Raw genomic sequence first — 57,214 nt, 5'->3', positions numbered from 1 at the left:
TCGCGTCCGCGCGCGCCTTGTCTGCACGGGCCGGCTTGCCGACCTCCTGCTCCAGCTCGCCGAGGTACTCGTCTAGCCGAGCGATCTGCTGCCGCCGGCGTAGCTCGGAGCGCACGGCCTCCTGGAGGAGCTCGGACGGCGAGAGCCCGGTGCGCTTGAGCTCACGATGAAGCTCGTCGGGCAGATAGACCTGAATGCGCGGCATACGCCTATTGTACACACACGAGATCACCCTGCAATGGCGAGGAGCGCGTCCTCCAGGATCGCGGCCTCCGCCTCGACCCACGACCTCACCGGGACGATGCCCTCCGGCGCCTCCGACGCGAGGAACTGGAAGCGGTGCGGGACGACGCCGCTCATCGCCTGGAGGACGTCGAGGCGGTCGTCGACGAAGAGGCCGATCCCGAGCTCGGCGCAGATCGGCGCCTTGTCCTTGCGGTCGCGGCAGAAGCGCACGTGGCCGTACGGAATGCCCGTCGTCTGGAAGAAGCGCGTGCGGTCGAGCCACTGCCGCGTGCGCTGCTGGACCTTCGACCCGCACTTCGAGACGAGCCAGACGCGACCCTCGAAGCGACGGCAGAGCCGCGTCAGCGCCTCGATCGCGCCCGGGACCGCGGGCGCGCGCATGGCGTCGGCTTCGCTGCCGCCGACGAAGTTGGTGTCGGGGCCGTCGCCTTCGATGATGACGCGGCCGATGTCGACGCCGAGGACCGGCGCCGCGGAGGTGAGGTTCTTGCGGTTCATGGTGCGAGGACCATGCGCATCGCGATCATCAACGGGAATTCGTCATTCGTTTCAACCTATCCGTTTTTCTGATAGCTCGAACCGGTGCTCGCCGACCGCCTCCGCACGTTCGCGGCCTTCGCCGACGACCCGAACCTCTCGCGCACCGCGCGACGCCTCGGCCTCTCGCAGCCCGCCGTGCACGCGCAGCTCAAGGCGCTCGCCGACGAGCTCGCCGCGCGCTGCGACCGGCCGGTGCCGCTCTACCAGCGCTCCGGCCGCGGGCTCGCGCTCACCGCCGAGGGCGCGGAGATTGCGGCGTTCGCGCGCGAGCTCGAGGCGCGCTCCGACGAGCTCGTCGCGCGGCTGCGCGGCGACAACGACGATCGCCCCGTCGTCCTCGCGGCCGGGCCGGGCGCGCTCGTGCACCTCGTCGCGAACGGGATCCGCGCGTTCGCCCGCTCCGCGGCGCGCCCCCGCGTCGAGGTCGTCACCGCCGACGCGCGCCAGGCGCTCGACCTCGTGCGCCGCGGCGTCGCGCACGTCGGCGTCGGCGTCCTCGACGCACCGCCGGACGGCCTCGAGTGGGTGCGCCTCGCGCACGCGGCGCAGGTGCTCGTCATGCGCCGCGCGGATCCGCTCGCGCGGAAGCGGCGCGTCCGCCTCGCCGACCTGGAAGGCGCGAGCCTCGTCGCGCCGCCGGAGGGCGGACCGCAGCGCGCCGCCCTCGACGCCGCGTTCGCCGCGCGCCGCGTGAGCGTGCACGTCGCCGCGGTCGCGCGCGGTTGGGACGTCGTGCTCCGCCTCGTCGAGGTCGGCGTCGGCGCCGGCGTCGTCAACGCGACCTGCGTCCTCCCGCGCACGCTCGTCGCGCGCCCGCTCGAGGAGCTCCCCCGCGTCGACTACCTCGCCTTCATGCGCCCGCGCCCCCGCGCCGCCGCCGTGGAGCTGGTGCGCGCGATCGAGGGCGCGATCGCCTCCCGCGACCGCTGAACGCCGCGACCGCCGGCGGCCGCCGGATGCTCCAGCCGAGCCGGATCGCGCTTGAACGTCCGAGGAGCATCGTCTATCGGAATGCGTGGGTGTCGTGGATCGATCGTCCACGGCAGGTCAGCAAGGTTGGTCGGGCCGCCAGTCTTCTTGTGCAACGCGCGTTGCATGGGAGGTCTTCGTTGGGCTCTCGCCACGATGTCGAGCGTAATCTCTCCGCACCGTCCGCGGCGCGGCTCCTCGTCGCGTCGGTCGCGGTGATGGTGGCGGCCTCGTGGTGGACGGGCACGCATCACCACCTCATCGAGCTGCCTGCCCTCGCACCGCTCGCGAGACGGGTACCACACGCGCTGCGCGTGCTCCTCCACGCCCTCGCCGTCATCGATGACGTGGGTTGCATCGTCGCGCTCTTCCACCTGGGGTCGGTGAGGTTCGAGATGCGGCGAGCGCCCTCGTGCGTCCTCGCTGCGCTCGGGATGAGCATCGCATTCTCTGCGGGAGCCATCGCCGGCGGGGCGCTGAACGGTCGGCTGGTAGCGTTCTCGGTGGCAGGGACTCCGATGCCGCTGTTCATGAGCCCCAGCCATTCTCCCGTGAACACGCACGTCCGATGACGGCGCTCAGAGCTCGATCTGCGCGCCGAGCTCGACGACGCGGTTGGGTGGGATCTGGAAGAAGGCGTTGGCGGGCCGGGCGTTGCGGCTCATGACCGCGAAGAGCAGCTTGCGCCACGTCACCATGCCCTTCTTCTCCGTCATGATGAGCGTCTCGCGACCGAGGAAGTAGCTCGTGTCGGTAGTGCGGGTCTCGAAGCCCTTCTCCGCGCAGACATCCATCAACTCGAGGACGTTGGGCGTCTGCATGAAGCCATACCGGGCGCGGACTTGCGTGAAGCCGCCCCCGAGGTCCCTGATCTCCTCGACGACCTCGCTCCTCGCGATCTCGGGCACGTGGAGCGTCCCGATCGAGAGGATCACGACCTGCTCGTGGAGCACCTTGGCGTGCTTGAAGAAGTGGAGCAAGACCGGTGGGACGCCGGTGGGATTCGACGTCATGAAGACCGCGGTGCCGACCACGCGATGTGGCTTCGTCGTCGCGAGATCGGCCATGAAGACGTCGAGCGGGAGCGCGTCCTTCCGAAACGCCTGTCCGAGCAGCTCTCGCCCGCGATGCCAGGTCGTCATGAGCGTGAAGATCACGATGCCGACGACGAGCGGGAACCATCCGCCGTCCGCGATCTTGTGGACGTTCGCCCCGAAGAACGACAGATCGATGGAGAGGAACACGCAGACGAGCGCGCCGGCGACGAGCGGGTGCCAGCCCCATCGGCGACGCGCGACACCGTAAAAGAGGATGCTCGTCGCCGTCATCGTCCCCGTCACGGCGATGCCGTACGCCGACGCGAAGCGCGACGAATCCTGGAAGGCGAGCACGAGGGCGACGCACGCCACCATCATCGCGGAGTTCACCTCCGGGACGTAGATCTGCCCCTCGGCCGTCCCCGACGTGTGCTTGATCGTGACGCGCGGCCAGTAGCCGAGCTGTACGGCCTGCCGCGAGACCGAGAACGCCCCGGAGATCATCGCCTGCGACGCGATGATCGCGGCGACGGTGGCGATCGCGACGAGCCCGTAGCGCGCGGGGCCGGAGGTCAGCTCGAAGAACGAGTTGTCGACCGGGCCCTTCGCCAGGAGCAGCGCGCCTTGGCCGAGGTAGTTCGCGACGAGCGCAGGGAACGCGACCGCGAACCACGCGACGCGAATGGGCGTCTTGCCGAAGTGCCCCATGTCGGCCGAGAGCGCCTCGCCCCCGGTCACGCAGAGGACCACGAACCCGAGGATGAGAAACCCGTGGACTCCGTGCTCGAGGAAGAAGCTGACGGCGTGACGCGGATCGAGGGCGAGGAGCACGTCCGGCCGCTCCGAGATCCACCGGACACCGAGGCCTCCGATGGCGACGAACCACAGCAGGATGGCCGGCCCGAACACCGCCCCCACCTTCGCCGTACCGAACCGCTGGAACGTGAAGAGCGCGACGATGATCACGATCGCGAGAGTCACGATGATCGGCGGCGTGAAGAAGCTCGTCGTCGAAGCCAACCCCTCGGTCGCCCCGAGTACGGAGATCGCGGGCGTGATCACGCCGTCGCCGTAGAGCAGCGCCGTCCCGAAGAGCCCGAGCGCCACGTACACCGCCATCGCGCGCCGCCCGCCCGGCTCGGCCTTCTCCTTGAGGAGCGCGAGCAGCGCGAGGATCCCGCCCTCTCCCCGGTTGTCCGCCCTCATGACGAAGGTCAGGTACTTGACGACGATCACGAGCGTCAGCGCCCAGATGAAGAGCGACTCGACTCCGAGGACGTTCGCCCGCGTGACGTCGACGCCGTGCGGCGCCTTGAAGCATTCGCGGATGGCGTAGAGCGGCGACGTACCGATGTCCCCGTAGACCACGCCGAGCGCGGCAAGGGAGAGCTTCGCGAGGTCGGCCTTGCTCTCGATCTTCGGAGAGTGTGGAGCGCCTGCTACGGAGGACATCTCGTCCTTCGCTCTCCGACGGAGAGCACCTTATGCGCGAGGAACGGGAGCGCGACGACGGCGACGAGCGCCGAGAGCGAGGCGACCGACCCGACCGTCTCGGTGGCGATCGCGATCGATACGACGACGACGCTCCACACGTGAGCGATGCTCAGGAGCCAGAGCACTCCGAGCGTCGCGACGAACACGAGCTCCGGCGTGAACGCTTCGGGTGGAGACGAGCAACGGTAGGGCGACGTGCACACGATGACGGCGACGATCGTGTCCAGCCCGCTCTAAGGAGGATGTAAGGGATGACCGCCCCTGCATAAGGATTCCGTAAGGACGACTTTCCTCGAGAGACATGAAGCGCTGAAGCGTGCGCGCCGTCGTCTATCGAACCTTCAGCCGGTAGCCGACGCCCGGCTCGTTGACGAGGTACCGCGGCTTCGCCGGCTCGGGCTCGAGCTTCTGACGGAGCTGGCCCATGAAGACGCGGAGGTATTGCGTGTGCTCCACGTAGGAAGGGCCCCACACCTCCTTGAGGAGCTGCCGATGGGTCACGACCTTGCCTGCGTGCTCGATGAGCGTCGTGAGGAGCCGGTACTCCGTCGGCGTGAGGTGAACCTCGGACGAGCCGACGAAGACCTGCCGCGCGCCGAGATCGACGCGGAGGTCATCGAGGACGAAGACCGCCTCCTCTCGCCCGGACGTGGCCTCGGCGGTGTGACGGAGGGCGACGCGGATGCGCGCGAGGAGCTCCCCGACGCTGAACGGCTTCGTCAGGTAGTCGTCGGCGCCCGCGTCGAGGGCGTCGATCTTGTCCTCGTCGCGACCGCGCGCGGACAGCACGATGATCGGCTTCCTCGTCCACTCGCGCAGACGGCGCGTCACCTCGATGCCGTCGAGGTCCGGGAGCCCCAAGTCGAGGAGCAGCACGTCGGGAGCTCGCGCCGTCGCCTGCGCGAGCGCGTCGCCGGCGGTCGTCGCCTCGACGAGGCGGTAGCCGTGGGCGCCGAGCGACGCGCGCAAGAACCGCAGCATCTGCGGTTCGTCCTCGATGAGGAGCACGAGCGGACCCTGTGTCGTCATGACACGACGCTCGCGCCATCTGCGATTTCGGGCAACTCGGAGACGGGCGGCTCTCCCTCGATCGGGAGCGTAAACGTGAACGAAGCGCCTCCGCCGGCCCGCTCCGCGACCCAGATCCGACCGCCGTGCGCGGCGACGATCGCGCGGCAGATCGTGAGCCCGAGCCCGACGCCGCCCTTCGTCCGTTCGGACGCGCCCCGATGGAACTTGTCGAAGATGCGCGGCCTCTCGTCCGGCGGGACGCCCGCTCCGCGATCGGAGATCTCGACGAGGATCTCGCCGTCGCCCTTCGCGGCCGCAACGTCGATCGGGCTGCCCTCCGGCGTGTACTTGGACGCGTTCTCGAGGAGGTTCACGAGCGTCTGCTCGACGAGCACGCCGTCGAAGGCCGCGGCGAGCTCGGCGGGCACGCTCACCTTTACCGTTCGCCCGACGAGCAGCGGCTCCACCCGGCTCCACGCGGCGCCGATCACCTCCTGCACGGACTGCCACTCCTTCTTGAGCCGGACCGCGCCGGACTCGAGGCGGGTCATGTCGAGGAGGTTTCGGACCTGCCGCTCGAGCCGTTCGGTCTCCTCCAAGAGCGCCGAGGCGAGCTCCTTGCGCGCGCCGGGCGAGAGCTTCTGGTCGTCGTCGACGAGCGTGCTCGCGGCTCCGCGCATGACGGCGAGCGGCGTCCTGAGATCGTGCGAGACCGAGCCGAGGAGCGTGCTCCGGAGCTGCTCGGTCTCGATCTGGACCCGCGCGTGCTCGGTCTCCTCGGCGAGTCGTGCCCGCTCGATCGACGTCGCGATGAGCGTGGCGAACGCATCGGCGAGCCGCTGCTGCTCGGGGTCCTCGAAGCGCCGCCGATCGTCGGGATAGATCCCGAGGACGCCGAGCGCGCCGGCGCCGGGCCTCGAAGCGCCGAGCGGGACGTAGAAGCCTCGGCTCCCCGAGAGCGTCCCGGTCCCGAGCCCCGCCTGCCTTCGATGACCGTGAACCCATCGAACGACTCCGTCGTCTTCGTGGAGCGCCGCCGCAGCGCCGTCGGTCACGTAGTCCACGTGGATCTCACCGCCTTGGTCGACCCTCGAGACGGCGACGCCGGCTTCGAAGACCTGCTCGACGTGACGCGCCGCCGCGCGGATCAGCGCGGAGAGCCCCTCCGTCCGCGACAGCTCGCGGCTCATCGCGAAGAGCAGCGCCGTGCGCCGCTCGCTCCGGCGAGCCATCGCGACCTGGTCGCGCACGCGCTGGGTGAGCTTCGCGATGACGACGGCGACGACGAGCATGACCGCGAACGTGACAGTGTGATGGAAGTCGGCGACCGCGAACGCGAAGAACGGAGGGCTGAAGACGAAGTCGAAGGCGACGACGGAGAGGACGCTGCCGAGGACCGACGGCCGGAAGCCGAAGCGCGTCGCGACGAGCACGACTCCGAGGAGGTACGTCATCACGACGTCGGCGGGATGCTCATGGCCGAAGATCAGCAGCGCGAGGGCCGTGACGGCGGCGACGACGGCGATCGCAGCGACGTATCCGGTCCGATCGCTCGATCTCGAGCTCGACGGCTTCCCCTCGATCTCGCCCTCGACCTCCTCCGGCTCACCGACCGTCGCGTAGACGTCGATGTCGCCGCTGCCGAGGAGCAGCTCGTCGACGAAGGACGTGCCGAAGCGGTCTCGAAACCGGAGCACGCGCGGCTTGCCGACCACGATCTTCGTCACGTTGCGTTCGCGCGCGAAGCGGAGGATCTCTTCGGCTCGACGCTCGCCGGTCAGGGTCACCACCTCCGCGCCGAGCTGCTCGGCGAGGCGGAGGTTCTTGGAGACGCGGGCGCGATCCGACGGGCCGAGCCGGAGCGTGGCCGGCGTCTCGACGTTCACCGCGTACCACCGCGCGCGCAGGCTCACCGCCATGCGCCGGCCGACGCGCAGGAGGTTCGCCGAGTAGGGGCTCGCCCCGATGCAGACGAGCAGCCGATCGGTCGCGGCCCACGTCTTCTCGATCCCGTGCGTTCGGCGCCACGCCTGCATCTCGGCGTCGACACGCTCGGCCGTCTTGCGCAGCGCGAGCTCGCGGAGGGCGAGGAGGTTCCCCTTCTGGAAGAAGCCCTCTCGGGCCTTCTCGGCTTGCGCCGGCAAGTAGATCTTCCCCTCGTGGAGGCGCTCGAGCAGCTCGTCGGGCGGCAGGTCGATGAGCTTGATCTCGTCCGCCTCGTCGAGCACGGCGTCCGGCACCGTCTCGCGCACGACGACGCCGGTGATCTGCGCCACGACGTCGTTGAGGCTCTCGACGTGCTGCACGTCGAGCGTCGTGTAGACGTCGATGCCGGCGTCGAGGAGCTCGGTGACGTCCTGCCATCGCTTCGCGTGCCTCGAGCCGGGAGCGTTCGTGTGAGCGAGCTCGTCGACGAGGAGGAGGCTCGGCTTTCGCGCGAGAGCGCCGTCGAGGTCGAGCTCCTCGAGCGTCCCTCGTGGAAGCATCTCGAAGCCGGCGAGCAGCGTCGTCGTCTCGAATCGGCCATGCGTCTCGACGACGCCGGCGACGACGTCACGACGCTCCACGTCATGCAGGAACCCTGCTTCCTGCAGCATCGCGAAGGTCTTCCCCACGCCGGGCGCAGCGCCGAAGAAGAGTGTGAGTCGCCCGCGCTTCTTCCCCAGCTCTTCGGCGTGCACCTTACGGAGTCGGCTCACCCGCGCTCCTGCATTTCTCACGCCGTCGAGCGCGCTTGCTCTCGAACGGAGACCTCGTCGGTCGCCTCGACGCCATGGCGGCGGACGAGCGCGCTGTGGATGAGCGCGTTCTTCTCCAGACGATCGGCCGCGTGATAATCCCTGAGGGCGCGCTTGACGAGGCTCACGAGCTCGTCACGAGCGAAGACCGCTGGCGCCGGCGTGAGCCCGAGGCCGAGGACCCGGGCGAGCATCGTTTCGTCCACCGTGCGCGCGAGGGCGGCCACGTACAGCGCGGAGACGAGCGTGGCGTCGCCAATGCGATCGACGAGCACATCGACGATCGCGTCGACCCCGCCGCGCGCGAGGCACTCGTCGAGCGGGCCGCTCCGACCCACGAGGCAGAGGATGCAGAGGAGGAGCGGATGTCCGCCCGAGGCTCGCGCGAGGAGCTCGGCGTTCGCAGCTGGAACGCCGAGGTCGAGCGAGAGCTCGAGCGCCTCGGCCTGGGAGAAGGGCGCGAGCGTCAATTCGATCGCGGTCCGTTGCCACGCAGGATCGGCGCGCCACCTGGCCGGCAGCGGCTTTCTCGACGCGACGACGACCTGGACCGAGGTCGGGAGCGAAGGGAGGAGATGCCAACGGAACCAAGCCCAGAGCGGCTCGAGGCACTCGAAGCCGTCCACGAAGAGCACGCTCGACGGCTCCAGCTCCGCGCACGTGCGCTCGAACCCACGCTCGTACGTCTGGAGCTCGTCGCATGAGCCGCCGACCGTCATGTGACGACTCTACACCACGAGGTCGTGTGGGGCGTGCGGCGAGTGCGCACCGCGAGAGCAACGATTGAGCATCCGCGCCAGGAGCGTCGACGTCCAATGAGGCCATGAAGACTCGTCTCCTCCGCCCGGCGCGTTTGCGTCGCGAAGGTGGGGGCGATGCACCCACGATGCCGAACCGCGCCGTGAACGTCGGCTCATCTGGGAGCCGCCGCCGCCCGCTCCTCGGTCAGGGGCTCCGAGCTCGGCCGCGTAAGCTCCTGAACGTGCGGGTCGCGGCGAATGCTCATGCGTTGCTCACCCCTCGATGAGCGCCGGCGCTCTTCTTCGTTGATCTCGCTCTCCCCAGCGTCGTGATGACATGAGCACGCAGGGGGCGTCGCTTGAGCAGTCGGCTTCACCCATTTTGCCGTCTAAGAGGGCATGTCACAGCAACGCTCGAATCCGATCCATCGATTCTCGCTCCCGCTCCTCGCGCTCGCGTGCGTCCTAGCGGCGCCTCGGGCCGTCGCGGGCCCGACTCCGACGCTGGGGTTCGCAGTGTCAGGTGGCCGGGAGCAGCGGAGCAAAGCTCGTCCCCATCGACCAGATCATGATCTGGCAGACCGGCTCCGCAGCATGACGAGCTCCCACCGATGGTGATCACGCCCCGGCGCTGACAGATGAGCGACTCGCTCTCCACTCGCTCATTCGACGCTCGATCTGCTCGATACGCACGCGAGCGAATCGAGCGGCTGGCGAGCGAGCGGCGCTCACGAGTACGCTGCGACGCCGATGCACGGTATGGGGGAGCTGGTCCGCGGGCTCGGAGACACGATGAACGAGGTCCGCGCGCGAACGTTCGTCGGACGTGAGCGTGAGCTCCGCCTCCTGTCGAACGCCGGAGAGGCCTCCGAGCGGCGCGTCTTCTGGCTCGTCGGTCCGGGGGGCATCGGCAAGTCGACGCTGCTCGCGCGCGTCGTTCGGGACCTCGAGGCCCGAGGCCGACGCGTCGTCCAGATCGACGGCGAGGACGCTTCGCTCGGCGTCGACGCGCTCGCCCTGACGGCGCGCGGGGTGGCGCCGTCCGGCGTCCTCGTCGTGGACGGGTTCGAGAACCTCGAGCCCGTCTGGAACTGGTTCCGCGAGCGGCTGCTGCCTTCGCTGGACGCGCGCGTCGCGGTCATCGTCGCGAGCCGCGCGCCGATTCCCGCCCGATGGAGGACGGACCCCGCGTGGAGCGCGATCGCGGAGGAGATCGCCATCGGCCCCCTCGGCGACGAGGACGCCCGCGTGCTCGCCTGCTCCCTCGGCGTGAGTGAGCGACGGATCGCGGGCGTCGTCGCGCTCGCCGGCGGGCACCCGCTGACGCTCTGGCTCGTCGCGCACGAAGAGACGCATGGGACGTCGAGCTCCACCGGCGAACCGTCGCCCGGCGCCGCGCCGCTGCGCGCGGCGCTCACGGCGCTGCTCGATCGCTGCCCGACCGGGGCTCACCTCGACGCCATGCGGGCGGGCCTCATGGCGGTACCGGTGACCGAATCGCTCCTCGCCGACACCCTCGACATCGACGCGGCCGCGGCGCGCCGCGTGGTGCGATGGCTCGAGGCGCAGCCGTTCACGACGGCGACGCCGGTCGGCCTTCGCTTCCATCCGCTCGTGATCGAAGCAGCGTCGCGGGAGGACCTGTTCCTCGATCCGCATCACGAGAGGGTCCTCCGGCATCGACTCGAGGACGCGCTCGTCGCACGCCTCACGCACGCGACGTACGCGGAGGTGCTCTCTCTCCTCGTCCCGTTCCAGCGCCTCCTCAGCGCGGAGCGCCTTCACATCCTCGCCGGCGTCGCCTCGAGCCCGCGCCTTCATCATCGCGTCGCGACGGACGCGGACTGGCCCGAGGTCCTCGCGGCGGTCGCGCGCGTCGAGGGCGAAGTCCACGGACGGCTCGCGTCAGCCTGGCGCGCCGCCGGCGTGACGTTCGGCCACGTCGTCCGTGACGACGAGGAGCGCCTCGTCGGCTACGCGGTCTTCCTCGACCTCGTCCCGGCGGTTGCGCAGCCGGTCGACGATCCGACCATCGCGTGCTGGCTCGAGCGACTCCACCGGAGCGGCGGGGCGCTCGACCCGAGCGCGCGCGCCGTCGTGTCACGTTTCTTCGGGTCGACCGTCTCCCACCAAGCGCCGTCGCCCGCCCTCCACGCGATCCACGACCTCAACTTCGTCGAGCTCTGCTGGCCCCGGCGACCGGTGGTCGCTTCGATGGCCGTCCACGCCGACTTCGACGCGATCGTCGCGCGACCCGATCTCTGGCTCGACGTCTACGGCCGGATCGATCTGAGCGGGCGCTCCTGGGCGATCGTCGGTATCGACTGGCGGCGCCACACGCTCGAGAAGAAGCTCCGCACGTTGATCGCGCGTGTGCGCGGCGCGTCTCGCCCGGCAGAGGTGAGGGTCGCCCTCGGCGCGGCGTTGCGCGACGAGGTGAAGCGAGCGCTGCCGCGGATCCACGGCGAGGCCCTCCAAACCAGCGCGCTCGCGACGTGCGCTGCCGTTCGAGAGCGATGCGTCGACGGAGAGCCGCCGGCGCGCGCGCTCGCGAACCTGCTCTCCGACGTGTGTCGCGGCGCGACGGCGGCAGGACACGTGACGCCGCACGACGCCGCGATCCTGACCGCGACCTTCTTGCGTGGAGCGAGCGACAAGCAGCTCGCGATCGCGAAGGCGCTCGGCATGGGGTACAGCACGTACCGTCGGCACCTCGTCGCCGCCGTCGAGCACGCGGCGCGCGAGATCGACGCGATCGAAACGGCGGCGAGGGAGCGGACGGGGGAGCTCGGCTGACGCTCCTCGCGATCGATCAGCCCGTCGTGCCGGGCTCCGGGGGCGCGGCGGGCACCGACGCGACGCCGATCGACGGGTTGCCGGGCCCCGTCGACTGGCACCTGCGCACCGTCTGCGAGGTGTTCGTGAGGTTGCAGTTGAACGACGAACACTCGGCGTTCGAGGTGCAGGTCTCCCCGGCCGCCTTCTGCTTCAACCACCGGCGCTGGCTGCCGACGCAGCGATACTCGACGCCGCCGATCGCGCGCTTGAGCCCGTCGCTCACGGCCTCACCGCCGTTGTTGGGCGAGATGCACAGGCCGGCCTGCTGGCAATAGCTCGTCGGGTTCGATGCGACGAGCGTCGCCCCGAGCGTGGTCCTCGGCGGTTCGCACATCTGTTGCGCGCATTCGATGAGGGCGTTGCAGTACTGACCCGCCGCCCTCACCTCTATCAAGCCGTACGCCCCACCCTGACACCGGTAGTACTTGCCGTTGTGGAGCCGCGTATCGCCCTGGGCCATGCCCATCGCCGCGACCTGCGGCAGCGGCGGCGTCACGCAGGTCTTGCCGGCGGGCGCGCAGCGCTTCATGCCGACGCTGTAGGCGCAGTTGTTGGAGGTGCAGGCGTGGTCGACCGAGCAGCTCTCCCCCGCTGCGCGGAGAGACTGGAAGCCCTGCGCGGGCCCGGCGCAATAGCGCATCTGCCCGTTGATCGTGACGCGCTCCCCGATGCCCTTCCCGTTGCTGCCCGGCCAGCCGCATCCGCCGTTGATGGCGCAATACCTCGCCGTCCCCGAGGGCCCCATACTGCAGACGTACCCCGACTGGCAGTTGCCCTGGCTGCCAAGGGCCCCGCCGCAGGCCTGTCCTCCGCCGGCGACGCTCTGCGCTTCGGCCGGCGCGGACGGGATGAGCACCCACGCCGTCGAAATACCGAGCCCCAACACCAAAGCTCGTCCCCCGATGCTTCGCTTCGTCCCCATTGCTCCTCCCATGTTCATGACGCCGATCGGCGAGGTAGTCCGGGTTGACGAAGGAGTGTGTGGCACCGTGCGCTCCACTCGTGCTCTCGCTTGCTCGATCTGCTCAACGAGCGGGATCGCACGGCACCGACACGAGCTCGATCCACTCCGGCGGCGTCGTCCGGTCGACCTCGCGCGTCGACGCGAGGCCGGCGCGGACGGTGAGCAGACCCGGCGGTGGGGGCGGCTCGCCGAACACGCCGTTCGCGCAGGCGTATCGCGCATAGCGCTCTACGGCCTCGGGATACATCCAGTACGCCCAGCGCAGCTCCTGCTGGCGAACGCGAAGCGGCGCGCGCGGCCCGTCCGGTAACGGACCGTTCGGCTCCACGACCTCGCCGCGCAGGACGTCCACGGTCTCCCCGTCGGCGCGGGTCATCGTCGCGCGCAGTCGTCCGCTGAGCGACGCCGGCTCGGGCGCGAACATCGACCACTCCTGCGAGAGCCCCATGCGCGCGGCGATCTTCGCCACCACCGGCAGCGCCGGCAAGGGCGACGCGACGTCGGTGCGCGCGCGGAACGACGCGAGGGCGTCGACGTTGACGAGGAGCGCGAAGGCCGTCGCCGCCGCCGTGATCCACGTCGCCGCGCGACCGCCGACGCTCTCGCCGATGGTCGGCGGGCCTCGCCGCCAGACGCGCGCGGGCAAGACGCCGATCCACGCGACGATCGCGAGCGGCACGAAGAGCCCGAGCCGCATCGTGAGCCCGAGGCCGACGTGGAACGTGATGAACGCCGCCGCCGCGACGAGCCGCGCCGCCTCCGTCCGCCACGGCGACAGGACCAGGAACGCGCCGAGCGCCTCCAGCGCGAGGACGGAGATCGTGAGCGCCACGATCGCGCGCGGATAGCCGAGGAGCGCTTCGCCGAGCGGCGTCGCGTAGCCGTGCACGCGCAGAGCCAGCGCCACCGCGTCGAAGTCCTCGCGCCACGCCGGCCCTGTCTTGTACGCGACGCTGAAGGCGTAGACGAAGACGAGCTGGAGCAGGTAGCCCACCGCGGCGGGGCCGACGAACGCGTCGGGCGCCGGCGGGCGTCGTCGCGCGTCGAGCGACCAGCGCGCGCCCCACGGCAAGAGCGCGCCCCAGAACAAGATGAACCGAAGGATCGTGTCGCCGTGGTGCGCGATCATCGGGTTGCGCGCCTGGAGCGAGCTCCAGAGGATCCACGCGAGGAGCGACATCATCCGCGTGCGCCAGCCGGCGAGGAGGAGCGCCGCCACGACCGCGGACGCGATCATGCACGCCGCCGCGAACGGCGCGCCGCCGTCGACGCCGTGCACGAACAGGAGCGGCGCGTCGCGGCCGGCCTCGATGAGCCACGACCGCGGGAGGAGCCCCTCGTCGGTGTAGTCGAGCGTGAGGCGGCTCGACCGCTCGAGCACGTCCGCGAGCATGAGGGCGCCGATCCCGATGCGCATCGCCGCCAGCGAGCGCAGATCGAGGGTAGCGACCGCGCGTATCACCTGGCGGTTCACGTCCACCCATTCTTCGACGTCGAGATACACCAGCCCACGAGCGGAGCGCCGGCCGAGCGAGCGGATCGAGCAACGAATGAGCGCGGACGGAGCAGGCGGAGCGCCTCGAGATCGATGAACGTCAGACGCCATGAAGACGACGCGCTCGCTCCTCGTTCTCTTCGTCGCGCTCGCGGCTTGCTCGAAGGCCGGCGCCGGCGACAACGGCGCTCCGCCCGCCGCCGAGTCGGCGAGCACCGCCGAGTCCGCGGTCGACGCCACGCTCGCCGGTCACGTGAAGGCGCACGTCGACAAGTGCACCGTGAACGTCGAGCAGGGCCAGGCCTTCTCGTGCAAGGACGGCGTCGTCGACGCGCTGTCGAAGCACGTACGCGAGAGCAAGCCGGCGGCGTTCGCGTCGACGATGATCGCGCTCGTCCGGAAAAAGGACGACGCGAAGACCTCGGCGGTCGCGGTGGCGCTCCTGGCCGAGCAGTTCGACAACCTCGGCGACGAAGGGAAACGCAAGAACGCGACGAAGGAGGCGGTCACGTCCGCGCTCGCGGCATTGAAGGACGAGTCCGGAAACCGCGCGACGCGCATGGCGGGCCCCATCGCGCAGCTCGCCACCATCGCGGCGATGTTCGATCCGCTCTACGCCGTCGCCGACGCTCATCCCACGAAGGAGGCGCGCGACAACGTCTACCGGCACCTCCTCGTGTTCGGCCGCACGAAGGGGCTCCCCAAGCTCAAGGAGGTCGCCGAGAAGACACCGGCGCACGCCTCCGCCGCGCTCGACGCCGTCCCGAGGATGTCGAACGCGACCGACGAGGAGAGGTCGGCCGCGTGCCCGTGGGCCGAGGGCTATCTGAAGAGCGCCGACCTCGGCGTCGCGGCGAAGGCCGCCGAGGCGATGGTCTTCTGCAAGGGCAAGCACATCGACGCCCTCCTCGCGGAGGCGGAGACGCGCCTCGCGAAGAAGGAATACAAGAACCCCTTCGCGATGGTCCTGCGCGAGCCGTGCGCCCAGCTCGTCGCCGGCGTGACGAAGCGGGCGGCGGACGACGCGCAGTGCGAGGGCGTCTACACGTTCCTCGAGAAGGTGGTCAATGACGCCGGGGCCGACGACGCCACGCGCAGCGCTGCCCTCTTCAACATCTACTACCAGCGACGCGACGAGAAGACGTTGAAGCTGATGCGCAAGTACGAGAACCATCCGAACAAGGAGATCCAGAAGCGCGCGAAGGAAGCGATCGCGTCGCTGACCACGACGTACAAGCTCAAAGGCTGAGCGGGCGATGTCCCACCTCGAGCGCGTCGTGCACGTGCTCACCGCTCGGCGAGACGATCCGGAGGTGCGCTCCCAGCTCTCGCGCTACCGGCGACTGCTGAGCGAGGACGAGCTGGCGCGAGAGGTCCGTCTCCACCTCGACGCCGACAAGGAGCGGTTCGTCATCGGTCGCGCGCTCGTCCGCCTCCAGCTCTCGCGTTTCCTCGGCGGCGATCCGCGCGCGTGGCGGCTCGTGACGAACGCCCATGGCCCGCCCGGAGCTGGCGTCGTTCGTGCCGGTGCGGATCGGCTTCAACGTCTCGCACAGCGATGACGTCATCGCGTGCGCGTTCACCCGCACACTGGACGTCGGCGTCGACGTGGAGCGGGTGGAGCCGCAGCGCACGCACGGTGTCGCGCACCGGTTCTTCGCCGCGCGAGAGGTGGCGGATCTCCGGCGCCGGGACGAGGCCGAACGCGCGCGCGTGTTCTTCGACTACTGGACGCTGAAAGAGGCGTATATCAAGGCTCGCGGCCTCGGCCTCGCGCTCCCCCTCGATGCGTTCGCGTTTACGTTGCGAGCGCCGCGCCCGCCGGCGATCAGCTTCGATCCGTCGATCGACGACGACCCCGACACCTGGCAGTTCGCGCAAGCGTGGCCGACAGAGCGACACCGGTTGGCCTCGCGGTGCGCCGCCCGCCGGGGCGCGATCTGGACGTCGTGATCACCCCGGCGCCGGCAGCTCGGTCGAGGTCGTGACCATCTCGGACAGCTACAGGCGGACGCAGAGCTCTTCGCGGCCGACGGCGGCGGCGACGGCGTTGTGGACCTCGAGATCGTCGAGGAGCCCGTCCGCCTGCTCGAAGTCGTGGACCGCGTCCCCTTCGCGGACGAGGTACTCGATCGACGCCTGGACCCAGCGCCGCTCCGGTCCGAGCGTGCTCTCTTCGACCGCGTCGAGGAGATCGAGCGACGCGCGCTGGAGGCGCCACGCGAGCGAGACGTTCAGCCGAGGGTACCGCGCGGCGGCTCGCGTGACGGGCTCGACCCAGTCGGCGAGCTTGCGCCGCAGCGCCGCCGGCTCCTCCGCGGGCTCGGCGAGCAGCGCCTCGAAGTAGGGAGCGACGCGCTCGGAGAGCCCGAGCTCGGGCGCAGGGCCGTGTCGCCGCAAGAACGCCGTCACCGACTCGCGCGGGCTCGCGAACCGCTCGCGCGGCGCCGTCTTGCGCGCCTCGACGTTCGCGAAGCGTACGGAGACGTCCCAGTCTCGCCGCTCGTCGAAGAGGCTCAGCATGGGAACGAGCGGATGATCCTCTCCCCGGCTCGCCCTCTCGAACAGCGACGCGCGCCACTCCGCGAACGGGACGAGCCGGACGGCGTGGCCGCGCGCGATCATCGCGGCGGTGACGTCGCCGCTCGTGAGCGAGTCGGGGTGCGTGACGTGATGGAGCCGCGCCCGCCCCGGCCGGGCCGCGCGGAAGATGTCGACGATCCACGCCGCGACCTCGTCCACGCCGAGGACGTTGATCTCGAGCCGCCAGTCGGGGACCGCGCCGAGCTCGAGGCACGTCTCGAGCAACCGCGTGAAGAAGTCGCCGACGTTCCAGCGCCCGCCGTCGGCGCGCCCGCAGACGGCCGCGGGGCGCGAGATGGAGGCGCGCAGGCCGCGCTCGGCGGCGAGCTCGACGAGGCCCTCCGCGACCCATTTGCTCTGCGCGTAGCCGGTGGCGAGGACGTCACCGTCGGCGCCGCCGCGCGCCTCCTGCGCGACGCCGTCCTCGATCGCCGACGGCGTCACGGCGTCGACCGTCGAGACGTAGTGGAACGCCTTCGGGCGCCCGGTGCACGCGAAGCGCAGCGCCTCGACGGTGCCGAGCACGTTGACCGGACGGAGCGCGGCGTACGGGCGGACGTGGTTCACGTAGGCGCCGTTGTGCAGGACGGCGTCGATCTCCTCCGCGAGCTCGGCGTAGGTCGCGTCGTCGAGGCCGAGGCGCGGCGCGGCGAGATCGCCGCAGACGACGTGGACTCGCGTGGCGTGCTCGGGCCTCCACAGGCCGTAGCGCGCGAGGTTGTCCCGCACGCGCGCGAGCGCCTCGCCGGCGTGGGCGGCGCGGACGAGGCAGCACACAAGGGCGGACGTCGCCGACAGCAGGCGCTCGACGAGGTGCGCACCGAGGAAGCCGGTCGCGCCGGTGACGAGCACCGCGCGCCACGCCGCTTCCGAGGTCGCGTCGCCTGCAGGCATGATCGCCGGGTCGAGGTGCACGTCGGCGGAGAGATCGATCGCCTCCGGCCCGGAGACCTCGCCCGCGCGGATCGCCCGGATGCACGCGGCGACCGCGCGGACCGTCGGCCGCTCGAAGACCTTCGCGAGCGGCACCGCCACGCCGGTGGCCTCGTGGAGACGGACGCCGAGGCGCGCGGCCATGAGCGAGTGCCCGCCGTGCTCGAAGAACGAGTCGTCGAGACCGAACGCCGGCAGACCGAGGGCGTCGGCGAAGAGCCGCGCGACGCTCGCTTCAAGCGGATCGACGGCGGGCGCGGCGGCGGCCGCCGCGTCGATCGGCGCGTCCTCGAGGGACCACCGCTCCAGCGCCTTGCGATCGATCTTGCCGTTGGGCGTGATCGGCATCGCGTCGACGACCACGAGGCGCGCCGGCACCATATAGGCGAGGAGCGACTCGCGCATCGCGGCGAGCGCGACGTCGGCGTCGAACCCGCGCGCGTCCGGCTCGACGAACCCGAGGAGGACCTCGTCCCTCGGCGGGCGGCGCGCGACGACGACGGCGCTCCGCAGCGCGCCGGGCCGGCTCGCCAGCGCGTGCTCGATCTCGTCGAGCTCGATGCGGTGCCCGCGGAGCTTGACCTGACGATCGCTCCGGCCGACGTACTCGAGCGAGCCGCCGCGCGACCACGCCGCGAGGTCTCCCGTCCGGTACATCCGCGCGCCGTCCACGAACGGATCGTCGACGAACCGCGCGGCGGTGAGCTCGGGTTGGCCGAGGTAGCCGCGCGCGAGCGCGACCTCGCTCCCGATGCACAGCTCGCCGACGATCCCGGGCGGAGAAGCGACGTCACCGCGGCCGAGGACGTAGGCGCGCATGTTGGGGAGGGGCCGCCCGATCGGCGGTGGTCTCTCGAGCCCGTCGCGGACGATCTCCAGCGTCGCGCAGACGGTCGTCTCGGTGGGCCCGTAGGCGTTGACGAAGCGGCGACCCGGCGCCCAGCGCCGCACGAGCTCGATCGTGCAGGCCTCGCCGGCGGAGATGATCGTCTTCACCGGACACGCGGCCGGATCGAGCTCGTGGAGCATCACCGGCGGGAGCGTCGCGATCGTGACGCGCTCGGAGACGAGGAGGGACGTCAGCGCGGCTGGATCCGCGACGCTCTCCCGCGGCACGAGGACGAGCGTCCCTCCCGCGGCCATGAGCGCCATCGCGATCTCCCAGACGGACGCGTCGAAGTTGGTGGACGCGAACTGGAGCACGCGATCGGCGGCCCCCACGCGGAAGAGCTCGCGCAGCGACGCGATCAGGTTGCAGAGGCCGCGGTGGGCCAGCTCCACGCCCTTTGGACGACCCGTCGAGCCCGAGGTGTAGATGACGTAGGCGAGATCGTCGGGACCCGGCGGCTCACCGGCGGGGGGCGCGACGTCCGCCGCGCTCCGCGCCGCGGCGACGTCCACCGTCTCGAGCGCCGCGGCGCCGTCGAGCGCGGCGGGCAGCGTACCTTCGACGAGGACGTGTCGGAGCCCGCTGTCCTCGAGGAACAGCCGGAGCCGTCCCGGCGGATATCCCGGATCGAGCGGGACGTACGCCGCTCCCGCCTTCCAGGCGCCGAGGATCCCTGCGACGAGCCCGAACCCGCGCTCGATCGCGAGCCCGACGCGCTGGCCGCGGCCGACTCCGGCGGCGCGGAGCGCGGCGGCGACGCGCTCCGCCCACGCGTCGAGCTCGCCGTAGAGGAGGCTCGCCCCGCGGAAGCGGAGGGCGATCGCCGAAGGACGCGAACGGGCGTGGTCCTCGAAGAACGCGTGCGCGGGTCGATCGTCGAGCGCGGCGCGCCGTGTGTCGTTCCATCTGTCGAGCGCCGCGCGCTCCTCCGGAGTCCGCATGTCGAGGCGCCAGAGATCGGCCCGCGGATCAGCGAGCGCTGCGCGCAGGAGGACCACGAAGTGCCGCGCCATCGCCTCGATCCGGATGGCGTCGAAGAGGTCCGCGTCGTATTCGAGGTAGCCGTGGACGCGCTCGCGACCTTCGGTGAGGAGGAGCCCGAGCTCGACGCGCGCCCCGGTCGACGGATGCTCGTGGACGCGCGCGCGGACCGCGGGCACGGTCCACGCCTCCGACGCGTCGGCGCCGAGCGCGAACGCCGCGCGGAACGGCGGCGCGCCGGCGTCTCCCGTCCTCAGCGCGGCCGCGATCGCGTCGATCGGAACGTCGCGGAGGGCGAACGCGTCGAGCACGGCGGTCTGGACCGCCGCGACGAGGGCGGCGAAGTCGGCGGCGCCTCCGAGCGATACACGCACCGGCACGGTGTTCACGAAGAACCCGACGACGCCGAGCGTGTCGGGGTGCGCGCGCAGCGACACCGGCGTGCCGACGACGATGTCGTCTTGTCCGCACGAGCGCGCGAGCAGCAGATCGAACGCCGCGAGCAAGACCATGAAGCCGGTCGTCCCGAGCCGCCGCGCGACGCCGCGCACCTGCGCGGTGAGGTCCGCGTCGAGCTCGATCGCGACGGAGCCGCCGCGCGTCGATCGCGCGCGCGTTCGCGGTCGGTCCGCCGGTAGCTCGAGCGGGACGGCGTCTTCGAGCCTCGAGACCCACGCCGCGAGGTGCGCCTCCGCGCTCGCCTTCGCCGAAGCGGCTTCGAAGGCGGCGGCGTCGACGAAGCGGCACGGCACCACCGGAGGGAGCGGCCCGTCACCACACCGATGACGGTAGAGCGCGGCGAGGTCGCCGAGCGCGACGGCGAGCGAGGGTCCGTCGAAGGCGATGTGATGAACGACGAAGATCAACCGGTGAAGGCGCGGACCGAGCGCGAGGAGCGCCCAGCGCGCGGGGGGCTCGCCGTCCCAGCGCGAAGGGTTGGCGGAGCAGCGACTGGGCTCGCCGGCGCGCTGCGTCGATGCGCTCCGCCGGGGGCAGCGAGGAGAGGTCCTCCACCGCGGGCGGAGTGATCGCGCCTTCGGGCCAGAGCCGCGGCGAGAGTCCGTCGCTCGACAGCCCGGTTCGCAGCGCGTCGCAGCGCGTCGTCAGATCGACGAGCGCGAGCGCAAACGCCGCTCGATCGAGCTCGCCTTCGAGGTCGACGTCGTAGCCGAGGTTGTACGCGGTGTCGTTCGGATCGAGCTGCGCCAGGAGCGCGAGCCGTTGCTGCGCCGCGGACAACGCGGGACGGTCGGTCCGCTCGATCCGCACGGGCGCGTGTGCGCGCGCCGCGCCGGCGTCGATCGCGCGCGCGAGGGCGTCGACCGTGCGGAGCGTGAACAGCTCGCGCAGCGTGAGCTCGCTCGCGCGCTCGTCGCGGACGGCGAGCAAGAACCGCATCGCGGTGAGCGAGTCGCCGCCGAGGTCGAAGAAGTCGGCGTGCGCGCCGACGCGATCGCGACCGAGCAGGAGCGCCCAGCGCGCGGCGATCCATCGCTCCGTCTCCGTGCGCGGCGGGACGACGCGCTCGTCGGCGTCGCCGAGCGCCGGCGCGTCACGCGCCGTGAGCGCCTTGCGATCGATCTTCCCGCTCGGTCCGAGCGGGATCGCGTCGACCACGTAGCAGGTCGCCGGCACCATGTAGAGAGGCAGGCGGGCCGCGAGGTGCTCGCGCAGCGCTCCGGTGCGGAGGGAGGGATCGGCGAGCACGAGGTAGGCGACGAGCACCTGCGCGCCGCCGGAGCGCGTCGTCACGAGCGCCGCGCTCTGCGCGACGGCGGCGTGCGCCTCGAGCGCCGCCTCGATCTCGCCGAGCTCGATACGATAGCCGCGGAGCTTGACCTGCTGATCGGCGCGGCCCAGACACTCGAGCGTTCCGTCTTCGCGCCACGCGACGAGATCGCCGGTGCGGTAGACGCGCGCGTCCTCGACGAAGGGGCTCTCGACGAAGGCCCCCGCCGTGAGGGCGACGCGCTCGTGGTAGCCGTCGGCCAAGCCGTCGCCGCCGATGTACAGCTCGCCGACCGCGCCGCGCGGTACGAGCCGGCGCTTCGGATCGAGCACGTACACTTGCGTGTTGGCGATCGGGCGTCCGATCGGGATCGAGCGCTCTCCCGCGACGTCTTCCGGCCGGACACGGTGGACCGTCGACCAGACGGTGGTCTCCGTCGGCCCGTACATGTTCCAGACCTCCGCGGCGCGGGGGAGGAGGTCGCGCGCGAGCTCCTTCGGGAACGGCTCGCCGCCGCAGAGCGCGCGCAGCCCGCGCGTCCCATCCCAGCCCGCGCCCTGGAGCAGGCGCCACGTCGTCGGCGTCGCCTGGAGCAGCGTCACCGGCTCGACCTCGAGGAGGCGGCGGAGCGCGCTCCCGTCCATCGCCTCCGCGGAGGTCGCGAGGGTCATGCTGCCGCCCGCGTACAGCGGCGCGAACAGCTCGAGGAGCGAGATGTCGAACGAGATCGTCGTGACGGCGAGGACGCGATCGGTCACGCCGAGGTCGAAGAGATCGATCATCGACGCGAGGAAGTTGACGAGCGCGCGGTGAGGGATCCGCACGCCCTTCGGCTGTCCGGTCGATCCAGAGGTGTACATCACGTACGCCAGCGCGCCTCTCCTTGCAGCGACCTCGTCCTCCGAGGTCAGCGCATCGGACAGCACGATCGTCGAGCCGGCGAAGAGGCCGTCGAGCGACGCTGGATCGTCGGTGACGAGGACGGACGCGCCAGCGTCGCTCAGGACGTACGCGAGCCGCGCTCGCGGGTGCGAAGGATCGAGCGGGACGTAGGCGCACCCCGCGATCCACACGCCGAGCAGCGCCGCCACCATCTCCGGCGTCCGCGCCGCGCAGACGCCGACGCGTGCGCCCGGCTCGATCCCCGCGGAGATCAAGCGCCCGGCGATACGACGGGCCGCGCTCGCGAGCTCGGCGAACGTCAGCCCGCGGTCGCCCTGCGTGACGGCGACGCGTCCTCCCTCGAGCTCCGCCCAAGCGAGGATCCTCTCGTGCACCTGGGGCAGGTGCGCGACCTCGAGGCGCGGGCCTCCGGCGTCGCCGAGCAGCGCGTGTTCGCCTGCGGGGTCGAGCAGCGGCAGCTCATCGAGCGGGACGTCCTCCCGCGCGAGCCGATCGAGCGCGGCGACGAGCGACTCCCCGAAGCGGCGAGCCGCGCCGGGGGAGAGGCGCCCCGGATCGAAGAGGAGCGCGGGCGACGGTCCGGTGAGGTCGAGCACGAGCTCGGGTCGAACCTCGTCGTCCGGACTACGAGCGGGCTCGACACGTACGCCGACGCGGAGCCCCGGCGCTTCGTCGAGCGGCGGCGCCGGCCGCGCCTTCGCACGCGCGACGGCGTCGCGGAGCGTCGATGCTCGACGCCCTGCGCCGATCACGACCTCGACGAGATCGAGCCCGTCGGCGAAGAGCACGGCGAGGTCCACGCTCGGCTGGCTCGAGAGACGCCCCGCGACCGCGCCGAACGCGACGGCGATCGTCGTCCTCTCCATCGCCCCAACGGCGAGCTCGATACGTTCGTACGGCCGTCGGGCTCCTCCACCACGAGCTCCGGGCAGCTCGACCGTGCACCATTTCCGTCGATTGGCCATCTCTTCAGCCATGACGCTCGCATCATCCAGTCGCTCGCGAGTCGCTCGTTCGGTGCTCGATCTGCTCGCAAGCGAATCGAGCGACCATCGAGCGAGCAGTGCGCACGCGCAAGGCTGAGAGTGAGGACGGCGCTCATCAGAGTGCGGCTTCGACCGACACGCGCTCGATCACGGTCGCGTTGAGGGCACCTCCGCTCGATGTAGACGGGGCGCCCGACCAGCGCCTTCGGACTTCGATCCGGAGCGGGCCGCTCGCGCAGGAGTTCGAAGCGCGGTTCTGGACCACGAGCTCCGTCGATCGTACGAGCCACTCGACGTCTCCCCCGGAGCGTTCGGCAAAGTACGATCTCACGCAGTCTCCTGACACGCTCACGCTCTGGCGCGTGCCGGCCTGAGTGTCGGGTTTGTTCAGGACGATGCGAAGCGGCTCGTCCATCGACCAGCGCGTCGCCGGTTTGGGTTCGGTGATCGCAAACGGCGCGGGAACTTGCAGCGAAACGATCGCCTCACGCCCCGTGCGCTCGCGGAGGCGAACGCGCACCATCCCGCCGCCAACGAGCGACGGCAGCAGGGCCTCGTAGTGATGGCTGGCACCCGAGCCAACCGCCACGAGCGAGACACTCGCGCCTCCGTACTCCGCCGACAGGGATTCGCCGTTCCCGAGCACCCGCCGGCCTGGTGCGACGATCCCGCCCGTGGGGAACGAAACTGTGAGCTTCGGGGCCGCCGAAGCCTCGACGACGATGTTCGCGTCGAGCCGCGCGGCGTCTTCTCTTCCGCAGGCCGTCCCCACGAAGCCCGACACGACGCCGACGAGCAGCGCTGTTCCGCGTCGCGCGAACATCAGCGCGGCGCCGGGATGAGGCCTTTGCCTGCTGCGTCCTGGACGTACGAAGCGTCGATACGCGCGGCGTCGCCCTCACCCTTGACGTCGTAGGCGGCGGCGAGCATCCCCCGCGCGAACGTCAAGCGGTATCGGGCGTGCACCCACGAGTCGCCGCCGATCACAGCCTGCTTCTGAGCCGACACGAGCTCGAAGGAGGTCAAGGGCCCATGCCGCGACGCGAGCTCTGCGTACGCGGCCGCGAGGTCGGGCTCGGTGATCCTCTTTCGATGTGCTTCCGTCCCGTAGGCCTCGAGCGCTCGACGGTAGTCGCGCGCTCGGATCGCCTCGAGGTACGGGACGACCACCTGCCCGGCGAGCACCTCGGCACGACGTCCCGCGTCGTAGGACATCCAGAGCAGGTAGCCCACGAGCGCCAAGACGGGCACGGCGATCGCGAGCACCTTCCAGCCGCTAGGTCGGTGGTCCATCTTCCACCTGGAGCGTTCGCGAACTGGGAAGCGACGGCAAGCGATCTATCGCGTCGCGAGCAGATCGAGCGCTCACAGAGCGAGAGATGAGCGCTCGAGGAGCCGTCAGGCAGAAGCCGCAGCGCTCGCGTCGTCGGGAGAGCGGTAGCGCCGCGCCAGTCGTCCGACCGTCAGGCCTTGGACCAAGATCGAGAACACGACGATGAAATACGTCATCGTGACGATGAGATCGCGCTCGCCGCCGGGCTGCATGGAGAGCGCGAGCGCGACCGAGATCCCTCCCCGCAGACCGCCCCACGTCAGCACGGCGGCTGTGCCTCGGCTGGGCCGAATGAAGCGCGCGAGGGCGCGGAGCGGCAGCGCGACGCTCACCAAGCGCGCGAGCAGCACCGCCGGGATCAGGAGCAATCCGGCGACGACGGCCTTGGTCGTCAGGGTCAGGATGATGATCTCGAGCCCGACGAGCACGAAGAGGACGGAGTTCAGGATCTCGTCGATCAGCGACCAGAACTTGTCGATATGATCGCGCGTCACGTCGGACATGCCGTGCGCGCGACCGTAGTTGCCGATGAGGAGCCCCGCCGTCACCGCGGCGATCGGCGCCGAGATGTGCAGGCGCTCGGCGAGGGCGTATCCACCGAGCACGAGCGCGAGCGTCAGGAGCAGCTCCGTCTGGTAGTGGTCGATGCTCCGAAGGAGTCGAAAGGTCACGTAGCCGGTCACGAGCCCGAAGCCGATCCCTCCGAGGGCTTCGCGCGCGAAGAGCGCGACCACCTCTCCGACGCTCGCGTCGGTGCCGCGCGTCACGACGCCGAGGAGGGTCGCGAAGAGGACGACCCCCACGCCGTCGTTGAACAACGACTCCCCCGCGATCTGGATCTCCATGCTCTTCGGGACGCGCGCCTCCTTGACGATGCCGAGCACGGCGATCGGATCGGTCGGCGAGATCAGCGCTCCGAAGAGCAGGCAGTACCCGAAGCCGAGGGACAAGCCGAGGACACGAAGCACCCCGTACGCGAGCGCGGCCACGATGAACGTGGAGAGGAGCGTCGACGCGAACGCCAGAGCGGAGACGGCGAGCGTCTCCTGGCGGAGGTCGTCCAGGTCGATGTGCAGCGCCCCCGCGAAGAGGAGCGCCCCGAGCATGCCGTGGAGGAGCGTCTCGTTGAAGTTCATGCCCTCGACGACACGACTCGCCGTGCCATGGAGGCGAACGAGATCGAGGTGATCGAGCGCGAGGAGGACGAGCGAGACGGCGAGCGACATCGCCATCAGCGCGATCGACGCGGGTCGTCGAATCCACCGGTGGTTCACGTACGCGAACACCGCGGCGACGCTCAAGAGCGCTGCGATCGTCTCGAAGGCCGACATCGGGCTCAGTCTACCCTACGCGGGGGTACTTCTTGGTGCTCGACAGGTCGAGAATGCGCGCGTCCGGCTCCCACGTCGTGGAGTACGTCAGTCGCCAGGCTCGATGCCGAGCTCTCGCAGTCGAGCCTCGAGCATCGCGGCACGCGCTTCCGCGGTCGTCGCACGCGCTTCCGCGGTCGTCGCACGCGCTTCCGCGGTCGTCGCACGCGCCGCCTCGGTCGTCGCACGCGCCGCCTCGGTCAGCGCGCGTGTCTCGGCGGTCGCCGCGCGCTCGTCGCCGGTGGGGATCACAACGCCGTCGAGGTCTGCCCAGCGTAGCCACCGCTCGAGAACGTCCTCGAACACGCCCTCCCAGATGACGAGGCGGAGGCCGAGCAACGCGAAGCTCGGCTGGGGCTGGAGGACGTAGACGCCACCCATCAGCGTGAAGGACGTCACCTCGTCGGCGTCGGTCTTGTCGAGCGGATCGAACACCACGTAGTGCGTCACCCGCATTCGTTCGTACTCGCGTAGCTTGCCGCTTAGCTCATCGCCATAGGTGTCGGAGACGATCTCGATCACGACGTCCGGAGGCTTCCCATACTCCCACACGAAATACGACTGCCGCCGTTCGGGACCTGTCACCGGCTTCGGCTCGACGTCGAGGCTCAGGAAGGCGTCGGGCACGAGCGCCGGGTTCTTCGCGATCGCGAAGACGCCGACGTTGGCGGCAGCGAAGAACCGGCGGCCGGGCCTCCAGCCGCTGTAGAGCGCCTCTGTGAGCAGACGCATCTGCTTCTCTGCGAACACACTGTCCACCGGCTTGCCGTCCTCGGTGATCAGCTGGCTAGTGTCCGGCGCGGGCCACGGACCATCCGCGTCCGGCTCCATCGAGCTCGAAGAGCTGTGCTGCGCCATCGCCATCGATTGTACCTCCCATCGCTCGCCTCGTTGCCATCGCCAGCGATGAAGCAGGTCACATGCCCGCATTCGGCTCCAACGATTTCGCGCCTTTGCCTTCGCTCGCCCCTGGCCCGGGCCAGATCGGGCCAGGCCAGGGGCCAACCTGGGCGCGAGTCAGCGACGGCGACGAGGCTTCGCGGCGCTCCGCTGCACCCGATCGGCCGCGCCTTCGGGCGGGACGAGGTGGTGCGGCTGGCGGCCGATGAGGTCGCGGCGGCCGGCGGCGGCGAGCGCCTCGCGGGCGAGCGGCCAGTGCTGCGGGTCCCAGTAGAAGACGAGCGCCTTCATCATCCGCTTCTCGCGGAGCTCGCGCGCCGTGTAGACGGGCTCGTTCGTGAGCGGGTCGACGCCGGTGTAGAACATCGTCGTCGCGACCGCCATCGGGGTCGGGATGAAGTCCTGCACCTGCCGCGGGCGCATGCCGTTCCGCTTCAAGTAGAGCGCCAGCTCCACCGTGTCCTTCAACGTCGAGCCGGGGTGGCCGGTGATGAAGTACGGGACCAGGTACTGCTCCTTCCCCGCCTTCTCGCTCGCCTGACAGAACGCCTGCGCGAAGCGCTCGTACGTGTCGATCGGCGGCTTCTTCATCTTGTCGAGCACCGCCGGCGAGTTGTGCTCCGGCGCGACCGAGAGCTGCCCGCCGGTGTGGTGCCGCGCGAGCTCCGCGACGAACTCCGGGCTCCGGTCCGCGAGGTCGTAGCGGACGCCGCTCGCGATGAACACGCGCTTGATCCCCTCCGCCGAGCGCACCGCCTTCATCAACTGGACGAGCGGACCGTGATCGGTCACGAGGTTCTCGCAGATGCCGGGATGGACGCACGAGAGGCGGCGGCACGCGCTCTCGATCTTCGGGTCCTTGCACGTCATCTTGTACATGTTCGCGGTCGGGCCGCCGAGGTCGGTCAGCACGCCGGAGAAGCCCGCGGTGCGGGAGAGCTCACGCACCTCGCGGAGCACGCTCGCCTCGCTCCGGCTCTGGATGACGCGGCCCTCGTGCTCGGTGATGGAGCAGAACGTGCAGCCGCCGAAGCAGCCGCGCATCGTGACGATCGAGTGCTTCACCGTCTCGAACGCGGGGATCCCCTCGTTCGCGTAGGACGGGTGCGGCGCGCGCACGAACGGGAGATCATAGAGCCCGTCCATCTCCTCCTCCGCGAGCGGCAGCGCGGGGGAGTTGAAGTACACCGCCTCGTCGCCGTGCGGCTGCAGGATCGGGCGGCCGTTGTGCGGGTTCGTCTCGTACTGGAACGCGCGGCTCATGCGCGCGAAGGCCTGCTTGTCCTTCGTCACCTCCTCGTACGAAGGGAGGACGACGACCTTCTTGTCGGTCGTGAACTTCGAGGCGTCCGCGAGGAGCGGCTCCCACGCGCGGCGGTTCTTCTTCACGTGCGCGGTGCCGCGGACGTCGGTGAGCTCGGTGACCTTCTCCCCCGCCGCGAGGCGACGCGCGATCTCCCACGCCGGACGCTCGCCCATCCCGAACACGAGGAGGTCGGCCTTCGAGTCGAGGAGGATCGAGCGGCGGACCTGATCGGACCAGTAGTCGTAGTGCGCGATGCGCCGGAGCGACGCCTCGATCCCGCCGATCACGACCGGCACGCCGGGGAACGCCTGCCGGCAAAGGTTGGAATATACAATCGTCGCGCGGTTCGGCCGCTGATCGGGGCGGCCGCCCGGCGAGTACTGATCCTCCGACCGCGTCTTCTTCTGCGCGGTCAGCTTGTTGAGCATCGAGTCGAGGTTGCCCGCCGAGACGCCGACGAAGAGCCGCGGGCGGCCCATCCGCGCGATGTCGGCCGGCGAGTCCCAACGCGGCTGCGCGATGACGCCGACGCGGTAGCCGCGCCCCTCGAGGAAACGCGCGATGAGGATCGGCCCGAAGGCGGGGTGATCGACGTACGCGTCGCCGGTGACGATCAGGACGTCGAGCTCGTCCCAGCCGCGCGCCTGCATCTCCGCGCGCGTCGTCGGCAAGAAGCGGCGCCGCGGCTCGCCTCCGCGCTGCGCGCCCTTCTTGCCCAGCTGGACCAGGTTCTGCGTCACCGCGCGAGCATAGCGCGGGCGGGCTCGTGTTACCTTGCGGCCATGGAGAACGGAGGGCAGCGGAGGGTCGCGGTCGTCGGCGGCGGCGCTTGGGGCCTCGCGCTCGCGGCGGCGGCGGCGCGCGCGGAGAGCGACGTCGTCCTCGTCTCGCGGCGCCCGCTCGATCACGCCCCCGGCGTGCGCGTCGTCAAGGCGCTCGAGGAGGCGGCGCGCCACGCGCGGCTCCTCATCCTCGCGGTCCCTTCGAGCGTGAGCCGCGCCGTGGCGCGCGAGCTCGGCGAGCACATCGACGGCAGTCACTACGTCGTCCACGGCGTGCGCGGCCTCGTCAGCGACGAGAGCGACGAGGACCTCTACACGATCTCGGACGTGCTCCGCGAAGAGACCCCCGTCCGGCGCACCGGCGCGCTCGGCGGCCCCGCGCTCGCGCAGGACCTCCTCGCCGGGCGGCCGTCCGTCGTCGTCGTCGGCTCGCGCTACCCGGAGGTGACGGAGGCCGCGACCGCCGCGCTCGGCTCCCCCACCCTCCGCGTCTATCCCACGAACGACCTGAAGGGCCTCGAGTGGGCGAGCGCGCTCGTCGGCTGCCTCACGATCGCGATCGGCTACGCGCAGGCGATGAACACGAGCGCCGGCCTCGTCGCCGCGCTCATCTCGCGCTCCGTCGGCGAGGCCTCGCGCATCGCGGCCGCGGCCGGCGGCGACGCGCAGACGCTCCTCGGCCTCGCCGGCTACGGCGATCTCCTCGCGTCGATCGCGCAGGGCGATCGCCCCGAGATCATCGTCGGTCAGGCGCTCGCCAAGGGCCTCGCCCCCGCCGAAGCGGCGAAGGCGGCGGAGCTCCGCGTCGAAGCGCTGGAGCTCATCCCCCGCGTCGCGCGCTGGACGGAGGCGGCCGGCGTCCGCTCACCGATCTTCCACGCGCTCGCGAACGGCGTCGTCGGCGGCAAGAGCGCGAACACGATCCTGCACGAGCTGATGACGCTCCCGATCGAGCACCGCGCCTGAGCGGCGCGTCAGTCCGCTTCGACGGCGGAGACGGCGGGAACGGCGGGAGCGATCTCCTCGCCGTCGGCGTCGCGCCACGTCTCACCGTCGCAGGTGGCGGAGAGCCTCTCGTCGCGGACGTAGGCGCGGAGCGACTCGCGCGCGGCGGTGCACTCGGGGAGGCTCTCGCGACGCGCGACCGACACCCGCTCCACGATCTCCGAGCTGACCTCCGCGTCGTTCATCGCCGGAGCCCCGACCGTACACGCCACCTGAGCCATCGCCGCCGCCGCCACCACGAACCAACCGAATCGCATGCCCTACCCAAACGACCGCGACCGGCGCAGCTTAAGCCCGATCGTGACGATTTTCCCGTTCGAAGGCGACGAGGCCGGCGAGGGCCTTTTTCCGGAGCGTGCTCTGGAAGAAGCCGGTCCATCCCAAGAGGACACCGGTCACCCCGAACGCCATCCGCGTCCACGCGTAGAGATCGAACGCGTCGGTGTGCGTCTTGATCTTGTCGCCCTCGAACGTGAACTTCGCGTCGATGCGGTTCAGCACCTTCCGCCGCGTGAGGGCGAACGTGTAGGTCGCGTCCCAGTGCGCGCTGTTCTCCGTGACGTCGCTCGCGACGACCTCGAGGTCCTTGCCGCGCTCGCAGAGCATCCGCCACATGTTCTTCGCGTCGTCGCCCTTCAGGTCCTGGAACACCGGATCCGAGAAGCGAACGTCGTCGGCGTAGTGCTTGACCATGCCCTCCGCGTCACGCTTCGAAAACGCGTCGTAGAAGGCCTCGATGACCGCAGCGCTCATCGGCGCAGACTAGATCAGATGGAGCTTCTTGCCGACGAGCAGGAGCACGACGGCGGCGATCATGACGACCATGTACACGACGCCGGCGGCGAAGAGCGACGCGATCGATCGAAGCCAGCGCATCACCGCGTCTCGCTTCTTGCCGTCGTCCTGGAGCTGCGCGTACGCCCAGAGCACGTACAGCGTCGTGCTCAGCTCGGCGCCGCCCGTGACGAGAGCACCTGCGCCCGCCGACCATTTGTACGCGAGCCAGCGCAGCGGGAGCGCGGCGAGGCTCAGCATCACGCTCCCGGCCGTGACCATCGCCGCGGCGACGACCTGCTCGCCGTAGTGGAGGCCGGTGCGGCGGCGGAGGACGATCGCGGGGCCGATCGCGTGGAGCGGCAGCAGCGCGAGCCGGAACCACGCGTTGTACTTGAAGATCGCCGCCGTCAACCTCGGCCCGACGTCGTTGTCCGCTTGGACGACGACCGGTCCCTGCAGCTTCAGCGTGACCATCACGAGCCCCAGCAGCCCGGCGGTGAGGAAGAGCAGCGTGAAGGGCGAGTACGTGTGGACGCGCTTCCCGCCGAGATACTCCCGCATCGTGTGGCCCGGCCGCCGCAAGAGCGCGACGATCGTGTGCGGGAGCGCGTGCTCGAGGTGCAGGATCGCGTGCGGGAGCTCGTGGAGGATCGCGCCGAGCGTGATGCGGGCGGGCGTCTTCGCGGCCTGACCGCAGGCGTGACAGAACTTGCCGATGAGCGGGAGCTCGCAGTTGAGGCAGGCCGGCGTCGCGGGCGCGGGCGGGCTCATCGTCACCGCCACGTGCTGGCGCACCGTCATCGCCGGCGGCGGCGGACGCATCCGCACAGTCGGCTCGGGGCGAACGCGCAGGGTGTGGCTCGCGGGCATCATCGGACGCGCTCGGTCTAGCGCCGCCCGGTGGGGTGTCGACCGGATTTCAGTTTTCGTCGCTCAGAGCCAGCCGTCGGCGACGAGGCAGGCGCGGCAGGCGGCGACGAACCTGCGCGCGCTCTCGATCTCGTCCTTCGCCATTTCGTCGGTGATGACGACCTCGGCGGTGTAGTCCGCCCCCTGTCGCGCCGCGAGGAGATGGTCGAGCGCCGACGCGAGCTTCGGGTCGAACCGGCCCGTCCGCACGAAGTCGCGCTGAAAGAGCCTCGTGAGCCCGGCATGCGTCGTCGGTTCGAGACCGACCGACACGAGGAGGGCGCGCGCATGATGAAACGCGGCGTAGTAGGCGCGGCTCACCGCGTCGGCGGGGAAGCCGTCGAGGAGCTTCTCGCCGGCGGCGAGCGACGTCTCACCACGTGATACCTCGGCGGCGATGGCGGCCCGTCTCTCGTCGTCGTTCATGGATCCACGCTCTCGATTGTCGATGTCCCGAAGGAGACGACGGCCCCCCGCACGCGCGCGCGCCGCCTCCACCTCCGAATAGACGAGCGGCGCGAGACCGACGGGGAAGCTCGTCGCTGCGTCTGCGACGAAGGCGTCGTCGATCGCTTCGGACCGCTCCGCGGCGGTGATGGCGTCCACGACGACGAACACGTCGGCGTCGCTGTCTTCGTGTGCTTCTCCCCTCGCGTGGGACCCGAAGAGCACGACCTCCCTCACGCGTCCGCCGAAGCGGGCGCGCAGCCGCTCACGATATCGTTCGATCGCCGCCGACACGGCGCGAGACGGCTGCATGACGCAGGTATAGCACGCGCCCCAACGCCTCAGCCGTCGTCCGCGGCGACGTGGATCGACACGCCCATCCGCTCGCGCAGGAGCGCGTAGCGCTCGGAGGCGCAGTACGCGAGGAGGTCGCCGCGCTTCTCGTCGGCGCTGAGCTCCGCGATCGCGCGCTTCTCGTCCTTCAGCTGGCGCATCGCGACGCGGAGGTCGCCCGCGAGGAGCAGGCCCGCGCGCGCGGCGGTGAGCTCCACGCTGCGGATCCACGCGAAGAGATCGAGCTTGCCGCCGCGCGCGTCGAGGCGCTCGACGATCTCGGAGAGCCTCTTCTTCTCGTCGGCGGAGAGCTTCGCGCCGAGCTCCGCGTTCACCTTGCTCCCGTCGCTCGGCGGCGGGACCGAGATGCCGGGGATGACGAGGCGGAGCGCGTTCAGCACGAGCGACGAGAGCTCCGCGAGCGTGGGGAAGAACACGAGCGGATAGTGCTCGGGCCGGTAGTACGTGAGGTGACGGCCGGCGAGGAACGCGAGCTCCTGCACCGAGCGCCCCGACGTCACGACCGTGCCGAGCGCGGTCGCGCGCTTCACCGAGGGCACCGCCGCGAGGCCGTTCGGCACGTCGCCGAGCGCGTAGAGCTCCGGCAGCGTGATGCCGAGCGCGCGCGCCGACCACACGAACGTGCGGACGACCGACGCCGTGCTCGTCTTGTCGAGCCGCTTCGCCGCGTCGAGCGACACGAGCTTCTGCTTCGCCTCGAGCTCCTCGATCCGGAGCGCGATCGCGGGCGCGCCGATCGTGAGCATGATCTCGTCGACGAGCGGATCGGCGCCGTCGGCGGCGAGGAGCTCGTTCCACCACTTCGCCGCCACGCCCGTCGTCGGGCGGATCGGTCCCTCGGGCCGGAACTGCTCGATGACGAGCTCCTGCGCGACGTCGCTCGCGCCGAGCTCCTCGAGGCACGTCGCGGCGAGCCACGCGCGATCGGGGCGCTGCGCGCGTTGGTGCAGCTCGTAGAGACGGCGGTACGTCTGCGCGCGGAGCGGCGCGTGGTGGGCGGCGAGCTCGAGCTCGCGCGTCGCCTTCGCGCGCTCACCCTTCGCGGCGTAGAGCTCCGCGAGCGCGGCGCGCGTCTCCGCGTCGTCGGGGCGGAGCTGCACCGCGCCCGCCATCGCCTCGAGCGCGCCCGGGCCGTCGAGCAGTCGATCGCGGCGGAGGATGCCGAGCTTGCGGCACACCTCCCACGCGCGATCGCGATCGCCGAGGCCGGCGTAGCGATCGATGAGCCGCTCGTACACCGCGGCGAGCTCGGGCCACTCCTCGCGCCGCGTGCGCACGGCGACGAGGGCGGAGAGCGCGCGGTCGCACTGCGGGTCTTCGTCGAGCGCCATCTCGAGGAACGCGAGGCCGCGCGGCTCTTCGCGGAGGCGGCCGAGGACGACGTCGGCCTGCGCGAAGCGGAACGAGCCGCGATGACGCGCCTGCGTCGAGAGCCGGACGAGGTCGTCGAGCACGTCGACGAGCCGCGGCCACGCCTTCAGCGCGGTGTAGTGATCGCGCAGCTTGAGGAGGATCCCGACGTCGTCGGGGCGGAGCTTCGCCGCCGCTTCGAGCGTCGCGGCGGCGAGGTCGAGCCGCTTGAGGCGGCGCTCTTCGACGTCGGCGACGATCGCGAGCTCGGTCGCCTTGTCGTCGGGATCGTCGAGCGCGTCCGCCTTCCGCCGGCGCGCGGTCGCGAGGCGCGGCCAGTCCTTCCCCTTCGCCGCGAGGCGGATCAGGCCGTCGAGCGAGCGCACGTGCTTCGGGTTGACGGTGAGCGCCTTCTCGTAGTTCGTCTCCGCCTCGGGCAGCTTCCCCTGCGCGCGCTTCACCTCCGCGACGCACGCGTAGATCGACGCCTGCACGCTGGTCGCGTCCGCGGGGAGGACGAAGAGCGCGCGCTTGTACGCGTCGAGCTCGTTGTCCCACTCCTTCTTGAGCCGGAACTGCGCCGCCTCTTCGAGGATCGGCCCGACCTCCGGCATCGGCGGGAGGCGCGACGGCTGCCGGAGCGACACCGCGGCGCGCTCCGGATCGAGCCCCACCGACGGCGGCGGCGGCGGGACGGTGAGCTCATGCGGCTCGCCCTCGCCCTCCGTCTCGTCCTGCGGCGGCGGAAGACTGTCCTTTGGCGGTACGAGCGACGGCGGCGGTTCGGAGAGCCGGTTTTCCTCGGTAGCCATGAGGTGGGAGCGTACTGGATCCGCGCGATGGACCGCTCTCTATCCATCCCGATCACGATCGGCATTGCATGACGCGACGCGCGTTGCGCATCGGCGGCTCGATGGAGGCTCCTCCGGCTAGCGTCGGTGGAATTCTGCGCCCCGGGCAGAACGCGCCCGCGCCGGCCCTGTGGCCCACCGTGTGCGTAAGTGTGTTCCGATGCTCGGACGCTCCCTCCTCGCTTGCGCAGCCCTCAGCGCACTCCTCGTTGCTTGCGGCTCGGACGGCAGTGACGGCGGGAGCGCGACGGACCCGTCGGCCCCGGCGATGTCGGCGGACGAGGTGGCGGACGGCGAGCTCTCCCCCGCCGAGATCGCGAAGAAGCTGGAGGAGAAGCCCTGGGAGGTCGTCTCGAACAAGGGCGAGACGTACGTGCCGAACGTGTTCTACGCGGACGCGTCGCAGAACGAGCAGATCATGCCGTACGCGATCGGCGGCCACGTCATGATCGACCGCCTCATCTACCCGACGCTCGGGAACCCGAACCTCTACGTCAAAAAAGACGCTACCGAGGAATTCGTCAGCGTGCTCCGGATCGAGGACGCCGCCCTCGACGCGATCGGCGGCCTCGAGGCGGAGGCGCTCGCGGGCTCCTCGCTGAAGCGCGTGACGCTCCCGAACGACGCGAAGACGGGCATCGCCTTCTTCCTCGTGAAGCGCGCGGGCCGCGAGCAGGCCGAGTCGAAGGTCGCGATCTCGAGCGGCACGGGCACCGACGCGATCCGCGTCTACCCGAACGACGTCCTCATGAACGCGGAGCCGGCGGACATGCCCGCCGTCCTCAAGAAGCGCCACACGCTCCGCTTCGTGTTCAAGCAGGGCGCGATGCAGCGCGTCCCCGCCGGCCTCTACGACCTCCGGATGGAGGTCCGCAAGGACAACAAGCTCGTCACCGTCGGCTCGCAGCCGGTCTACGAGTACCAGTACAACGCGGTCCGCGTGTTCGACGACGCCGAGGACGAGCACTCCGTCATCAACATCACCGACACGCAGGTCTCGGTCGGCGACCTCTACAACAACAAGACGAAGGACAAGCTCGACGAGCTCGTCTACTTCCTCAACACGACGAACGACCCCGCCGTCCTCAACGCCTCGTTCATCACGTTCAACGGCGACCTCCACAACGGCGGCTCGCCCGGCACGCTCCGGCAGCGCCCCGTCGCGACGACGTACCAGAACGAGGCGAAGGCGATCGTCGACCTCCTCAAGTACCTCCCGATCCCGATCTTCCTCACGACCGGTAACCACGACGGCTACGTCGCGACGGGCCACGTCCCCTCCGCGGTGAAGGCGGTCGACACGCTCGTCATCGAGTCGCTGAAGGAGGTCATCAAGGACAACGCGCCCAACCCGTGGCCCAACTTCGACCAGTCGGCCTTCGAGTCGTACCTCGCGAAGACGGCCGCCTCCGACAAGCTCGGCGGCGAGCACCGCGACATCTTCACCGGCGGCTTCGCGCGCAACGCGAAGGCGGAGGCGGAGGGCTTCGCGGGCTGGAAGGAGGTCCCGCGCGCGGACCGCAACTACATCCTCTACGACGGCTTCTACCAGTGGCAGAAGACGTACGGCCCGCTCTTCTACTCGCACAAGTTCGGCAAGAGCGCGTACGTCTCGCTCAACAGCTACGAGCTTCGCCAGCACCGCCGCAGCGGCTGGGGCATGTACACCGTCAACTACGGCGGCAGCATGAACGACGTGCAGATGGACTGGCTCGACCGCGAGCTCCTCCGCGCGAAGCAGGACAACAGCGACGTCATCATCCTCGCGCACCACGACCCGCGCGGCGGCCACAAGGGCAAGGACTTCGGCTACTACTTCGAGCAGCTCGAGTACCGCTCGGTCTTCCAGAGCGCGGTGAACTACCTCGTCGGCAAGGTCTGGAACCCGCTCGTCTGCACGCTCCCCGACTGGGCGCTCTCGACGGAGCAGACGGAGTCCTGCGCGCACGACGGCCTCCAGGAGTGGATGCGCCCCGACGCGGAGTTCGACTGCGACTGGGATCAGCGCGGCGCCGACTTCACGTGCGACCCGGCGAAGGGCGAGCCGTTCTCGAGCGGCGTCGAGCTCCTCAAGCGCCTCGCGTCGAGCCCGCAGGTCCGCACCGTCCTCCTCGGCCACACGCACTACAACTCGCTCGAGGTCATCCAGGAGGGCGACGAGCTGATCCCCGGCAAGTTCCCGGTCGACGCGGCGTCGACGCAGAAGTTCGCGACGCTCGAGGTGCTGAACCCGGTCCGCGGCTACTCGCAGGCGCAGACGACGAACGGCGCGTCGGAGGACTACGACAACCACGCGGTCCCGATGAACCCGATCGCGGACAGCGTGAAGAGCTTCGGCAAGCAGTACGACAAGTCCGTCGCCGGCTGGAGCCGCCACACGGCCTCGGGCAAGCTGGGCCCGCGCGAGCTCGTGTTCTTCCGTCTCGTGTCGGCGTCGGACCTCGCGAACCAGACCTACTCCGGCGGCAAGTCGTCGATGGGCTTCACCGTCCTGACCCTCGAGACGAAGAGCGACAAGCGCGGCGTGACGCTCCCGCAGATCAACCGCGCGAAGTTCTTCGCGAACATCGGCCAGTCCCGCTTCGACGTCGTCGGCGAAATCGAAATCAACCGCGCCGAGGCCATCGGCGCCCACGACCCGAAGAACCCGGTCGAGAAGCTCTTCGACTGGTAGGCCGGATCGCCGGCCGCGACTTCAGGGAACCGCGGCCGCCGCCCTCGAAGAACCCCGTCGAGGAGCTCGTCGCCTGATATCATCGCGCCCGTGAGGGGGCTCCGCCTGGTCTTCGTGGTTTCCATCCTCGGCGCCGCGACCTACGCAGCCGCATGCGGCGAACCGCTCGACATCGACGAGCCCGCCGACGGCGGAGGAACGGTCGAGACGAGCACACCAGACACCCCGGACGCGCTACCGGGCGATGGCGACACGGGTGTCGTCGATGGAGCTGACGGCAATCCCCCCGGAGCGTGCTTTACGAGCCCCTTCAACGCCAACGACTGTCCCTGCCAGGATACGCAGATGATCTTGCCGTGCTCATACGGCCTGACCAAAGCGGACGGAGGTGCCACGGCGTGCACGCAGGGGACGCAGCGGTGCGTCCAGACCAACACTGGTCTCCGGTGGGAGCAATGCGCGAACGCGGAGCGACCCGCCATGAAGGAAGAGTGTTTCAACTCCATCGACGACGACTGCAACGGCATCGCCGACGACGGCTGTCCATGCGCTGACATCGACCTCTGCAAGATGCCCGACGGCGGGACCTATCCCGATGGGAGGCACGTCTTCACGGTCCCGGCGGCGCCAAAGGCGTCTGAGGGCTTCGACATCTTCATCATCAGCAAGGCAGCCTCGATCCCACCGCTCGACCTCCTCCGTAACGGCGAATGCTTCGGGGAGGGACAACGACGGACGTGCGCGACCGCCGGCGCCGGGTGTCCCGGCTGGGCCGTCGCACGGTATCGCGACCCCGCTCCAGCGGGCACGTACACGTACAGGTTCGAGACCGTCGTCGGCAGCACTTCAGCACCATGCGACCCGCAGGGCTCTGAGTTCGCAACGGCTACTGTGACCGTCGCTCCATGAGGCCGGTGCGGGCGTTGTTCGTTCTCGGGCTCGGCGGCGCGACCGCCTTCGCGGCGTGCAGCGACTACGAGACCGAGGAGCCGACCGCGGCTCCCGCTGATGCGGCGACGGTCGACAACGTGCCTGCCTCATCCATCGACGCAAGCGAGGAAGCGACCGTCCCGAAGCACGTACCATGCGAAGCAGGTCTCCTGGACAACGCAGGGTGCACGTGCACGACGCTCAACGATCTCGCCTTCTGCTCGCATGGCGTCGTCAACGACGCGAGCGCGTGCACGCAGGGCAAGCAAACGTGCATCGAAGAGGACGGCGAACGATTCTGGACAGCGTGTGAGGGAGCGACGCAGCCAGCAGCGACCGAGACCTGCCTCAACGGCGTCGACGACGACTGCAACGGCGTCATCGACGACGGCTGCGCATGCAGTGGCGCCGACCTCTGCAAGACGCCCGACGGCGGAACCTATCCCGATGGGAGACACATCTTCACGATCCCGGCAGCACCGAAGGCGTCTGAGGAGTTCGACATCTTCGTCATCAGCAGGGCAAGCTCGATCCCGCCGCTCGACCTCCTCCGGAACGGCGAATGCTACGGGGAAGGATCACGACGGGCGTGCGCGACCGTCGGCGCCGGATGTCCCGGCTGGGCCGTCGCACGGTTTCGCAACCCTGTGTCGGCGGGCACGTACACGTACAGGTTCGAGACCGTCGTCGGCAGCACTCCAGCGCCGTGCGACCCGCAGGGCCCTGAGTTCGCGAGGGCGACCGTGACCGTCGCACCGTAAACGCCGGCGCACCGCTCGACGCCGCGACGCCGCCCGACCCAGTCGGCTGCGCTTGGGGAGGCAGGCTGCAACCCGACAGCGGGAGCGAAAGCGGTGGCACGTCCCCGCTTCGCGCGCTACGCCGCCGGCATATGGGTCGTCCTTACCTTTGCCTCGCGGCGCTCGTGCCGTGTCTCGTCGCGGCGTGCGCGACCGAGAGCGATGCTCCCGCCATCTCCGAAGACGCGGTCCTCGCCGCCGAGAGCGCGCCGATCGTCTTCGAGCCTTGCGGGATGCCGCCGGGCGCGCCACCTCTCGCGGCCGAGTGCGCGAACATCGACGTGCCGCTCGACTGGTCGAGCCCCGGCGGACGCCGCATCAACTTCTTCGTGAAGCGCATCCGCGGGAGCGCGCCCGGACCTCACAAGCAGCTCTGGCTCCTCCAGGGCGGCCCTGGCGGATCCGGCCAGGCCTTCGACTTCGATGCCCCCTTGTTCGCCGGGATCGATCCCTCCTTCGATCTCTACATCCCCGACCATCGCGGCACCGGGCGCTCGTCGCTCCTCCGGTGCGCCGGGCTCTCGTCGCCGCCGATCGACGTGAACGCCTGCCGCGACGACCTGCTCCGCACCTGGGGCAGCGACGGCCTCGCCGCGTTCTCGACGACCTCCGCCGCGCGCGACGTGGGCAGCGTCATCGCGCGCACGCGCGAGCCGGGCCAGGAGGTCCACGTCTATGGCGTGTCCTACGGCACATACCTCGCGCAGCGATACCTCCAGGTCTTTCCGCGCCAGCCGACCTCCGTGACGCTCGACGGCGTCTGCCAGGCCGGCCTGTGCAGCTTGCTGAAGTACGCGTACTGGACCGACCACGTCGCGCAGCAGTTCATGCGCGAGTGCGCCGCCGACGAGGTGTGCGGCGCGAAGCTCGGCCCGGATCCGAACGCGCGCATGAAAGAGGCGCTCGCGATCGCCGACGCCGGCACGTGCGCGGGCCTCGCCGGCGTCACGGGCAACCAGGTCCGCGCGCTGATGGTCACCTTCTCGCGCATGTTCGGCTACCGCACCTTCGTGCCGCCGCTCGCGTACCGCATCCTCCGCTGCGACGCGGGGGACGTCGTCGCGCTGCAGAACTTCGCCGCGATCGTGCTCACTCCGCCCACCGCGCCGCCGATGACGAGCCCCACCGCGCCGCCCGCCTCGACCGAGCCGCCGCGGCCGTTCTCGCAAGCGCTCTCGTACAACATCGCGTTCTCCGAGATGATGGAGACGCCCGCCATCACCCGCCCCGAGCTCGAGGCGCTGATGAGCGAGAGCGTGTTCGCGCAATACAGCCCCGCGATGCACGACATGTTCGACGCCTGGCCGAAGTACGACCACGACGAATACGTCGGCCGCTACCCCACGACCGACGTCCCCGTCCTGCTCCTCAACGGCACCCTCGACGCGGCGACCCCGATCGAGTTCGCCGAGGAGGTCGCTGCACATTACACGCGTCCGCACCAGACCTTCGTGTCGCTGCCGCGCGCGGTGCACGGCACGCTCCGCGGCTCACCCACCACCGACGGCAAGCAGTGCGGCTTGGAGCTGTTCCGTCAGTTCGTGACCGCGCCGACGCGCCCGCTCGACACGTCCTGCGCGAGCCGCATCGTCCCGCACGACTTCGGCAGCAACATGGCGGACGCGGCGGAGCGGTGGTTCGGCACCCGCGATCTCTGGGAGAACCCGGTCACGCCGCAACGGAAGACGCCGGCGCGCGATCCGGAGCTCGAGGCCGAGCTCGCGCGCATCAACGACGAGCCAGCGCCCTTCTTCTGATCGCGGCCCGTGTCATCGACGGGCGACAGTCGGGTGAGCGCCTGTTCGCTCAGTGACGATGTAAGTGCCTGGAAAACAAGCCTCCGCGCGCACGAGAAAACAAGGCTGTTGCGCGAAATCACGCCCGCGGAGACGAGCGGAGACGAGGTGGCGCGTCGCTTGAAGTAGGGCTCTCCATGCTCAAGCGAATCTCCGCCACCCTCGTGTGCTCGGTCCTCTTCATCGTCGCCTGCACGCCCGCGGCGGAGACCACGAAGACCGAGAAGGACAAGACCGATCCGAGGTCGTCCAGCTCCGACGTCACGTCCGACGACGACAACGAGGACGACGACGACTGCGACGAAGACGACTCGGCCGGCGGAGGCGGTGGTGGCGGTGGCTTGACGGCGGCCGATCCGGCGACGCTCGAGAAGTGCGAGTGCAAGACCGGCGGCGCGGCGCGCTGCGTCCCATCGAGCGCGATCCCGGCGAGCTTCGCGAAGCAGCTCGGCGCGTGCGACGACGGCGTGTGCGTCCCCGACAAGCTCGTGAAGAGCGGCGGCGCGGCGCCGAAGCAGTGCAAGTCGATCGTCGGCGACGGCCGCTGCATGAGCCTGTGCGTCCCCGCCGTCGCGGAGAAGAAGGGCGTGCTGGACCGCGGCGAGGGCGACGCGTGCGACGCAGACGAGCTCTGCGTCCCGTGCCTGAACCCGCTCGAGGGCAACGAGCCGACCGGCGTCTGCGAGATCGGCAAGTCGAGCGGCTCCTCCGGCAAGAAGTGCGGCAAGAAGAAGAAGACGAGCACACCGAGCGAGCCCGCGGAGCCTTCGAACGACGGCGACGCCGCGCAGTGTCCGTACAAGGGCGCGCCGATCGACACGTCGAAGTTCCCGGCCTGCGGCGCGGGCGGGCGATGCGTCCCCGCCACCGCGGTGTCGGAGGGACAGCGCGCTCGACTCGACGCGTGCGGCGGCGGCCTCTGCGCGCCGGAGAAGCAGGTCGCGAACGCGGGCCAGTACCTCCCGCCGACGTGCGTGTCCGTCGCCGGCGCGGAGGGCCGCTGCCTCTCCACCGTGATCAAGGACGTCGCGGCGAAGAAGGGCTTCCTCCCGCAGAGCACGTGCGACGCGGGCGAGCTCTGCGCGCCGTGCTTCAACCCGGCCGACGGCAGCGACACCGGCGCGTGCAGGTCGGTGTCGTGCGACGCGCCGAAGGAGCCGGCGAAGCAGTTCCCGCAGTGCTGCAAGGGCAAGGGACGCTGCGTGCCCGAAGCGGCGATCTCGAACCCGAAGCAGAAGGAGCGACTCGGCTCCGACGGCTGCGAGGAGGGCGCGGAGCTCTGCGCGCCGGAGGAGGACATCAACCGCACGACGAAGCGCCCGAGCTGCAACGGCAAGCTGAAGGTCCTCGGCACCACCTACGTCGGCGCGTGCGTGAGCCGCTGCACCGACCTCGGCATCAAGGGCGTGTTCCTCGATCAGTCGACGTGCGACGGCGACCACGTCTGCGCCCCCTGCATCGACCCCACCTCGAAGGAGAGCACCGGCGCCTGCGACTGACCGCGCGCTCCCTCACTCATCGCGTCGCATCTCGTCCTCGAGCGACGACGGATAGAGGCGCGGGATGTAGTACGGGACCACGTGGGTGGGGAAGCCGAGGCGGAGGGGGCCCTTCTCGGACGGTGACTCGAGGAGATCGCGCTTCAGCAGCGCTGCCACGACGGACCGCGCGGACCGCTCCTGTTGCCCCGTGATGCGCGCCGCTTCTCCGCGGGCGATCTCACCGCGGAGGAGCACCGCGCGCAGCAGGTAGCCCGCCGTCTTCGGCAGCTCACGTCGCGCGACCGAGAGCCTGCGTCGGTGAGAGCGCCACGACCGTCGAGCGCGCCACGGCGCGGCTCGTCGGCTTCCTGGAGGTAGCGGAAGTACTCGCTCCTCCTCCGCGCGAGGCCGCGGGAGATGGACCAGAGCCCGTGTCCGTCGAGGAGAAGACGCTTCAGCCACGCGTGCGTGAACAACCGCACCACGCGACCGTTGCCGTCGAGGAACGGGTGGATCCAGGCGAGGCGATGATGCGACGCCGCGGCGGCGATCACCTGCTCCATCGGCGTCATACGACGTAGCGAGTACGCCTCGCGGAAGCGACGCATGAAGTCGCCGAGCGTCTCCCAAGCCGGCGCAACGTGGCCGAAGCTCTCCTGGCGCAACGACATGCACCTCGCCGTCGTGAGCGGTGGCTCGCCGGAGCTCGTCCGGCAGGCGCGCGTAGAAGCGGCGGTGCAGCCAGCACAGGAAGTCGTCGCTCAGGAGGTCGGCGAGAGCTTCACGCGTCGCGCGACGGAGGTTCCCCGCGCGCTCGCCGATTCGCGCAGGAGCTCGAGCGCCGACGCCTCGAGCTGCGGTCGAGACGTCGTCGGGAGCATCGGCTCCATCTGGGCTCAGCCCGCGAACTCGGCGACGTTGAGCGCGTGGTCGCTGTCGACCGTGAGCTCGACCTCACCCTCGACGTAGGGCCCGTGGTAGCGGAGCGCCTCGTTGTGGATCTCGAACGACGTGAGCGCGCGATGGAGGCGGTCGCTACAGAGGATGTGATCGATCAGGATCGGCGCGCCGCCGTGGAAGGACGAGAAGCGCCGCTCCGCCGGCATGTCTTCGCCCGCGGCGCGGAGGTGGTGACGATGCGTCGCGTCGAGGCCGCGCACGAGCCGGACCGGCAGCGAGGTCGGCGTGTCGTTGAGATCGCCGAGCACGCAGATGGCGTGGTCGGGCGACTTCGCGAAGACCTCGTCGACGAGGCCGCGCACGAAGAGCGCCTCCGCCGCGCGCTGGACGAGGCTGCGGATCGCCGACTGGCCGGCCATGTGCACGTTCGTGTCGGGGACCTCCTTGCCGGCGGCGCCCTTCAGGAGCGCGGGCAGGTTCGACTTGAAGTGCGCGGTGAGGACGTCGACCTCGCCGAGCGCGCCCGCGTCGACGCGCACGTGGACGATGCCGCGGCGGAGCGGGATGCGGCCGGCGTACGGATCGGGATCGCCCTCCACGAGCGGCGGGAACGGGAGCGACTTCGCGGTGTGGACCTGCGACCACTGGACCGGCAGGCGCGAGAGGATCGCGTTGCGGATGCCCCGCTTGTCCTCCGTCCCCAGCACCGGCGGGCCGTAGGAGAGGTCCTTCACTTCGGCGACGAGCCGATCGAGGATCTCGGCGCCGCCGACCTCCTGCAGCGCGACGACGTCCGCGTTCGCCCGGCGCAAGGACGCCGCGACGTTCGCGATCTTCTGGACGCCGACCGCCTGCTCGGTCGCGTTCCGCGGCAGAAAAAAGTCCTTCAGGTTGAACGTCGCGATGCGAAGCGCCATCGGCTCACGATGCTATCCTGTCTTTCATGGATGGGCTCCCGCTCGAAGTCGGCGAAGAGAAGATCCGCGCGCTCGTCGCGCACCTCGCGGCGCTGCGCGCCGAGCACGGCGACGCGTTCGCCGCGCCGGAGCTCGTCGAGCCGAACGGCCACTACTTCCCCGACGAGTTCACGCTCGATCCCGAAGGCATCGAGCGCGTCCTCCGGCGCATGCTCGGCTACGCCCCGGTCTCGGACGACCTCGAGATCGGGCTCGGCTTCATCCAGCCCGACGGCGAGGTGTCGGGCGGAGGCTGCGGCTCCGGCGCGTGCGGGACCGGCGGGCTGAAGGAGATCGCGCGCGGCGGCGCGGTCGAGACCGAGGACGGCTACGCCGCGCTCCTCCACGTCCAGGACGCGGGCGATCCCACCATCCTCACCACCTCGCTCGCGCGCTCGGTCGGGCGCATCGTCCTCTTCGAGGCCGACGTCGACGTCGACGCGCGCGACGAGGGAGCGGCGAGCGAGCTCACCGCGATCGCGGCCGGCCTCGGCGTCATCGTGCTGAACGGCGCGTGCGTCTACAAGAAGGGATGCGGAGGCATGAAGCGCCACCAGGCGACGTTCATGTCGCTCGAGGAGATCGCGCTCGCGACCGCGCTCTTCGTGCGCGTGACCGACGCGGCGCCCTCGCGCGTGCGGAAGCACCTCGAGGTCACCCAGCGCGAGGCGTTCGACGAGGCGCTCGCGTGGGTCGACACGCAGCCGACGCTCGTGAAGAAGCTCGCCACCCAGCCGGAGACGCTCACCGACGGCGTCTTCGACTTCGAGGCGAAGAAGGGCTTCCTCTCGCGCCTCTTCGCGTCGAAGAAGGCCGACGAGCTCGATCCCGCGCAGCTGAAGCGGCGCACGCTCTCCGACGAAGAACGCCGCCGCATCGCCGAGGCGAAGGCGCTCGTCGACGAGGCGCTCTCCGAGTCGTGAGCGACGACAAGCCGGTCCTCTGGGCGCGCTCGCTCGTGCCGGCGTGGGTGCCGTTCGCGTACGCGCTCGGCGTCTTCTGGGTGATCGGGCTCTTGGGGCACGCCGGCACGCCCGCGCAGCGCGCGTTCGTCGGCGCCCTCTTGCTCGTCGGCGTCCTGATCGTGTTCCTCGCGTGGCGGCGCCGCCGCGCCGAGGTCGGCGCCGAGGCGATCCGCATCCGCTGGGTCTTCCATCGACGCACGCTCCGCTTCGCCGACGTGCGCCGCGCGGCGCCGGAGGGGAAGAAACGTGTCGTCCTCACGACGACGAACGGGGAGACGATCGAGCTCTCGACCGGCTACCTCGACGCGGCGATGCCGCGCGACGTCCTCGAGCGGCTCTGGAAGGCGATCGCCTCCGGCGCGGAGGAAGGATCGCGCGGGCTCGAACGCGAGACCCTCGCGCGCTCGGGCCGCAGCACCACCGCGTGGCTCGCCGCGCTGCGCGAGCTCGGGAGCCCGGGCAGCTACCGCCGCTCGACGTTCTCGACCGATCGACTCTGGGCGATCGCGGAGAACCCCGGCATCGCGGCCGAGATCCGCGCCGGCGCGGTGGTCGCGCTCTCCGCCTCGACCCCGGACCTCGCGACGCGGGAGCGCTTCCGGCGCATCGGCGCGACGACGGTGGAGCCGAGCCTGAGCGCGCTGCTCGAGGACGTCGCGAGCGGCGGCGAGGTCGACGATCGCGCGCTCGACGGAATCGTGTCGTCGTGAGGTGACTGAACTATGCTGCGATCTCCCATGGATCGCAGGCCGCCCGAACCCGAGTCGGAGGAGATCAGCCTCTACGTCACGACGTACTACTCGCTCCTCCGCTCCACCGGCGAGGTGAAGGTCCGCGCCTTCGAGGAGGCGCACGCGTTCAGCGGGTCGAGCCTGCACCTCGGCGCGCTCTCGGACGTCCCCGATCTCTCCGCCTTCGCCTACGCCGCGGCGCGCCTCCCCGACTGCATGATCGGCGTCGACCTCGTCGTGCTCGGGCAGTCGCACGAGCTCTTCGAGGCGGCCGGCTTCCGCGTCCGCGAGTGGGCGATCGCGAAGACGCGCGGCCGCCGCCGGCCCCTCCGCTTCGACGGGCACAAGACGCTCGGCGTGTTCATCGCGAGCGCGAGCGACATCGACGACCTCGTCCCGATCCTCACCGCCTACCAGATCGAGTGGAACAAGATGCACGAGCGCCTCCGCCGCGCGTCGTCGTCCTTGGAGCAGCTCGCCGAGATCGCGAAGGACCCGAACGCGATCGCGCAGGCGCTCGGGGTGGAGGCGCACGAGGCGCAGAAGCTGCTCGACGCGCTCGGACCGAAGCAGCTCGAGAGCGGCTGGAAGATGCTCTACGAGAAGCGGCTCGACCTCCGCCTCCGCATGCTCGCGGCGTCGCACTCGCAGTACCAGCGCGCGGCGCAGCGATGGTGGGGCGGGATCGAGCCTTCCTACCTCCGCAAGGAGGAGCCGCGGCGGCCGCCGGTGTACTTCGTGTCGTCGAACACGCACGCGATCGCGAACCTCGTCGGCGGCTACGCGCAGAAGCACGCCGACGAGATCGTCGGCTGGGCGAAGCGCACCGATCCGGAGGGCCTCGGCGAGGAGGTCGCGCGCGCGGAGGCGTCCGGCAACCCGACCGACCTCGCGCCGCTCCTCTATTACCTCCTCCGCGGCTACATCCACTCGGCCGCGGGCTCGAAGAAGATGAACGAGGTGCGCGCCTTCGAGGCGGCGCACGGCCTCGTCCACCTCTCGGAGCCGGGGCACATCGACGTCGACGCGCAGATCGCGAAGCTCTGCGAGCTCGACCCGAAGCTCCTCGATCCGCGCCTCCAGATCGACGGCATCGAGAAGCTCGCCCAGAGCGACGCGGTGCTCCTCAACATCGACTACCCGCTCGGGATGGCGGCGTACCACCTGCTCTCGCGCGTGGGACAGGGCGTCGGCGAGCTGCGCGGCTTCTACGTGATGGGCAAAGCGGCGACGCTGAACGGCCGCGTCGGCGACGTGATGCTGAGCGGCGCGGTGTACGACGAGCACTCGCGGAACAGCTTCCTCCTCCGCAACGCGTTCACGGCGCGGGACATCGCGCCGTGGCTCCGGCACGGCAGCGTCTTCGACAACCAGAAGGCGGTCACGGTGCGGAGCGCGTTCCTCCAGAGCAAGGAGTACATGGACGCGTTCTATCGCTCCGGCTACACCGTGCTCGAGATGGAGGCGGGGCCGTTCCTCGCCGGCGTCTACGAGCTCGTGAACCCGCGCCGCTTCCCGCAGAACGAGATCGTGCACCTCTCCGCGCACACGAGCTTCGACGTCGGCATCCTCCACTACGCCTCGGACACGCCCTACTCGCGGCGCCAGTCGCTCCTCTCGAAGAGCCTCAGCTTCTTCGGCGTCGACGCGACGTACGCGTGCGCGATCGCGATCATGCGGCGGATCCTGCAGCGCGAGGTCGAGAGGCTATCCGCATAGGTTGACGTATCGATCGCCGCTCTGCGAGGATCGCCCCATGTTGCGTCATGGGGTGGTCCTTTCGGTGATGACGGTGCTCGCCTTGCTCATCGGCTGCTTGCCGCCGAAGGACAAAGGCGCGGCCGGCGCGGACACGAAGAAGGCTAAGCGCGTCTTCGACGGTCCCCTCGAGCTCTCGTTCGTCAACCGGACGAAGGACGAGCTGAGCGCCATCAGCGTGATCGAGGCCGAGTTCCATTCGGACAGGCGACGCGACGAGGAGTTCCTCATCGCAACGGGCTACGGCCACACCGACACCGCGCCGGCGATCCCGCCGGGCGGCTCCGCCAAGTTCGGCTTCAAGGCCGGCTCGTACACGATCACGGTGCGCGGCGGCAAAGGCATGCTGAGCCATCTCTTCGACTACAAGCTCGACGTCACCGGCTCGACCGAGATCGTCATCTACGACCAGGATCCGCCGAAGGACGTCCCGCCGCGCGCCGGCGTGCATCAGATCGTGGTCCTCTCCTTCACCGAGGACTCTCGGCGCAAGTCGCAGGAGCACGCCGCCCACGCGAAGGCCGCGCGCGAGGCCGACTACGACCGCTGCAAGAAGTTCGTCGCGCCCACGTTCGAGCACCCCGCCGCCGGCAAGATGAAGCTCGACGGCCAGTGGACGTGCGTCATGGGCGGCGGCGCGAGCGGAACGAACTTCGTGAAGCTCATTCAGCTCGCGGACGGGAAGATCACGGCGACGATCACCGGCGCCGATCGCAGCACGACCTGGGAGGGCATCGTGAAGGGCAACGAGGTCCGCTACCGCTTCTCCGGCTTCGACGCCACCGGCGGCATCCTCAAGGTCGATCCCGGCGGCCGCGCGATGACCGGCAACGGCGTCGTGTGGCTGCCCGAAGAAGGCCGCTGCAACGGCTACACGCTCACGTGCACGAAGTAGCGCGGGAGCTCAGGGCCCAAAGACGCGCACGCTGACGGCGCCGCCCGTCGTGACCGCGATCGCGCGGCGCCCCTCGCCGAGCGCGACGTAAGGGACGCCCGCGGCGCACTCCGCGGCGGTGAGCTCCGTCGTCGCGGTCGATACATGCAAAATGCACGTATCATCCTCGCTCACGGCGGAGACCTGGCTCGTCGGATCGAGCAGCGCGCCGGCGACCTTCGCGCCGGCGGTGAAGGTGCCCTTCTTCGCGATCGCGAAGGTGTGGACGTCGGGCGACTCCGCGGTGGGGCCGAAATACGTGAGCGCTCCGCCCGCGCCGGCGACGAGCCCGGCCGGCGCGCCCTTCGGGAGCAGCACGCGGCCGCCATCGCCGAACGACGCATCGAGCGCGCCGTCCGCGTCGAGCCGGAGCACCGCGGGCGTGCCGTCGGTCACGGTCGCGAAGCTGATCGCGCCGTCGGAGAGCGCGAGGAAGCTCGCGGCGGAGGGGGACTCCGTCGCGTCGATCCACGCGCCCGTTCCCTCCGCGAAGGTCGTGTCGATCCCGCCGTTCGCGGTGAGGCGGACCACCGCCGCCTTGCCGCCGGCGAGCGCGCCGCTCACGATGATGCGACCGGACGCGTCGAGCGCGACGTCGGCGGCGGTGAGATCGAGCGGATCGGGCATGAACGTGGGATCGAGCGCGCCGTCGGCGCCGACGCGCGCGGCGTAGTAGCGAGCGCCGCCACCGACGACGACGAGGCCGTCGGCTTGCGGGAGGACGCGCGCCTTCGCGAGCGACTCGACGCCGGGGAGCACGACGTCGGCGCTCGCGCTGCCGTCGGCCTTCACGAGCGTGAGGACCACGTCGTTCGTCTCGGCGACCGTGCGGTTCCGGAGCACCGCGATCGTTCCGTCGGCGCGGCGCGAGAGCGCGATCGCGGCCCCCTCCCCTTCGAGCGCCAGCGTACCCCCGGTCGCGAACGTGGCGTCGAGCGTGAGCGGACCGGTGGGGATCGTGTCGCCTTCTCCCAGGTTCGCCTCGGAGGAGCTCGCGGGCTCGTCGGCCGGGGGCGCGGTGCAAGCGACGGCGAGCAGCGCGATCGGCAGAAGGCGAACAAGGGAAGACATGCTGCGCCGCCAGCAATTTGCGTACCCTTACCTACATTGCCTCTTTCTCGCGACTTACGGGGCGCCGTTGCGGTCAACGGACCTCGGTTTCGTGGATCGAGGCCTCTCCGGTGAACGGTTCGATCGTGCGCGAGCGATTGCGCAATTCAGATTTCGAGGGCGATTCGGCGCGCGTCGCCCGCGAGCGTGAGCGGGGCTCGCGGAGGGCCGGCGTCCCAGATCGTCGACCAGAACGAGTCGCTCGGGCGCGCGCGGAGGCGGCGGCAGCGGAGGTCGACGCCGAGCGCGCAGACGACGACGTCCTCGAGCGCGTCGAAGCGCCGTGACATCTCTTCGAGGACGGGTCCCTCGAACGGACAGTAGAGGAGGATGACGCTCGCGTCTTCGAGCGAGGCCGTACGCGCGTCGCCGTGCTCGATGCGGACGCCGGGGCACGAGGGCGCGCGCAGGGCGAGCTCGCGCTGCACCTCGATCCCGCGGACCGCCGCGCCGGTGAAGAGATGCGTGAGGAGTGCAACCTTCCCGAGCCCCGCGCCGACGTCGAGCACGCGATCGTCGGGACGGACCGGGATCTCGTGCAGCGCGCGCACGAGCGCGGCTATGCCGGTCATGTGATGGCCGACGAGGTGCTCCCCCGGCGGCGCGGTCGACACCAGCGCGTCGATCCCGAGCTCGCGCTCGATCGCGGCGTCGCGCTCCGCCGGCGCGATCGCGGCGAGCCACGCGTAGAGATCAGGCCCGAAGCGCTCGGTCATCCGAGCGCGTCTCGACCAACGCATCCTCGACGAGGTCGAGGCGGTCCTGACCCCAGTAGAGATCGTCGCCGACGATGAAGGTCGGCGCGCCGAAGACGCCGCGCGCGTGCGCCTCGTTCGTCGACTCGCGGAGCGCGGCCTTCACCTCGTCGTCGCCGATCGTCGCGAAGGCCGCCTTCGCGACGCGCTCGTCGCCGACGCAGCGCGCGAGGACGGCGTCGTCGGTGATGTCCTCGTCGTCGGCCCACATCGCGCGGAACGTCGCGGCGCGGTAGCGATCGCGATGCTCCGCCGGCAGCGCGAAGTAGAGGCGGAGCGCCTTGAGCGAGTTGGTCGGGAAGCGCGACGGCCACTTGTACGGCACCCCCCACACGCGCGCCCAGCGCTCGAGGTCCGAGAGGAGCCAGCGCTGCTTCGCCTCGGAGAACGTGGCGATCGGGACGTCGGGGCCGCCGAGCGATTTGAAGAGCCCGCCGAGCAGCATCGGGTGCCACACCACCGTCGCGCCGGTCCGCTTCGCGAGCGCGTCGACCTGCGTCGTGCCGAGGTACGCGAACGGCGAGGAGAAGTCCCAGAACACCTCGAGGACCTTGCCCGTCTTCGGCGCGTCGGCGGCGGGCGTCGATGCGCGGCGCACGCCCTCGACCTGCTCGATGCGGTCCTGACCCCAGTAGAGGTGCTCGCCGTCGACGATCCACGCCGGCACGCCGAAGACGCCGAGCGCGATCGCGCGATCGGTGCGCGCGCGGAGGTCGTCCTTGATCGAATCGGTCGCTATCGCGGCGAGGATCGCCTCCGCGTCGTAGCCGGCCTTCGTGACGACGTCGGCGATCACGTCGGGCGAGGAGATCGCGCGCCCCTCGATCCAGTACGCGCGATAGAAGGCGGCGACGACGGCGGGATCGACGTTCGTCGCGATCGTCGCGCGGAGCGCCTCGACCGAGCGGAGCGGATGGCCCGCCGGCATCGAGAGCTCCACACCGAGCCGCTTCGCCCAGCGCTTCATGTCCTCCGCGTCGTACGCGACCCGCGCCGCGCTTCGCGTCGCGAAGAGGTTCTGCGGCTGGCCGTTCGCCTTCAGCACGCCGCCGAGGAGGAGCGGCTGCCAGGTGAGCTTCACGCCCATTCGATCGGCGACCGCCTGCGCCCGCGTCGAGCCGAGGTACGCGTACGGGCACGTGTAGTCGAACCAGAAATCGAGCGAGCGCGCGGGGAGCGTGCGGGCTTCTTCGATCGCGTTCATTCGTGCGCGGCTCTAGCACACGAGTAGATGGGCCGATGCCCACCCATGGATCGATGACCAACCACGCTCTGCGCATCCCGCAGCTGCGGGTAAGTCACCGCAATCCTGGATCATCTCCCAGCTTTCCCCGGGGAATACGTCTTGCTGTAGGCAAATGTAGCCAATGCACTTCGCTTCTCGCACCGCGCTCGTCGGCTTCTTTTTCCTCGCCGCCGGAGCGGCGTGCACCACCGCCGCGCAGAGCACGGGCTCGTTGGAGGAGGAGCATCGGCTCGGCGATCTCGTCACGCTGAACAACCCGTACGCGTGGGCGGAGATCTCGGCGGCGGAGCTCGGCAAAGGGATGACGGGGCCGGGCGGCAACCCCGCGCAGATGGTCGAGCGGAACGATCCGACGACGCTGCGTCTCCAGCAGTGGCTCGATCGCTATCACGTCATCGTCGGCGACGTGCTCCGCCAGCGCGGCGAGGTCCTCACCGCGCCGAAGCCGTCCGCCGCGCTCTTCAAGGTGTGGGGCCCGAACGCGTGGGTGTCGGCCGCGCTCGCGTGTCCGCGCTGGGCCGTGCGCCCCACCTCCCCGAACGGGCCGGCGGGCCCTCATCTCTTCGTGACGGGAGAGGGCGCGTGGGCGATGGATGTCTCCGCGCGCTGCGTGCAGCCGCAGAACTGGTTCGATCGAGGCGCCTTCGCCTCGTACTGGAACAGCCAGGCCCACGACTGCGAGATGGGTCTGTACGCCGACGGCGAGCTCGGGGTGACGAGTTGCTACGTCTACGGCAACACCGCGCAGCTCGCGACCTACGCCGTGTCGAGCACGATCGGCGTCACGCTCGACGCGATCACGTGGGGTGAAGAGGCGCGCGTCGCGGAGACGCTCGCGCACGAGCTCGGTCACTACTATCGCGCGCACTCGAACCCGGTCGTGAAGAAGCACATCGACTTCTTCTACCGCGACGATCCGAACGGCCCCGATCGCCCGGTCGAGCACGCGGAGAGCGATCGCTACGAGCAGATCATCGACGCGATCCACGCCTCCGGGAAGCCGGCGCGGCTGAAGGCGCAGACCATCTACAACAAGCGCCTCGCGCCGGTGGTGCTCGGGCTTCATTCGCTCTGCCCCAACGCGCAGATCTCCGACATGTATCGGCAGACGATCCTGTCCGGTCAGATAACGCCCGCCAACACGAGCGCCTACGTCGACTACGAGCGCGTCATCGCCACGTGCGGCCGGCAGGTCAGCCTCGCCGACCAGGCGAGCTACGACACGCTTCGGACGCTCCTCGAAGACGCGCGCATCCGCTGGGGGATCGAGGGCGCGACGTTGGACGCCGCGCTCGTGAAGCTCACCGCGACGCTCGACCAGGTCGATCGCAACGAGACCGCGCTCGTCGAGCACATGAAGACGGGGCAGTTCGGCTGGTACACCGACGAGCAGGAGGCCGACGACCTGAGCCTCGAGCTCGCGACGCGCGCGGGCTTCTCTCCCGCCGAGGTCATCGACGGCAACGTGCGCACCTACGAGCAGCTCGAGACCGTCTATCGCCAGGCCGGCGTCGTCCGAGCGGACGACGAGGTGCCGATGGCGACGTGCAAGCGATGGCTCGCGAACGGCTTCACCGAGAAGGGAGCGGACGGCGTGACGCGTCCGGTGTACGTGCCGCTCGGCTCGCTCTCGGACGCGCACCACGATGGTTGCTACCGCGTCTACAACCTCTGGCGCGAAGCGAAGCGACACAACTACGTGATCGGCCCGAAGCTCCCCGCGCTCAGCCCCGCGTGGAGCGAGATCCAGGCTCGCGCGCTCACCCTCGGCGGAAACAGGCCCCCGTCACTCGGCGACGGCACGGGAACCGGCACGGGCACCGGAACCGGCACGGGCACCGGAACCGGCACGGGCTCGGGCACTGGGACTGGCACGGGCTCGGGAACTGGCACCGGCACTGGGACCGGCACGGGCTCGGGCACCGGCTCGGGCTCGGGAACTGGAACCGGTACGGGCTCGGGCGGCAGCGACGGCGATGTCTCGAAGCCCGAAGACGCGGACGGCTCGAAGCCGGACGCGCCGGATCCCGAGGACACGGCGCCGCCGCCGCGCCGCAGGAAGCCACCGGTCGTGGCCGACACCGACGCGGGCGCGGCGCAGCCGACGGTCGTGGTCGTTCGCGAGGGCGGCTGCTCCGCCGCTCCGCATGCAGCCTCGGGATCGCTCCTGCCGCTCGCGTCCCTCCTCGCGACGGCGCTCCTCGCCCGCCGCCGCCGGGCCCGCCCGCGCTGACGCTACGCTCGCTCGATGATGGACGTCCTCGAGCATCTCTTGCGGTCAGCGCCCGCGGGCCCGATCGCGAACCTCGACGTGTGGTTTGCGCGGATCGCAGATGCGCCGTACGCGCAGCCGATCGATCGCGCGCTCTGGGCCGGCTTCGAGGCCGATCGCCTCGGCTACGCGTTCGTCGGCGGCTATCAGGCGGCGCTCGAGCGGCTCCTCGGCCTCCGCGACGGCAAGCGGCGCTCGCTCGCGGCGACCGAGTCCGGCGGCGCGCACCCGCGCGCGATCCAGACGCGGCTCGAGGACGGCGTGCTCCGCGGCGAGAAGACGTTCGCGACGCTCGCGACGCACGCGGAGGAGCTCCTCGTCGTGGCGAGCAAAGGTACCGGCGCAGACGGCAAGAACCAGCTCGTCCTCGCGCGTTTGCCGCTCCCGGCCGAGCGCGTCACGATCGCGCCGCGCGCGCCGACGCCGTTCGCGCCGGAGATCCCGCACGCGAAGGTCACCCTCGACGCCGTGCCGAGCACGTCCTTCGACGTCCTCGCCGGCGACGCGTACGTCGAGTACCTGAAGCCGTTCCGCACGATCGAGGACGCGCACGTCCTCGGCGCGACGCTCGGCTACCTCCTCGGCCTCGCGCGCCGCAGCGGCTTCGACCACGCGTTCATGGAGGGCGCCGCCGCGCTCGTCCTCGGCGTCCGCGAGGTCGCGCTCGCGCCGCCGAGCGAGGCGGCGAAGCACGTCGCGCTCGCGGGCCTCTTCACGCAGCTCCGCCGCCTCGTCACGGAGCACGACGCATCGTTCGCGAAGGCCCCACCCGACGAGCTCGCCCGCTGGCGCCGCGACCTCGGCCTCCTCATGGTCGCCGAGCAAGCACGCACCCAACGCACCGCCGCCGCGTGGCAAGCGCTCGGCTGACGCAGGTGCGGGAACCCGGCAAGACCTCGAAGCAGCGTAGCAGCGGCGGACTGAGCTACGCTCGGCGGCCATGAATCGCGCGACCATCCTCTTCGCGGCGCCCGACCGATCCGGGCTCGTCGCTCGCGTCTCCGGGTTCTTCGCCGATCAGGGGCTCAACATCCTCGAGGCGAGCAACTACACCGATCTCCATCGCGAGGGCGGAGCGCGGTTCTACATGCGGCTCGTCGTCGACCTCGGCGCGGCGACGACGCGCGCGACGATGGAGGCCTCCTTCCAGACTCATATCGCGACGCCGTTCGGCGGCGAGTGGTCCATCGGCTACGACGACCGCGTCGCGCGGGTCGCGGTGATGGTGACGAAGGACCCGACCTGCCTCTACGACCTCGCGCTGCGCCAGAAGCAAGGCGAGCTCCCGTGCGAGATCGCGCTCGTCATCTCGAACCACGCCGCGCTCGAGGGCGCCGCGCAATCCTTCCGCCTCCCCTTCTACGCCCTTCCGATCACGAAGGAGACGAAGCCAGAGCAGGAGGCGCAGGTGCTCGACCTCCTCAAGCGCCACGACGTCGACCTCGTGGTCCTTGCACGATACATGCAAGTCCTCAGCGACGATTTCCTCACCAAGTCGCCGCCGGTCATCAACATCCATCACGGCTTCCTCCCCGCGTTCCAGGGCGCGAAGCCGTACCACCAGGCGCACGCACGCGGCGTGAAGCTCATCGGCGCGACGGCGCACTACGCGACGAAGGACCTCGACGAGGGCCCCATCATCGAGCAAGACGTGCAGCGCATCACCCACGCGATGGGCCCCGACGAGCTCGTCCGCGTCGGCCGCGACGTCGAACGCGTCGTCCTCGCCCGCGCCGTCCGCGCACACCTCGACCGCCGCGTCATCGTCGAAGGCCGCCGCACGTTCGTGCTCTGATCGAGTCGCTCAACCTTCAGGTTCGATCCCCAACGCGCGAAGACGCGCCTCGAGCGCGCGGTTGCGTTCTTCGGCCGCCGTCACTCGCGCCTTCGCCTCTTCCACTTGCGCCTTCGCCTCTTCCACTTGCGCCTTCGCCTCTTCCACTTGCGCCTTCGCCTCTTCCGCCTGCGCGCGGTCCTCCTCGGCGATCGGAATGAGGTGACCGTCGAGGTCTGCCCATCGAAGCCAGCGGAAGCGAATGCCCTCGAAGACACCTTCCCAGAAGCGGAGGCTGAGCCCCACCGTGTCGAAGCGCGGTTCATCGCGGAGGGCGTAGGCACCGCCGTCGAGCGAGAACGTCAAGAGCTCCTCGGTGCGGAGCCTCCGCAGCGGATCGTAGACCGCATAGTACGGCACGCGCATTCGCTCGTAGTCGCGCAGCTTGTCGCTCAGCTCACCGCCGGGCGTATCGGACACAATCTCGATGACGACGTCCGGCGGCTTGCCGAACTCCCAGACGAAGTACGAATTGAGCCGATCCGGGCCGCTGAGCTGCGGCGCGCTCACGTCGACGCTGACGAACACGTCGGGGACGAGGGCCGGGTTCTTCGGGATCGCAAAGACGCCGACGTTCGCCGCCACGACGAATGGGCGCCCGGGTCTCCAGCCCGCGTAGAGCGGCCCGGTGAGCAGGCGCATCTGCTTTTCGGCGAGCCAGCTATCCACGGGCGCGCCGTCGTCCGTGATGAGGTGGCTCGTGTCCGGCGCGTGCGGCGTTCGTCGAGAGCCCTGCGACATGATCATCGATCGTACCTCCGGCGCGATGGGTCGTCACGACGCGTGCCCTCGCACGACGCGTACCCGCGATCGGCGTCAATCCTCTCGCTACGTTGCACGCGCGAAGGCCTGGCCCGGGCCGAACAGGGCCAGGCCAGGGGCCAGTTGGAGGTCGGTCACCGTTCCGTGGTACGCCGGACGAATGATGAGAGTCCGATTCGGGAGCGCGTTGTTCGTCGTCACCGTCCTGAGCACGCGCGTCGTGCTCGCGGCGCAGGACGACTGCCCTCCCGGTTCGGTCGACAAGACCGAGGACGGCTTCACGTGGTGCGAGCCGTCGGTCTGCCTCAACGACTCGCAGTGCAACCCGGGCTACGTCTGCGTGCAGATGCCGCTCTGCATGGAGGTCGGCGTCCTCTCGAAGCCCGGCGCGCCCGACGGCGGCAGCCGCCTCATCGCCCGCCAGATGTGCGCGGAGGGCACGTGCCCACAGAACCAAACATGCAGCGACCTGAAGCGATGCCTCCAGCGCGCCACCGCAGAGCGCATGAACAAGCTCCCCGGCGCCACTCCTTCGAGCTCGGCGACACCGTCCCCCGAACCGAAGAAGTCGTCCTGCGGCTGCCGCGCCGCCGGCGCCCCCAACGGCCCCGACGCGAGCTACGCCGGGCTCACGCTCGCGGCCCTCGGCGCAGCCGCGTTCGTACGCCGCCGACGCCATACGCCGCCGTGAAGACACCGCGAGCGCCCCGACATCGGGCTTCGTGATCGGCGTGGTCACGAGCCACGAAGACGAGCTTTGGGGTGGCCCCTGGCCTGGCCCTGGCCTGGCACTGCCAGGGGTCTTCGCGCGTATGTGCTGGAAATCGTGAGCTGTGGTCGTGAGCACGCG

The 57,214-nt window shown here is 70.4% G+C and carries 48 protein-coding genes (1 of these 48 cut by a window edge); 20 read left to right on the top strand and 28 right to left on the bottom strand.

Annotation, left to right across the window (positions count from 1 at the left end; genetic code table 11):
- Together KF837_08825 and KF837_08820 are read right to left on the bottom strand one after the other, a co-directional pair.
- A protein-coding gene (locus KF837_08825; protein ID MBX3227404.1) for a hypothetical protein crosses the window boundary here: on the bottom strand, nucleotides 1-205 show its 5' portion. The gene continues 50 nt to the left of window position 1, outside the view; 205 of the gene's 255 nt are visible here — the first part of the coding sequence; its start codon is at nucleotides 203-205; its stop codon lies off the left edge, out of view.
- 23 nt (nucleotides 206-228) lie between these two features.
- Nucleotides 229-744: a hypothetical protein gene (locus KF837_08820; GenBank protein MBX3227403.1), complete on the bottom strand. Its 516-nt coding sequence runs from the start codon at nucleotides 742-744 to the stop codon at nucleotides 229-231.
- A gap of 84 nt (nucleotides 745-828) precedes the next feature.
- Between KF837_08820 and KF837_08815 the strand changes: the two genes are divergently transcribed.
- Nucleotides 829-1,716, top strand: a complete 888-nt coding sequence (locus KF837_08815) for a LysR family transcriptional regulator (protein MBX3227402.1) — start codon at nucleotides 829-831, stop codon at nucleotides 1,714-1,716.
- A gap of 26 nt (nucleotides 1,717-1,742) precedes the next feature.
- The gene (locus KF837_08810) at nucleotides 1,743-2,327 is read left to right on the top strand and encodes a Na+/H+ antiporter NhaA (protein MBX3227401.1); all 585 of its coding nucleotides are present in this window, start codon (nucleotides 1,743-1,745) and stop codon (nucleotides 2,325-2,327) included.
- Nucleotides 2,328-2,333: 6 nt separating this feature from the next.
- Here the strand turns inward: KF837_08810 and KF837_08805 are convergent, their stop codons facing one another.
- From KF837_08805 to KF837_08785, 5 genes are all read right to left on the bottom strand, one after another.
- Nucleotides 2,334-4,244 carry a KUP/HAK/KT family potassium transporter gene (locus tag KF837_08805; GenBank protein ID MBX3227400.1) on the bottom strand — a complete coding sequence of 637 codons (1,911 nt, stop codon included), beginning with the start codon at nucleotides 4,242-4,244 and terminating at the stop codon, nucleotides 2,334-2,336.
- Nucleotides 4,232-4,489 carry a hypothetical protein gene (locus KF837_08800; GenBank protein ID MBX3227399.1) on the bottom strand — a complete coding sequence of 86 codons (258 nt, stop codon included), beginning with the start codon at nucleotides 4,487-4,489 and terminating at the stop codon, nucleotides 4,232-4,234. The genes KF837_08805 and KF837_08800 overlap by 13 nt, the downstream gene beginning before the upstream one ends.
- Nucleotides 4,490-4,616: 127 nt before the next feature.
- Nucleotides 4,617-5,315, bottom strand: coding sequence for a response regulator (locus KF837_08795; GenBank protein ID MBX3227398.1), 699 nt, complete (start codon nucleotides 5,313-5,315; stop codon nucleotides 4,617-4,619).
- A complete protein-coding gene (locus tag KF837_08790) occupies nucleotides 5,312-8,017 on the bottom strand; it encodes a sensor histidine kinase KdpD (GenBank protein ID MBX3227397.1) in 2,706 nt (901 codons plus the stop codon). Before KF837_08790 ends, KF837_08795 begins: the two co-directional genes overlap by 4 nt.
- A complete protein-coding gene (locus KF837_08785; protein ID MBX3227396.1) occupies nucleotides 8,014-8,754 on the bottom strand; it encodes a hypothetical protein in 741 nt (246 codons plus the stop codon). The genes KF837_08790 and KF837_08785 overlap by 4 nt, the downstream gene beginning before the upstream one ends.
- A gap of 771 nt (nucleotides 8,755-9,525) precedes the next feature.
- Here KF837_08785 and KF837_08780 point away from each other — a divergent pair.
- Nucleotides 9,526-11,571: an AAA family ATPase gene (locus KF837_08780; GenBank protein MBX3227395.1), complete on the top strand. Its 2,046-nt coding sequence runs from the start codon at nucleotides 9,526-9,528 to the stop codon at nucleotides 11,569-11,571.
- A 16-nt stretch (nucleotides 11,572-11,587) separates the two neighbouring features.
- Here KF837_08780 and KF837_08775 read toward each other — a convergent pair whose 3' ends face one another.
- Both KF837_08775 and KF837_08770 read right to left on the bottom strand, forming a co-directional pair.
- Nucleotides 11,588-12,496, bottom strand: coding sequence for a hypothetical protein (locus KF837_08775; GenBank protein ID MBX3227394.1), 909 nt, complete (start codon nucleotides 12,494-12,496; stop codon nucleotides 11,588-11,590).
- A gap of 142 nt (nucleotides 12,497-12,638) precedes the next feature.
- Entirely contained in the window at nucleotides 12,639-14,081 is a 1,443-nt protein-coding gene (locus KF837_08770; protein ID MBX3227393.1) for an HTTM domain-containing protein, read from the bottom strand.
- 100 nt (nucleotides 14,082-14,181) lie between these two features.
- On the opposite strand from KF837_08770, the gene KF837_08765 reads away from it, so the two are divergent.
- From KF837_08765 to KF837_08755, 3 genes are read left to right on the top strand one after another with little or no spacing between them, the layout of a single operon-like run.
- Nucleotides 14,182-15,321, top strand: coding sequence for a hypothetical protein (locus KF837_08765; GenBank protein MBX3227392.1), 1,140 nt, complete (start codon nucleotides 14,182-14,184; stop codon nucleotides 15,319-15,321).
- 7 nt (nucleotides 15,322-15,328) lie between these two features.
- Complete coding sequence (locus tag KF837_08760; GenBank protein MBX3227391.1) at nucleotides 15,329-15,634, top strand: hypothetical protein; 306 nt, start codon at nucleotides 15,329-15,331, stop codon at nucleotides 15,632-15,634.
- Nucleotides 15,567-16,025, top strand: a complete 459-nt coding sequence (locus KF837_08755; GenBank protein MBX3227390.1) for a 4'-phosphopantetheinyl transferase superfamily protein — start codon at nucleotides 15,567-15,569, stop codon at nucleotides 16,023-16,025. Before KF837_08760 ends, KF837_08755 begins: the two co-directional genes overlap by 68 nt.
- Before the next feature lie 48 nt (nucleotides 16,026-16,073).
- Here KF837_08755 and KF837_08750 read toward each other — a convergent pair whose 3' ends face one another.
- From KF837_08750 to KF837_08720, 7 genes are all read right to left on the bottom strand, one after another.
- A complete protein-coding gene (locus KF837_08750; protein MBX3227389.1) occupies nucleotides 16,074-20,324 on the bottom strand; it encodes an amino acid adenylation domain-containing protein in 4,251 nt (1,416 codons plus the stop codon).
- Nucleotides 20,230-22,956, bottom strand: a complete 2,727-nt coding sequence (locus KF837_08745) for an amino acid adenylation domain-containing protein (protein MBX3227388.1) — start codon at nucleotides 22,954-22,956, stop codon at nucleotides 20,230-20,232. The genes KF837_08750 and KF837_08745 overlap by 95 nt, the downstream gene beginning before the upstream one ends.
- Before the next feature lie 235 nt (nucleotides 22,957-23,191).
- On the bottom strand, nucleotides 23,192-23,899 hold the full coding sequence (locus KF837_08740) for a hypothetical protein (GenBank protein ID MBX3227387.1): 708 nt from the start codon (nucleotides 23,897-23,899) through the stop codon (nucleotides 23,192-23,194).
- Nucleotides 23,899-24,369: a hypothetical protein gene (locus KF837_08735; protein MBX3227386.1), complete on the bottom strand. Its 471-nt coding sequence runs from the start codon at nucleotides 24,367-24,369 to the stop codon at nucleotides 23,899-23,901. Before KF837_08735 ends, KF837_08740 begins: the two co-directional genes overlap by 1 nt.
- A gap of 105 nt (nucleotides 24,370-24,474) precedes the next feature.
- On the bottom strand, nucleotides 24,475-25,740 hold the full coding sequence (locus KF837_08730; GenBank protein ID MBX3227385.1) for a sodium:proton antiporter: 1,266 nt from the start codon (nucleotides 25,738-25,740) through the stop codon (nucleotides 24,475-24,477).
- 87 nt (nucleotides 25,741-25,827) lie between these two features.
- Nucleotides 25,828-26,643, bottom strand: coding sequence for a Uma2 family endonuclease (locus KF837_08725; protein MBX3227384.1), 816 nt, complete (start codon nucleotides 26,641-26,643; stop codon nucleotides 25,828-25,830).
- A gap of 153 nt (nucleotides 26,644-26,796) precedes the next feature.
- Nucleotides 26,797-28,635, bottom strand: coding sequence for a YgiQ family radical SAM protein (locus KF837_08720; protein ID MBX3227383.1), 1,839 nt, complete (start codon nucleotides 28,633-28,635; stop codon nucleotides 26,797-26,799).
- A 132-nt stretch (nucleotides 28,636-28,767) separates the two neighbouring features.
- Here KF837_08720 and KF837_08715 point away from each other — a divergent pair, with 132 nt between their 5' ends.
- Nucleotides 28,768-29,733, top strand: a complete 966-nt coding sequence (locus KF837_08715; GenBank protein ID MBX3227382.1) for an NAD(P)-binding domain-containing protein — start codon at nucleotides 28,768-28,770, stop codon at nucleotides 29,731-29,733.
- An 8-nt stretch (nucleotides 29,734-29,741) separates the two neighbouring features.
- On the opposite strand, the gene KF837_08710 is transcribed toward KF837_08715, so the two are convergent.
- From KF837_08710 to KF837_08690, 5 genes are read right to left on the bottom strand one after another with little or no spacing between them, the layout of a single operon-like run.
- Entirely contained in the window at nucleotides 29,742-30,029 is a 288-nt protein-coding gene (locus KF837_08710; GenBank protein MBX3227381.1) for a hypothetical protein, read from the bottom strand.
- Between the two features lie 31 nt (nucleotides 30,030-30,060).
- Nucleotides 30,061-30,525 (bottom strand): nuclear transport factor 2 family protein, encoded by a 465-nt coding sequence (locus KF837_08705; protein MBX3227380.1) that lies wholly within the window; start codon nucleotides 30,523-30,525, stop codon nucleotides 30,061-30,063.
- Nucleotides 30,526-30,534: 9 nt separating this feature from the next.
- Nucleotides 30,535-31,422: a DUF3667 domain-containing protein gene (locus tag KF837_08700; protein MBX3227379.1), complete on the bottom strand. Its 888-nt coding sequence runs from the start codon at nucleotides 31,420-31,422 to the stop codon at nucleotides 30,535-30,537.
- A 60-nt stretch (nucleotides 31,423-31,482) separates the two neighbouring features.
- Entirely contained in the window at nucleotides 31,483-32,217 is a 735-nt protein-coding gene (locus tag KF837_08695; protein ID MBX3227378.1) for a HEPN domain-containing protein, read from the bottom strand.
- Nucleotides 32,218-32,246: 29 nt separating this feature from the next.
- Nucleotides 32,247-34,421, bottom strand: a complete 2,175-nt coding sequence (locus tag KF837_08690; protein ID MBX3227377.1) for a hypothetical protein — start codon at nucleotides 34,419-34,421, stop codon at nucleotides 32,247-32,249.
- 199 nt (nucleotides 34,422-34,620) lie between these two features.
- On the opposite strand from KF837_08690, the gene KF837_08685 reads away from it, so the two are divergent.
- The 5 genes from KF837_08685 (at nucleotide 34,621) to KF837_08665 (ending at nucleotide 42,159) form a co-directional block, all read left to right on the top strand.
- Entirely contained in the window at nucleotides 34,621-37,134 is a 2,514-nt protein-coding gene (locus KF837_08685) for a metallophosphoesterase (GenBank protein ID MBX3227376.1), read from the top strand.
- A 90-nt stretch (nucleotides 37,135-37,224) separates the two neighbouring features.
- Nucleotides 37,225-38,043, top strand: a complete 819-nt coding sequence (locus KF837_08680) for a hypothetical protein (GenBank protein ID MBX3227375.1) — start codon at nucleotides 37,225-37,227, stop codon at nucleotides 38,041-38,043.
- Entirely contained in the window at nucleotides 38,040-38,825 is a 786-nt protein-coding gene (locus tag KF837_08675; protein MBX3227374.1) for a hypothetical protein, read from the top strand. Before KF837_08680 ends, KF837_08675 begins: the two co-directional genes overlap by 4 nt.
- A 131-nt stretch (nucleotides 38,826-38,956) precedes the next feature.
- Nucleotides 38,957-40,621: an alpha/beta fold hydrolase gene (locus tag KF837_08670; protein MBX3227373.1), complete on the top strand. Its 1,665-nt coding sequence runs from the start codon at nucleotides 38,957-38,959 to the stop codon at nucleotides 40,619-40,621.
- 176 nt (nucleotides 40,622-40,797) lie between these two features.
- A complete protein-coding gene (locus tag KF837_08665) occupies nucleotides 40,798-42,159 on the top strand; it encodes a hypothetical protein (protein ID MBX3227372.1) in 1,362 nt (453 codons plus the stop codon).
- A 12-nt stretch (nucleotides 42,160-42,171) separates the two neighbouring features.
- Here KF837_08665 and KF837_08660 read toward each other — a convergent pair whose 3' ends face one another.
- The 3 genes from KF837_08660 to KF837_08650 form a co-directional block, all read right to left on the bottom strand.
- The gene (locus KF837_08660) at nucleotides 42,172-42,396 is read right to left on the bottom strand and encodes a hypothetical protein (GenBank protein MBX3227371.1); all 225 of its coding nucleotides are present in this window, start codon (nucleotides 42,394-42,396) and stop codon (nucleotides 42,172-42,174) included.
- Entirely contained in the window at nucleotides 42,303-42,812 is a 510-nt protein-coding gene (locus KF837_08655) for a Fic family protein (GenBank protein MBX3227370.1), read from the bottom strand. Before KF837_08655 ends, KF837_08660 begins: the two co-directional genes overlap by 94 nt.
- Before the next feature lie 225 nt (nucleotides 42,813-43,037).
- Nucleotides 43,038-43,958: an endonuclease/exonuclease/phosphatase family protein gene (locus KF837_08650; protein MBX3227369.1), complete on the bottom strand. Its 921-nt coding sequence runs from the start codon at nucleotides 43,956-43,958 to the stop codon at nucleotides 43,038-43,040.
- A gap of 26 nt (nucleotides 43,959-43,984) precedes the next feature.
- Here KF837_08650 and KF837_08645 point away from each other — a divergent pair, with 26 nt between their 5' ends.
- From KF837_08645 to KF837_08630, 4 genes are read left to right on the top strand one after another with little or no spacing between them, the layout of a single operon-like run.
- The gene (locus KF837_08645; protein MBX3227368.1) at nucleotides 43,985-44,920 is read left to right on the top strand and encodes a hypothetical protein; all 936 of its coding nucleotides are present in this window, start codon (nucleotides 43,985-43,987) and stop codon (nucleotides 44,918-44,920) included.
- Nucleotides 44,917-45,672: a hypothetical protein gene (locus tag KF837_08640; protein ID MBX3227367.1), complete on the top strand. Its 756-nt coding sequence runs from the start codon at nucleotides 44,917-44,919 to the stop codon at nucleotides 45,670-45,672. The genes KF837_08645 and KF837_08640 overlap by 4 nt, the downstream gene beginning before the upstream one ends.
- 27 nt (nucleotides 45,673-45,699) lie before the next feature.
- Nucleotides 45,700-47,412: a hypothetical protein gene (locus tag KF837_08635; GenBank protein MBX3227366.1), complete on the top strand. Its 1,713-nt coding sequence runs from the start codon at nucleotides 45,700-45,702 to the stop codon at nucleotides 47,410-47,412.
- A 37-nt stretch (nucleotides 47,413-47,449) separates the two neighbouring features.
- Entirely contained in the window at nucleotides 47,450-48,346 is an 897-nt protein-coding gene (locus tag KF837_08630) for a hypothetical protein (protein MBX3227365.1), read from the top strand.
- 9 nt (nucleotides 48,347-48,355) lie between these two features.
- Here KF837_08630 and KF837_08625 read toward each other — a convergent pair whose 3' ends face one another.
- From KF837_08625 to KF837_08615, 3 genes are all read right to left on the bottom strand, one after another.
- Nucleotides 48,356-49,456 carry a hypothetical protein gene (locus tag KF837_08625; GenBank protein ID MBX3227364.1) on the bottom strand — a complete coding sequence of 367 codons (1,101 nt, stop codon included), beginning with the start codon at nucleotides 49,454-49,456 and terminating at the stop codon, nucleotides 48,356-48,358.
- 146 nt (nucleotides 49,457-49,602) lie between these two features.
- The gene (locus KF837_08620; GenBank protein ID MBX3227363.1) at nucleotides 49,603-50,211 is read right to left on the bottom strand and encodes a hypothetical protein; all 609 of its coding nucleotides are present in this window, start codon (nucleotides 50,209-50,211) and stop codon (nucleotides 49,603-49,605) included.
- On the bottom strand, nucleotides 50,189-51,454 hold the full coding sequence (locus KF837_08615; protein MBX3227362.1) for a 2-hydroxychromene-2-carboxylate isomerase: 1,266 nt from the start codon (nucleotides 51,452-51,454) through the stop codon (nucleotides 50,189-50,191). Before KF837_08615 ends, KF837_08620 begins: the two co-directional genes overlap by 23 nt.
- Nucleotides 51,455-51,617: 163 nt before the next feature.
- On the opposite strand from KF837_08615, the gene KF837_08610 reads away from it, so the two are divergent.
- The 3 genes from KF837_08610 to purU all read left to right on the top strand — a co-directional run bounded on the left by KF837_08610 (nucleotide 51,618) and on the right by purU (nucleotide 55,563).
- Nucleotides 51,618-53,729, top strand: a complete 2,112-nt coding sequence (locus KF837_08610) for a hypothetical protein (GenBank protein MBX3227361.1) — start codon at nucleotides 51,618-51,620, stop codon at nucleotides 53,727-53,729.
- 15 nt (nucleotides 53,730-53,744) lie between these two features.
- Nucleotides 53,745-54,638, top strand: a complete 894-nt coding sequence (locus KF837_08605; protein ID MBX3227360.1) for an acyl-CoA dehydrogenase — start codon at nucleotides 53,745-53,747, stop codon at nucleotides 54,636-54,638.
- Nucleotides 54,639-54,708: 70 nt separating this feature from the next.
- Nucleotides 54,709-55,563, top strand: a complete 855-nt coding sequence (purU, locus tag KF837_08600; protein ID MBX3227359.1) for a formyltetrahydrofolate deformylase — start codon at nucleotides 54,709-54,711, stop codon at nucleotides 55,561-55,563.
- Between the two features lie 9 nt (nucleotides 55,564-55,572).
- On the opposite strand, the gene KF837_08595 is transcribed toward purU, so the two are convergent.
- Nucleotides 55,573-56,343, bottom strand: a complete 771-nt coding sequence (locus KF837_08595; GenBank protein MBX3227358.1) for a Uma2 family endonuclease — start codon at nucleotides 56,341-56,343, stop codon at nucleotides 55,573-55,575.
- Between the two features lie 181 nt (nucleotides 56,344-56,524).
- On the opposite strand from KF837_08595, the gene KF837_08590 reads away from it, so the two are divergent.
- Entirely contained in the window at nucleotides 56,525-57,055 is a 531-nt protein-coding gene (locus KF837_08590) for an MYXO-CTERM sorting domain-containing protein (protein ID MBX3227357.1), read from the top strand.
- Nucleotides 57,056-57,214: the final 159 nt, after the last annotated feature.

This window comes from Labilithrix sp. (assembly GCA_019637155.1).
Lineage (GTDB): Bacteria > Myxococcota_A > Polyangia > Polyangiales > Polyangiaceae > Labilithrix.
This window is presented reverse-complemented; position numbering and strand designations above follow the sequence as displayed.

What these genes read in the sequence shown, in the direction of transcription:
- KF837_08820 (MBX3227403.1), bottom strand. Translation starts at nt 744, where the DNA reads ATGAACCGCAAGAACCTCACCTCCGCGGCGCCGGTCCTCGGCGTCGAC.
- KF837_08810 (MBX3227401.1), top strand. Translation starts at nt 1,743, where the DNA reads ATGCTCCAGCCGAGCCGGATCGCGCTTGAACGTCCGAGGAGCATCGTC.
- KF837_08805 (MBX3227400.1), bottom strand. Translation starts at nt 4,244, where the DNA reads ATGTCCTCCGTAGCAGGCGCTCCACACTCTCCGAAGATCGAGAGCAAG.
- KF837_08795 (MBX3227398.1), bottom strand. Translation starts at nt 5,315, where the DNA reads ATGACGACACAGGGTCCGCTCGTGCTCCTCATCGAGGACGAACCGCAG.
- KF837_08785 (MBX3227396.1), bottom strand. Translation starts at nt 8,754, where the DNA reads ATGACGGTCGGCGGCTCATGCGACGAGCTCCAGACGTACGAGCGTGGG.
- KF837_08780 (MBX3227395.1), top strand. Translation starts at nt 9,526, where the DNA reads ATGCACGGTATGGGGGAGCTGGTCCGCGGGCTCGGAGACACGATGAAC.
- KF837_08765 (MBX3227392.1), top strand. Translation starts at nt 14,182, where the DNA reads ATGAAGACGACGCGCTCGCTCCTCGTTCTCTTCGTCGCGCTCGCGGCT.
- KF837_08760 (MBX3227391.1), top strand. Translation starts at nt 15,329, where the DNA reads ATGTCCCACCTCGAGCGCGTCGTGCACGTGCTCACCGCTCGGCGAGAC.
- KF837_08755 (MBX3227390.1), top strand. Translation starts at nt 15,567, where the DNA reads ATGGCCCGCCCGGAGCTGGCGTCGTTCGTGCCGGTGCGGATCGGCTTC.
- KF837_08745 (MBX3227388.1), bottom strand. Translation starts at nt 22,956, where the DNA reads ATGGAGAGGACGACGATCGCCGTCGCGTTCGGCGCGGTCGCGGGGCGT.
- KF837_08740 (MBX3227387.1), bottom strand. Translation starts at nt 23,899, where the DNA reads ATGTTCGCGCGACGCGGAACAGCGCTGCTCGTCGGCGTCGTGTCGGGC.
- KF837_08735 (MBX3227386.1), bottom strand. Translation starts at nt 24,369, where the DNA reads ATGGACCACCGACCTAGCGGCTGGAAGGTGCTCGCGATCGCCGTGCCC.
- KF837_08730 (MBX3227385.1), bottom strand. Translation starts at nt 25,740, where the DNA reads ATGTCGGCCTTCGAGACGATCGCAGCGCTCTTGAGCGTCGCCGCGGTG.
- KF837_08725 (MBX3227384.1), bottom strand. Translation starts at nt 26,643, where the DNA reads ATGGCGATGGCGCAGCACAGCTCTTCGAGCTCGATGGAGCCGGACGCG.
- KF837_08720 (MBX3227383.1), bottom strand. Translation starts at nt 28,635, where the DNA reads ATGCAGGCGCGCGGCTGGGACGAGCTCGACGTCCTGATCGTCACCGGC.
- KF837_08715 (MBX3227382.1), top strand. Translation starts at nt 28,768, where the DNA reads ATGGAGAACGGAGGGCAGCGGAGGGTCGCGGTCGTCGGCGGCGGCGCT.
- KF837_08710 (MBX3227381.1), bottom strand. Translation starts at nt 30,029, where the DNA reads ATGCGATTCGGTTGGTTCGTGGTGGCGGCGGCGGCGATGGCTCAGGTG.
- KF837_08705 (MBX3227380.1), bottom strand. Translation starts at nt 30,525, where the DNA reads ATGAGCGCTGCGGTCATCGAGGCCTTCTACGACGCGTTTTCGAAGCGT.
- KF837_08700 (MBX3227379.1), bottom strand. Translation starts at nt 31,422, where the DNA reads ATGATGCCCGCGAGCCACACCCTGCGCGTTCGCCCCGAGCCGACTGTG.
- KF837_08695 (MBX3227378.1), bottom strand. Translation starts at nt 32,217, where the DNA reads ATGCAGCCGTCTCGCGCCGTGTCGGCGGCGATCGAACGATATCGTGAG.
- KF837_08690 (MBX3227377.1), bottom strand. Translation starts at nt 34,421, where the DNA reads ATGGCTACCGAGGAAAACCGGCTCTCCGAACCGCCGCCGTCGCTCGTA.
- KF837_08685 (MBX3227376.1), top strand. Translation starts at nt 34,621, where the DNA reads ATGCTCGGACGCTCCCTCCTCGCTTGCGCAGCCCTCAGCGCACTCCTC.
- KF837_08675 (MBX3227374.1), top strand. Translation starts at nt 38,040, where the DNA reads ATGAGGCCGGTGCGGGCGTTGTTCGTTCTCGGGCTCGGCGGCGCGACC.
- KF837_08670 (MBX3227373.1), top strand. Translation starts at nt 38,957, where the DNA reads ATGGGTCGTCCTTACCTTTGCCTCGCGGCGCTCGTGCCGTGTCTCGTC.
- KF837_08665 (MBX3227372.1), top strand. Translation starts at nt 40,798, where the DNA reads ATGCTCAAGCGAATCTCCGCCACCCTCGTGTGCTCGGTCCTCTTCATC.
- KF837_08655 (MBX3227370.1), bottom strand. Translation starts at nt 42,812, where the DNA reads ATGTCGTTGCGCCAGGAGAGCTTCGGCCACGTTGCGCCGGCTTGGGAG.
- KF837_08650 (MBX3227369.1), bottom strand. Translation starts at nt 43,958, where the DNA reads ATGGCGCTTCGCATCGCGACGTTCAACCTGAAGGACTTTTTTCTGCCG.
- KF837_08645 (MBX3227368.1), top strand. Translation starts at nt 43,985, where the DNA reads ATGGATGGGCTCCCGCTCGAAGTCGGCGAAGAGAAGATCCGCGCGCTC.
- KF837_08635 (MBX3227366.1), top strand. Translation starts at nt 45,700, where the DNA reads ATGGATCGCAGGCCGCCCGAACCCGAGTCGGAGGAGATCAGCCTCTAC.
- KF837_08630 (MBX3227365.1), top strand. Translation starts at nt 47,450, where the DNA reads ATGTTGCGTCATGGGGTGGTCCTTTCGGTGATGACGGTGCTCGCCTTG.
- KF837_08625 (MBX3227364.1), bottom strand. Translation starts at nt 49,456, where the DNA reads ATGTCTTCCCTTGTTCGCCTTCTGCCGATCGCGCTGCTCGCCGTCGCT.
- KF837_08620 (MBX3227363.1), bottom strand. Translation starts at nt 50,211, where the DNA reads ATGACCGAGCGCTTCGGGCCTGATCTCTACGCGTGGCTCGCCGCGATC.
- KF837_08615 (MBX3227362.1), bottom strand. Translation starts at nt 51,454, where the DNA reads ATGAACGCGATCGAAGAAGCCCGCACGCTCCCCGCGCGCTCGCTCGAT.
- KF837_08610 (MBX3227361.1), top strand. Translation starts at nt 51,618, where the DNA reads ATGCACTTCGCTTCTCGCACCGCGCTCGTCGGCTTCTTTTTCCTCGCC.
- KF837_08605 (MBX3227360.1), top strand. Translation starts at nt 53,745, where the DNA reads ATGATGGACGTCCTCGAGCATCTCTTGCGGTCAGCGCCCGCGGGCCCG.
- purU (MBX3227359.1), top strand. Translation starts at nt 54,709, where the DNA reads ATGAATCGCGCGACCATCCTCTTCGCGGCGCCCGACCGATCCGGGCTC.
- KF837_08595 (MBX3227358.1), bottom strand. Translation starts at nt 56,343, where the DNA reads ATGTCGCAGGGCTCTCGACGAACGCCGCACGCGCCGGACACGAGCCAC.
- KF837_08590 (MBX3227357.1), top strand. Translation starts at nt 56,525, where the DNA reads ATGATGAGAGTCCGATTCGGGAGCGCGTTGTTCGTCGTCACCGTCCTG.